General features: G+C 72.0%; 51 protein-coding genes and 2 pseudogenes (1 of these 53 running past the window's edge). 15 read left to right on the top strand and 38 right to left on the bottom strand.

The features are described 5' to 3' along the window. On the top strand, positions 1-1,211 hold the 3' portion of the coding sequence (locus tag JK363_RS07295; protein WP_201872782.1) for an SUKH-4 family immunity protein. 28 nt of this gene lie to the left of the window's left edge; the window shows 1,211 of its 1,239 coding nt (coding positions 29-1,239); the start codon falls outside the window, past its left edge; its stop codon occupies positions 1,209-1,211. A 117-nt stretch (positions 1,212-1,328) separates the two neighbouring features. On the opposite strand, the gene JK363_RS07290 is transcribed toward JK363_RS07295, so the two are convergent. Then, the gene (locus JK363_RS07290; protein ID WP_201872780.1) at positions 1,329-3,548 is read right to left on the bottom strand and encodes an NADP-dependent isocitrate dehydrogenase; all 2,220 of its coding nucleotides are present in this window, start codon (positions 3,546-3,548) and stop codon (positions 1,329-1,331) included. A gap of 340 nt (positions 3,549-3,888) precedes the next feature. Here JK363_RS07290 and JK363_RS07285 point away from each other — a divergent pair, with 340 nt between their 5' ends. Then, positions 3,889-5,133, top strand: coding sequence for a beta-ketoacyl-[acyl-carrier-protein] synthase family protein (locus JK363_RS07285; protein ID WP_201872778.1), 1,245 nt, complete (start codon positions 3,889-3,891; stop codon positions 5,131-5,133). A gap of 53 nt (positions 5,134-5,186) precedes the next feature. Here the strand turns inward: JK363_RS07285 and JK363_RS07280 are convergent, their stop codons facing one another. The 4 genes from JK363_RS07280 to JK363_RS07265 form a co-directional block, all read right to left on the bottom strand. Beyond that, positions 5,187-5,696: an allene oxide cyclase barrel-like domain-containing protein gene (locus JK363_RS07280; protein ID WP_201872776.1), complete on the bottom strand. Its 510-nt coding sequence runs from the start codon at positions 5,694-5,696 to the stop codon at positions 5,187-5,189. 193 nt (positions 5,697-5,889) lie between these two features. After that, positions 5,890-6,471 carry a histidine phosphatase family protein gene (locus JK363_RS07275; RefSeq protein WP_201872774.1) on the bottom strand — a complete coding sequence of 194 codons (582 nt, stop codon included), beginning with the start codon at positions 6,469-6,471 and terminating at the stop codon, positions 5,890-5,892. Positions 6,472-6,484: 13 nt separating this feature from the next. Beyond that, positions 6,485-6,931 (bottom strand): GNAT family N-acetyltransferase, encoded by a 447-nt coding sequence (locus JK363_RS07270; RefSeq protein WP_201872772.1) that lies wholly within the window; start codon positions 6,929-6,931, stop codon positions 6,485-6,487. Positions 6,932-7,193: 262 nt separating this feature from the next. Next, complete coding sequence (locus JK363_RS07265; protein ID WP_201872770.1) at positions 7,194-8,642, bottom strand: aminotransferase-like domain-containing protein; 1,449 nt, start codon at positions 8,640-8,642, stop codon at positions 7,194-7,196. Between JK363_RS07265 and JK363_RS07260 the strand changes: the two genes are divergently transcribed. Both JK363_RS07260 and JK363_RS07255 read left to right on the top strand, forming a co-directional pair. Then, complete coding sequence (locus JK363_RS07260; protein ID WP_201872767.1) at positions 8,641-9,633, top strand: DMT family transporter; 993 nt, start codon at positions 8,641-8,643, stop codon at positions 9,631-9,633. The two genes, JK363_RS07265 and JK363_RS07260, sit on opposite strands and share 2 nt — an antisense overlap. A 48-nt stretch (positions 9,634-9,681) precedes the next feature. Beyond that, the gene (locus JK363_RS07255; RefSeq protein WP_201872765.1) at positions 9,682-9,882 is read left to right on the top strand and encodes a DUF1918 domain-containing protein; all 201 of its coding nucleotides are present in this window, start codon (positions 9,682-9,684) and stop codon (positions 9,880-9,882) included. Between the two features lie 17 nt (positions 9,883-9,899). Here JK363_RS07255 and JK363_RS07250 read toward each other — a convergent pair whose 3' ends face one another. Further along, positions 9,900-11,132, bottom strand: a complete 1,233-nt coding sequence (locus JK363_RS07250) for a glycoside hydrolase family 10-like protein (protein WP_201872763.1) — start codon at positions 11,130-11,132, stop codon at positions 9,900-9,902. A gap of 340 nt (positions 11,133-11,472) precedes the next feature. On the opposite strand from JK363_RS07250, the gene JK363_RS07245 reads away from it, so the two are divergent. Both JK363_RS07245 and JK363_RS07240 read left to right on the top strand, forming a co-directional pair. Beyond that, positions 11,473-12,330, top strand: coding sequence for a 3-hydroxybutyryl-CoA dehydrogenase (locus JK363_RS07245; RefSeq protein ID WP_201872753.1), 858 nt, complete (start codon positions 11,473-11,475; stop codon positions 12,328-12,330). A 422-nt stretch (positions 12,331-12,752) separates the two neighbouring features. Further along, positions 12,753-13,010, top strand: coding sequence for a hypothetical protein (locus JK363_RS07240; RefSeq protein ID WP_201872751.1), 258 nt, complete (start codon positions 12,753-12,755; stop codon positions 13,008-13,010). A 46-nt stretch (positions 13,011-13,056) separates the two neighbouring features. On the opposite strand, the gene JK363_RS07235 is transcribed toward JK363_RS07240, so the two are convergent. From JK363_RS07235 to infC, 10 genes are all read right to left on the bottom strand, one after another. Then, positions 13,057-13,587 (bottom strand): NUDIX hydrolase, encoded by a 531-nt coding sequence (locus tag JK363_RS07235; RefSeq protein WP_201872749.1) that lies wholly within the window; start codon positions 13,585-13,587, stop codon positions 13,057-13,059. Positions 13,588-13,654: 67 nt separating this feature from the next. Beyond that, positions 13,655-14,992, bottom strand: a complete 1,338-nt coding sequence (locus tag JK363_RS07230) for an NsdA family TPR-like regulatory protein (RefSeq protein WP_201872747.1) — start codon at positions 14,990-14,992, stop codon at positions 13,655-13,657. Between the two features lie 404 nt (positions 14,993-15,396). After that, on the bottom strand, positions 15,397-16,611 hold the full coding sequence (locus JK363_RS07225; protein ID WP_201872745.1) for a PP2C family protein-serine/threonine phosphatase: 1,215 nt from the start codon (positions 16,609-16,611) through the stop codon (positions 15,397-15,399). A gap of 292 nt (positions 16,612-16,903) precedes the next feature. Next, complete coding sequence (gene pheT / locus JK363_RS07220; RefSeq protein ID WP_201872743.1) at positions 16,904-19,429, bottom strand: phenylalanine--tRNA ligase subunit beta; 2,526 nt, start codon at positions 19,427-19,429, stop codon at positions 16,904-16,906. Then, entirely contained in the window at positions 19,429-20,550 is a 1,122-nt protein-coding gene (gene pheS / locus JK363_RS07215; protein WP_201872741.1) for a phenylalanine--tRNA ligase subunit alpha, read from the bottom strand. The genes pheT and pheS overlap by 1 nt, the downstream gene beginning before the upstream one ends. 147 nt (positions 20,551-20,697) lie before the next feature. After that, positions 20,698-21,885 carry a sensor histidine kinase gene (locus JK363_RS07210; protein WP_201872739.1) on the bottom strand — a complete coding sequence of 396 codons (1,188 nt, stop codon included), beginning with the start codon at positions 21,883-21,885 and terminating at the stop codon, positions 20,698-20,700. 40 nt (positions 21,886-21,925) lie between these two features. Then, the gene (locus tag JK363_RS07205; RefSeq protein WP_201872731.1) at positions 21,926-22,759 is read right to left on the bottom strand and encodes a TrmH family RNA methyltransferase; all 834 of its coding nucleotides are present in this window, start codon (positions 22,757-22,759) and stop codon (positions 21,926-21,928) included. Between the two features lie 172 nt (positions 22,760-22,931). After that, positions 22,932-23,315: a 50S ribosomal protein L20 gene (gene rplT, locus JK363_RS07200; RefSeq protein WP_009713826.1), complete on the bottom strand. Its 384-nt coding sequence runs from the start codon at positions 23,313-23,315 to the stop codon at positions 22,932-22,934. Positions 23,316-23,417: 102 nt separating this feature from the next. Then, on the bottom strand, positions 23,418-23,612 hold the full coding sequence (gene rpmI / locus JK363_RS07195) for a 50S ribosomal protein L35 (protein WP_019708837.1): 195 nt from the start codon (positions 23,610-23,612) through the stop codon (positions 23,418-23,420). Positions 23,613-23,761: 149 nt separating this feature from the next. After that, positions 23,762-24,367, bottom strand: coding sequence for a translation initiation factor IF-3 (gene infC, locus JK363_RS07190; protein ID WP_201873701.1), 606 nt, complete (start codon positions 24,365-24,367; stop codon positions 23,762-23,764). Positions 24,368-24,923: 556 nt separating this feature from the next. Here infC and JK363_RS07185 point away from each other — a divergent pair. Further along, positions 24,924-25,286, top strand: a complete 363-nt coding sequence (locus JK363_RS07185) for a DUF1844 domain-containing protein (RefSeq protein ID WP_201872729.1) — start codon at positions 24,924-24,926, stop codon at positions 25,284-25,286. A gap of 26 nt (positions 25,287-25,312) precedes the next feature. On the opposite strand, the gene JK363_RS07180 is transcribed toward JK363_RS07185, so the two are convergent. Together JK363_RS07180 and JK363_RS07175 are read right to left on the bottom strand one after the other, a co-directional pair. Next, positions 25,313-26,113, bottom strand: coding sequence for an MIP family channel protein (locus JK363_RS07180; RefSeq protein ID WP_201872727.1), 801 nt, complete (start codon positions 26,111-26,113; stop codon positions 25,313-25,315). Positions 26,114-26,253: 140 nt separating this feature from the next. Further along, a complete protein-coding gene (locus JK363_RS07175) occupies positions 26,254-26,988 on the bottom strand; it encodes an SseB family protein (RefSeq protein WP_201872725.1) in 735 nt (244 codons plus the stop codon). A gap of 63 nt (positions 26,989-27,051) precedes the next feature. On the opposite strand from JK363_RS07175, the gene JK363_RS07170 reads away from it, so the two are divergent. Then, on the top strand, positions 27,052-28,134 hold the full coding sequence (locus JK363_RS07170; RefSeq protein ID WP_201872723.1) for a serine hydrolase: 1,083 nt from the start codon (positions 27,052-27,054) through the stop codon (positions 28,132-28,134). Here JK363_RS07170 and mycP read toward each other — a convergent pair. After that, positions 28,112-29,326 carry a type VII secretion-associated serine protease mycosin gene (mycP, locus tag JK363_RS07165; protein WP_201872721.1) on the bottom strand — a complete coding sequence of 405 codons (1,215 nt, stop codon included), beginning with the start codon at positions 29,324-29,326 and terminating at the stop codon, positions 28,112-28,114. The genes JK363_RS07170 and mycP overlap by 23 nt on opposite strands. Continuing rightward, positions 29,323-30,405: a hypothetical protein gene (locus tag JK363_RS07160; protein WP_307821643.1), complete on the bottom strand. Its 1,083-nt coding sequence runs from the start codon at positions 30,403-30,405 to the stop codon at positions 29,323-29,325. The genes mycP and JK363_RS07160 overlap by 4 nt, the downstream gene beginning before the upstream one ends. A 212-nt stretch (positions 30,406-30,617) precedes the next feature. Between JK363_RS07160 and JK363_RS07155 the strand changes: the two genes are divergently transcribed. Further along, positions 30,618-31,823, top strand: a complete 1,206-nt coding sequence (locus JK363_RS07155) for an amino acid deaminase/aldolase (RefSeq protein ID WP_201872711.1) — start codon at positions 30,618-30,620, stop codon at positions 31,821-31,823. A 40-nt stretch (positions 31,824-31,863) separates the two neighbouring features. On the opposite strand, the gene JK363_RS07150 is transcribed toward JK363_RS07155, so the two are convergent. The 6 genes and pseudogenes from JK363_RS07150 to JK363_RS07130 all read right to left on the bottom strand — a co-directional run bounded on the left by JK363_RS07150 (position 31,864) and on the right by JK363_RS07130 (position 37,554). Further along, positions 31,864-32,817: a DUF2510 domain-containing protein gene (locus JK363_RS07150; protein WP_201872703.1), complete on the bottom strand. Its 954-nt coding sequence runs from the start codon at positions 32,815-32,817 to the stop codon at positions 31,864-31,866. Positions 32,818-32,874: 57 nt separating this feature from the next. Continuing rightward, positions 32,875-33,594 (bottom strand): hypothetical protein, encoded by a 720-nt coding sequence (locus tag JK363_RS07145; protein ID WP_236075619.1) that lies wholly within the window; start codon positions 33,592-33,594, stop codon positions 32,875-32,877. A gap of 225 nt (positions 33,595-33,819) precedes the next feature. Next, positions 33,820-33,930 (bottom strand): annotated as a pseudogene (locus JK363_RS44125) (DUF2510 domain-containing protein); the annotation flags it as partial. A 78-nt stretch (positions 33,931-34,008) separates the two neighbouring features. Continuing rightward, complete coding sequence (locus JK363_RS07140; protein WP_201872699.1) at positions 34,009-34,791, bottom strand: 3-oxoacyl-ACP reductase; 783 nt, start codon at positions 34,789-34,791, stop codon at positions 34,009-34,011. A gap of 1 nt (position 34,792) precedes the next feature. Beyond that, positions 34,793-36,175: an aldehyde dehydrogenase family protein gene (locus JK363_RS07135; RefSeq protein WP_201872697.1), complete on the bottom strand. Its 1,383-nt coding sequence runs from the start codon at positions 36,173-36,175 to the stop codon at positions 34,793-34,795. 11 nt (positions 36,176-36,186) lie between these two features. Continuing rightward, positions 36,187-37,554: a glutamine synthetase family protein gene (locus JK363_RS07130; protein ID WP_201872695.1), complete on the bottom strand. Its 1,368-nt coding sequence runs from the start codon at positions 37,552-37,554 to the stop codon at positions 36,187-36,189. An 87-nt stretch (positions 37,555-37,641) separates the two neighbouring features. Here JK363_RS07130 and JK363_RS07125 point away from each other — a divergent pair, with 87 nt between their 5' ends. The 3 genes from JK363_RS07125 to JK363_RS07115 all read left to right on the top strand — a co-directional run bounded on the left by JK363_RS07125 (position 37,642) and on the right by JK363_RS07115 (position 40,774). Continuing rightward, positions 37,642-38,394 (top strand): FadR/GntR family transcriptional regulator, encoded by a 753-nt coding sequence (locus tag JK363_RS07125; protein WP_201872693.1) that lies wholly within the window; start codon positions 37,642-37,644, stop codon positions 38,392-38,394. 156 nt (positions 38,395-38,550) lie between these two features. Beyond that, positions 38,551-40,029, top strand: coding sequence for an ethanolamine permease (eat, locus tag JK363_RS07120; RefSeq protein WP_201872690.1), 1,479 nt, complete (start codon positions 38,551-38,553; stop codon positions 40,027-40,029). A gap of 55 nt (positions 40,030-40,084) precedes the next feature. After that, positions 40,085-40,774, top strand: coding sequence for a gamma-glutamyl-gamma-aminobutyrate hydrolase family protein (locus tag JK363_RS07115; protein WP_201872688.1), 690 nt, complete (start codon positions 40,085-40,087; stop codon positions 40,772-40,774). A gap of 69 nt (positions 40,775-40,843) precedes the next feature. Here JK363_RS07115 and JK363_RS07110 read toward each other — a convergent pair whose 3' ends face one another. The 3 genes from JK363_RS07110 to JK363_RS07100 form a co-directional block, all read right to left on the bottom strand. Next, positions 40,844-41,704: a chitosanase gene (locus JK363_RS07110; protein ID WP_201872685.1), complete on the bottom strand. Its 861-nt coding sequence runs from the start codon at positions 41,702-41,704 to the stop codon at positions 40,844-40,846. Positions 41,705-41,894: 190 nt separating this feature from the next. Next, on the bottom strand, positions 41,895-43,109 hold the full coding sequence (locus JK363_RS07105; RefSeq protein ID WP_201872683.1) for an MBL fold metallo-hydrolase: 1,215 nt from the start codon (positions 43,107-43,109) through the stop codon (positions 41,895-41,897). An 84-nt stretch (positions 43,110-43,193) separates the two neighbouring features. Next, positions 43,194-44,105 (bottom strand): GNAT family N-acetyltransferase, encoded by a 912-nt coding sequence (locus tag JK363_RS07100; protein ID WP_201872681.1) that lies wholly within the window; start codon positions 44,103-44,105, stop codon positions 43,194-43,196. 198 nt (positions 44,106-44,303) lie between these two features. Here JK363_RS07100 and JK363_RS07095 point away from each other — a divergent pair, with 198 nt between their 5' ends. After that, a complete protein-coding gene (locus JK363_RS07095) occupies positions 44,304-44,897 on the top strand; it encodes a carboxymuconolactone decarboxylase family protein (RefSeq protein WP_201872674.1) in 594 nt (197 codons plus the stop codon). 76 nt (positions 44,898-44,973) lie between these two features. Here the strand turns inward: JK363_RS07095 and JK363_RS07090 are convergent, their stop codons facing one another. Genes JK363_RS07090 through JK363_RS07080 form a run of 3 tightly spaced genes read right to left on the bottom strand, consistent with a single transcriptional unit; the run spans position 44,974 to position 46,937 of the window. Then, complete coding sequence (locus JK363_RS07090) at positions 44,974-45,777, bottom strand: SAM-dependent methyltransferase (RefSeq protein WP_201872666.1); 804 nt, start codon at positions 45,775-45,777, stop codon at positions 44,974-44,976. 38 nt (positions 45,778-45,815) lie between these two features. Continuing rightward, positions 45,816-46,067: a DUF397 domain-containing protein gene (locus JK363_RS07085; RefSeq protein ID WP_176179827.1), complete on the bottom strand. Its 252-nt coding sequence runs from the start codon at positions 46,065-46,067 to the stop codon at positions 45,816-45,818. Positions 46,068-46,070: 3 nt separating this feature from the next. After that, positions 46,071-46,937: a Sco1979 family transcriptional regulator gene (locus JK363_RS07080; RefSeq protein WP_201872657.1), complete on the bottom strand. Its 867-nt coding sequence runs from the start codon at positions 46,935-46,937 to the stop codon at positions 46,071-46,073. 136 nt (positions 46,938-47,073) lie between these two features. On the opposite strand from JK363_RS07080, the gene JK363_RS07075 reads away from it, so the two are divergent. Further along, the gene (locus tag JK363_RS07075; RefSeq protein ID WP_307821642.1) at positions 47,074-47,514 is read left to right on the top strand and encodes an ATP-binding protein; all 441 of its coding nucleotides are present in this window, start codon (positions 47,074-47,076) and stop codon (positions 47,512-47,514) included. Positions 47,515-47,690: 176 nt separating this feature from the next. Here the strand turns inward: JK363_RS07075 and JK363_RS07070 are convergent, their stop codons facing one another. Further along, the gene (locus JK363_RS07070; RefSeq protein WP_201872653.1) at positions 47,691-48,488 is read right to left on the bottom strand and encodes an SGNH/GDSL hydrolase family protein; all 798 of its coding nucleotides are present in this window, start codon (positions 48,486-48,488) and stop codon (positions 47,691-47,693) included. A gap of 79 nt (positions 48,489-48,567) precedes the next feature. Further along, complete coding sequence (locus JK363_RS07065; protein WP_201872651.1) at positions 48,568-50,667, bottom strand: alpha-galactosidase; 2,100 nt, start codon at positions 50,665-50,667, stop codon at positions 48,568-48,570. A 170-nt stretch (positions 50,668-50,837) separates the two neighbouring features. Here JK363_RS07065 and JK363_RS07060 point away from each other — a divergent pair, with 170 nt between their 5' ends. Then, positions 50,838-51,641 carry a tyrosine-protein phosphatase gene (locus tag JK363_RS07060; protein WP_201872643.1) on the top strand — a complete coding sequence of 268 codons (804 nt, stop codon included), beginning with the start codon at positions 50,838-50,840 and terminating at the stop codon, positions 51,639-51,641. Positions 51,642-51,786: 145 nt separating this feature from the next. Here JK363_RS07060 and JK363_RS07055 read toward each other — a convergent pair whose 3' ends face one another. The 4 genes and pseudogenes from JK363_RS07055 to JK363_RS07040 form a co-directional block, all read right to left on the bottom strand. Continuing rightward, the gene (locus JK363_RS07055; RefSeq protein WP_201872641.1) at positions 51,787-53,016 is read right to left on the bottom strand and encodes a serpin family protein; all 1,230 of its coding nucleotides are present in this window, start codon (positions 53,014-53,016) and stop codon (positions 51,787-51,789) included. Between the two features lie 19 nt (positions 53,017-53,035). Continuing rightward, positions 53,036-54,436: an aspartate aminotransferase family protein gene (locus JK363_RS07050; RefSeq protein WP_201872639.1), complete on the bottom strand. Its 1,401-nt coding sequence runs from the start codon at positions 54,434-54,436 to the stop codon at positions 53,036-53,038. Further along, positions 54,433-56,370, bottom strand: a complete 1,938-nt coding sequence (gene dxs, locus JK363_RS07045; RefSeq protein ID WP_201872637.1) for a 1-deoxy-D-xylulose-5-phosphate synthase — start codon at positions 56,368-56,370, stop codon at positions 54,433-54,435. Before dxs ends, JK363_RS07050 begins: the two co-directional genes overlap by 4 nt. Positions 56,371-56,392: 22 nt before the next feature. After that, positions 56,393-56,537: pseudogene (locus JK363_RS07040) on the bottom strand (flavodoxin-dependent (E)-4-hydroxy-3-methylbut-2-enyl-diphosphate synthase); the annotation flags it as partial.

The raw sequence follows: 56,537 nt of genomic DNA, 5'->3' as shown, positions 1-56,537 counted from the left end.
GGTGCCGACTGGCGGCGGAGGCACTGCCGGACGGGCTGACCCATGGGCCGAGCCGGGAGTTCCTGGTCGAGCGCGGGCTGCCCGAGGTCGCCGCCGACCTCGACTTCACCGCGCTGTGCGGGGCCGGGCCGGCGCCCTTCACCACCCACGGCGGCCAACTCATCGGCGATGGGCGGCTGTTGGTGCTCGGCACGACCGACTACTGCGGCAGCCGGGTGGTGCTCGACGGCGCCACCGGTGCGGTGGTGCTGGCCGGGTGGGCCGGGGCCACCTCCCGTGGCCCGGCGGGGGCGGAGCTGGTCCACGATCCGCTGGCCTCCTCACTGCCCGCCCTCGCGGAGCTGCTCGACACCTGTGAGTGGGTGTCGGAGTCCGCGCTGCGGGCCGACGCGTATGACGGGCGCCGCGGCCCGGGTGCCCTGGCCGAGGTGATCGAGGCCGCCGCGGGGCGGCTGCGCGCCGCCGACCCGGAGCTGTTCGGCGCCGAGGCCGCTCCCGCGCACTGGCGCACCTGTCTGCTGGTGCGTTCCCTGGCCTGGGGCGCCCGGCCCGGTCCGGCGGACGGGCCGGCGTACCTCTTCGATCCGGACCTGGTGCGGGACCTCGCGCGGCTGGACGGCGAGGGCCGGGTGCGCCACTACCGCCCGGAGGAGCTGCCGGACCGGCTGACCCATGAACCGACCCGGCGGCTGCTCACCGAGAGCGGACTGCCGCTCGGCGGTGAGCTGTTCAGCGTCGGCGACGAGCCGCTGCGCACCATGGCGGAGGCCCACCCCGACACCTTCGCGGGGACAGGGGAGCCGGGGGCGGACCACGACGGCTCCGGCACGGCCACGGGCCGGAGCCACCAGCGCGACTTCCTGGCCATCGGATGGTGGCCGCATGACCTCGCGGTCGCCCTCGACGGTGCCACCGGACGGCTGGAGCTGCCGGACTGGTACGGGGAGGGCGAGCCCGCGGCCTATCTGAACCGGGATCTGTCGGCGCTGCTGTACGCCTGGTGGATCTATGAGCGGCTGCGCGACGAGTGGCACCACTGGGACCACGGGGCCGCCGCGGACACCTGGCGGGTGTTCGATCCGTTCGCCCTGCTGAGCAGCCGGGTCGACGCGATGGTGGAGGCGGTGGACCCGGAGGCGTTCCGGACCTCCGCGCACTCGTGGCGGATGCTGGCCGAGGATCCGTACACCGGCGGGCTGCTGTCCCACTGAGCTTCGGCAGCCGACTGGGCTTCGGCGGCGCACCGGTGAACCACGGCCGCCCCGGCCGGGCGGATGCCGGCCGGGGCGGTGCGGAGGAAACGGCGCCGGGCGCTCGCGTCGTCGGCGTCAGCCGAGGGTGGCGAGGGCCTGGTTGAGGGTGGCCGACGGCCGCATGACCGCCGACGCCTTGGCCGCGTCGGGCTGGTAGTAGCCACCGATGTCGGCGGCCGAGCCCTGGACGGCGATCAGCTCGTCGACGATGGTCTGCTCCTGCTCGGTGAGCGTCTTGGCCAGGGCCGCGAACGCGCCCGCGAGCTCGGCGTCGTCGGTCTGCTTGGCCAGTTCCTGGGCCCAGTACAGGGCCAGGTAGAAGTGGCTGCCGCGGTTGTCGATCCCGCCCACGCGACGGCTCGGCGACTTGTTCTCGTTGAGGAAGCTGCCGGTGGCGCGGTCCAGGGTGTCCGCGAGCACCTGGGCGCGCGCGTTGCCGGTCTTCTGCGCGAGGTGCTCGAAGCTGACCGCGAGGGCCAGGAACTCACCCAGGCTGTCCCAGCGCAGGTAGTTCTCCTTGACCAGCTGCTGGACGTGCTTGGGAGCCGAGCCGCCCGCGCCCGTCTCGAACAGCCCGCCGCCATTGATCAGCGGGACGACGGAGAGCATCTTGGCGCTGGTGCCGAGCTCGAGGATCGGGAACAGGTCGGTCAGGTAGTCACGCAGGACGTTGCCGGTGACCGAGATCGTATTCTCGCCGCGGCGGATCCGCTCCAGCGAGAACGTGATCGCCTCCACCGGCGAGAGGATCTTGATCTCGAGGCCCTCGGTGTCATGCTCGGTCAGGTACGCCGTGACCTTCTCGATGAGGTTGGCGTCATGGGCACGGCCCTCGTCGAGCCAGAACACGGCCGGGTCGCCGGTGGCGCGGGCGCGGGTGACGGCCAGCTTGACCCAGTCGCGGATCGGCACGTCCTTGGTCTGGCACATCCGGAAGATGTCACCGGTGCTGACGACCTGCTCCAGCACCACGGCGCCGGAGGCGTCCAGGACGCGGACGGTACCGGTGGTGGGGATCTCGAAGGTCTTGTCGTGGCTGCCGTACTCCTCGGCCTTCTGCGCCATCAGACCGACGTTGGGCACCGAGCCCATGGTGGCCGGGTCGAAGGCGCCGTTGGCGCGGCAGTCGTCGATGACGACCTGGTAGATCCCGGCGTAGCTGCTGTCCGGGATGACCGCGAGGGTGTCGGCCTCCTCGCCGTCCGGGCCCCACATATGACCCGAGGTGCGGATCATGGCGGGCATGGAGGCGTCCACGATGACATCGCTCGGGACGTGCAGGTTGGTGATGCCGCGGTCGGAGTCGACCATGGCCAGCTCCGGGCCCTCGGCCAGCTCGGCGTCGAAGGACGCCTTGATCGCCGGGCCCTCGGGGAGGGACTCCAGGCCCTTGAGGATGCCGCCGAGGCCGTCGTTCGGGGTCAGACCGGCCGCGGCCAGGGTCTCACCGTGGGCGGCGAAGGTCTTCGGGAAGAACGCGCGCACCGCGTGGCCGAAGACGATCGGGTCGGAGACCTTCATCATCGTGGCCTTCAGGTGCAGCGAGTACAGCACGCCCTCGGACTTGGCGCGGGCGACCTGCGCGGCGAGGAACTCCCGCAGCACGGCCACGCGCATCACGGACGCGTCCACGACCTCGCCCGCGAGCACCGGTACCGACTCGCGCAGCACGGTGGTGGAGCCGTCGTCACCGGCCAGCTCGATGCGCAGGGTGCCGTCCTCGGCGATGACCGCGGACTTCTCGGTGGAGCGGAAGTCGTCGCCGGTCATGTGGACGACGTTGGTCTTGGAGTCGGCCGTCCAGGCGCCCATGCGGTGCGGGTGCGCCTTGGCGTAGTTCTTGACCGAGGCGGGGGCGCGGCGGTCGGAGTTGCCCTCGCGCAGCACCGGGTTGACGGCGCTGCCCTTGACCTTGTCGTAGCGGGCGCGGATGTCGCGCTCCTCGTCGGTCTTCGGGTCGTCCGGGTAGTCCGGGAGCGCGTAGCCCTGCTGCTGGAGCTCGGCGACCGCGGCCTTCAGCTGCGGGATCGACGCCGAGATGTTCGGCAGCTTGATGATGTTCGCCTCGGGGGTCTTGGCGAGCTCGCCCAGCTCGGCGAGGGCGTCGGGGATCCGCTGGCCCTCTTCGAGACGCTCGGGGAACTGAGCGATGATCCGTCCGGCCAGGGAGATGTCCCGGCGCTCGACGGTGACCCCGGCGGTCGAGGCGTACGCCTCGATCACGGGGAGGAAGGAATACGTCGCGAGGGCCGGGGCCTCGTCGGTGTGCGTGTAGATGATCGTCGAGTCAGTCACCGGGTGCTCCGCTCCTCCACGTCTGCAACATTGCTCGACATCAAGATATCTCGTGTTCGGGTCCCTCTCGAAAGAGCCCTCGGGAATCGGCCGTGTGACGCTGGGCATGGTCGCGGCCGCGCACCGGCGCTCGCGGCGGCATCCGGTCCGTGGAGGGCGCTCGGACCGGAGAGATCCACACCCCGCCATAAGGGATCCCTACAATTCTCCGGCGCCACTCTCGATGCCGGACAACATACGCTCACGCTCAATACCCCTGGCAGATTGGCCGTGGGGACACCACCCCACCCGCTCCGACCCATGGGAGGGGTTGTATCACTGCGACAAAGGGGGTTGTTGAATGTCCACAGCGCACACCCATCCCGGCCCGGTGGCCGAACCGGTGCTGGTCACCGGGCTCGGGGCCACCACACCGCTGGGCGGGGACGTGGCCTCGACCTGGGAGGCGATGCTGGCCGGGCGGTCCGGGATCGGCCCGATCGAGGAGGAGTGGGCGGCCGGGCTGCCGGTGCGGATCGCGGGCCGGCTCGCCGTCGAGCCCACCGAGGTGATGGACCGGGTCCAGGCGCGGCGGCTGGACCGCTGTGAGCAGATCGCGCTGATCGCCGCGCGGGAGGCATGGGCGGACGCGGGGACGCCCGGCGTCGATCCGGAGCGGCTGGCCGTGGTGATCGGGACCGGCACCGGCGGGGCGCTGACCATGCTGGGCCAGGACGATGTCCTGGAGAGGTCGGGGGTGCGGCGGGTGTCGCCGCACACCGTGCCGATGCTGATGGCGAACGGGCCCGCGGCCTGGGTCAGCATCGAGCTCGGCGCGCGCGGCGGCGCCCACACCCCGGTCAGCGCCTGTGCCTCGGGGGCCGAGGCCATCGCGATGGGCCTGGATCTGATCCGGCTGGGCCGGGCCGATGTGGTGGTGGCGGGCGGCACCGAAGCCTGTGTCTGCGCACTGCCGCTGGCCGGGTTCGCCCAGGCCAGGGCGCATTCGACCCGCAATGACGAACCCGCCCTGGCCTCCCGCCCGTTCGATGTGGACCGCGACGGCTTTGTCATCGGGGAGGGTGCGGCGGTGGTGGTGCTGGAGCGCGCCGGGTTCGCCGCGGCGCGGGCGGCACGAGCCCATGCGGCGCTCGCGGGCGCGGGTGTCACCTCGGACGCGTACCACATCACCGCGGGCCACCCCGAGGGTCAGGTCCGCGCGATGCGGAGGGCGCTGGCCTCGGCGGGGCTGTCACCGCTCGCGGTCGGGCATATCCACGCCCACGCCACCTCGACCCCCCAGGGCGATCTGGTCGAGGCCCGGTCCATCGCCGAGGCCATCGGGCCGCATCCGGCGGTCACCGCGACCAAGTCGATGACCGGCCATCTCTTCGGGGCGGCGGGAGCCGTCGGCGCGCTGTCCGCGATTCTCGCGGTACGCGACGGTGCCATCCCGCCGACCCGCAATCTGGACACCCTCGACCCAGAGGTGAAGCTCGACGTTGTGGCCGGCGGCCCCCGGCGCGGCCCGCTGACGGCGGCGCTGGCGAACTCCTTCGGGTTCGGCGGCCACAACGCCTCGCTGGTCTTCACCTCCGCGCCCTGACGCGGGACGGCCGGTGGTCCGGGATTCCATGGCTCACCGGCCGCTTTCCGCGCTCAGCGGATGATGTGGAGGGTGAGATCGGTCTCGGTGTCGCTGGTGTTGACGGCGTTGATGTATCCGTGGGCCGTGCGATAGCGCCCGGTGCCTCCGGTGATCGCGACCGTCACCACGCCGGGACCGGCCGCGGTGACCCTGACCACCCCCTGGATGGTGAGGTCCCCGTCGGCAAGGCTGAGCGTGCCCACGCACTGCTGGCTGAAGGTGTCGGGCACGGGGCCGACCCGGGTCAGGGTGCAGACCTCGTCGAAGCTCCCCACCACGGCGGAGCCCCGCAACAGATCCCCGGCCAGGACGAGTTCGTCCCCCTGGCTGGTGCCGGGGCCATCGTTGTCGATGAAGGTGATCTGGGTCTGCCGCGCGACCAGTTCGAGGACTTGCTCGCGGCCAGTGTTCGCGGAGTGTCCGCCGACGGGAACCGGCGCGGCCGCCACCGCCGGGGAAGCCCAGACGAGGGTGGTGGCCAGAGCGGCGGCGCTCAGCGCGAGGGGGGCAAAGCGGGGCATCGTACGTCTCCCGAGGTTCGTGGAGCCCGCCCGGTCTGACCCTGTGTCACACCGCGGACACGCTCCGGAATGATCCTCACCGGGGCCGCGCATCACGGCGACCGGCCAGGATCATCCAGGTGAACGGCCGCCCCCGGTCGGCGCAGCGCGGCGGTGCGGCGCATCCCCGGCGCGCCCTCGGCGCGCTCTCGGGTCAGCGGAGCGCGTCACCGTCCATCCGCAGCCGCCACTGCCCCGGCCGGCCGGTGAGGGTGAGGGTGGACAGCGGCTGGATGTCCACGTTCCAGTAGCAGTGCGGGGGTGCCTTGAGCGCGTACATCATGGCCGCGCGTATGACCCCGGGGTCGGCGACGGCGAGCATCTTGGTGTGGTGCTCGGCCGGGCGGGTGTCCAGCCAGCCGCCGACGCGGGTGATGAAGTCCAGCAGGCATTCACCGCCGTGCGGCGCGGAACGCGGATTGGCGAGCCAAGCGTCCACCGTCGCCGGTTCGCGCGCCATCACATCCGCCAGGGTACGGCCCCGCCAGCGGCCCATGTCGCAGTCGCGCAGGGCGAGTTGGGCGAGCGGGGTGAAGCCGAGGGCGTCGCCGGTCTCCCGGCTGCGCGGCGACGGCGAGCAGTAGCGCAGCTCCGCCGCGGCCAGCGGAAGCAGGGTGGGCGCGGCCCGCTCCACGGCGATGCGGCCGGCCATGTCCAGGGGTCGTTCGTCGTCGAACCGCTCGCCGAGCCGGGAGGAGCTGCGGGCGGCGGCGACCAGCGTGAACCGGAACGTCATCCCGGCATGGTATTCACACCACGTCGCGGGCGGACGGCTGCCGGGCGAAGAGGAGGTGCATCCACTGGGACGGGACGTCCAGCGGCTCGAAGCCCACCTTCCGGTAGACGTCGTGGGCGTCCTCGGTGGCCAGCAGGATGCGGCGCAGCCCGTACGGCGCGAGATGGTCGCGGACGGCGGTGACCAGATCGGTGCCGAGACCCCTGCCGCGGACGGAGCGGTCGACGTAGACGTCGCACAGCCAGGAGAAGGTGGCGTAGTCGGTGAGGACGCGGGCGTAGGCGACCTGGGCGCCCGAGGCGGCGTCGTACACGCCGAAGTTGAGCGAGGAGGCGATCGCCCGGTCCTGCTTCTCCCGGGCGCGGCCGAGGGCCCAGTAGGCGTCGGTGGACAGCCAGTGGTGGATACGGGCCGGGTCGAGCCGCGCCGGGTCGGTGGATATCTCGAAGCCGTCGGTCATGGGGGCGTTCCTATCAGCCGCCCGGCGGCGGGGCGACCGGTTTTCCCCCGTGACCGGGGGCTTTCGTCCCGCTCAGCCCAGCACCTCGGCACAGGCGGTACGGAGCCGGCGGACGCCCTCGGCGAGCTCACCGGCCCCGGCCACCGAGGCGAAGCTCAGCCCAGCCGCCTGCCGGCGGGGCCGACGCATTGCCCTCGTGACCGGGGACAGCCCCGTCGGCAGGGCAGCGATTTCCCCCGCGACCGAGGGCTCCTCGTCCCGCTCAGCCCAGCACCTCGACACAGGCGGTACGGAGCCGGCGGACGCCCTCGGCGAGCTCACCGGCCCCGGCCACCGAGGCGAAGCTCAGCCGTACGTGCGGCGCGGGCGGCTCGGCGCAGAAGTACGGACGGCCGTGGGCGACGGCGACCCCGGCGCGCAGCGCGGCGGAGGCCAGTGCGGCTTCGTCGGTGCGCTGGGGCAGCCGCAGCCACAGGTGGTAGCCGCCGAGCGGCACATGCGGCAGGTCGAGACCGGGCAGTTCCTGCCGGACGGCGGTGACCATGGCCTGGCGCCGGGCGCGCAACTCGGCCGCGACGGTGCGCAGATGGCGGGGCCAGGCGGGGGCACCGACCAGTTCCAGGGCGGCCTCCTGCAACGGCCGGGGGACGAAGAAACTGTCGACGACCTGGATCGCGCGCAGCCGCTCGAAGGCGGGGCCGCGGGCGGCGAGCGCGCCGACCCGCAGGCTGGGCGAGGTGGCCTTGGTGAGCGAGCAGACGTGGACCACGACCCCGTCCGGGTCGTCCGCGGCGAGCGGGGCGGGCAGCGGCGGGGAGTCCTCGTGGACGAGGCGGCGGGCGAAGTCGTCCTCCACCACGAAGGCACCCGCCGCGCGGGCGATCCGCAGCACCTCGCGGCGCCGCTCGGCGGCCAGGCTCGCGCCGGTCGGGTTCTGGAAGAGCGGCTGGCAGACGAAGACGCGGGCGCCGCTCGCGCGCAGCGCCTCCGCGAACAGATCGGTGCGCACTCCGTCGGTGTCCGCCGGGACCGGGACCGGGCGCACCCCGGAGGCGCGGGCGGCGGCCAGCATCCCGGGGTAGGTGGGGGATTCGACGAGCACCGGGGCGCCGGGCGGGGCGAGAGCGCGCAGCGCGCAGGTGAGCGCGGCCTGGCCGCCCGCGGTGACCAGGACATCGGCGGCGGCGAGGGTTCCGGCCGGGCCGCCGATCTCCCGGGCGAACCAGTCGCGGAGCTCGGTGAGCCCTTCCATGGGCGGGCGACCCCAGGCGCCGGGCCGCCTCCCGGCCCGGGCCAGGGCGGCGGACAGGGCGCGTTCGGGCTGGAGGGAGGGGTGGAGATAGCCGCCGTTGAGCTCCAGGGTGCCGGGCGGCGGGGCGGCGAGCGTGGCCAGCACCCCCGAGGCGTCGACCGAACGCGGTACGGCCTCGCCCGCCGTCTCCACGCTGAGGGCGACCTCCTGCCAGGAGGTGTCGCCCGGCCGGGACGCCTCGGGGCGGGGGCGGACGGCGCGGAAGGCACCCGCGCCGGGGCGGGTGACCACCAGCCCCTCGGCGGCGAGGACGGCCAGGGCGCGGGAGACGGTCACCGGGCTCACCCGGTGGCGCTCGACCAGAGCCCGACTGGATGGCAGCTTCTCACCCGGCGAGTAGCGGTTCAGCTCTTTCCGCAGGCTTTCGGCCAGCTCAGCCACGCTGCTACGCTCATGCATGACAGCCAATGATAGCGCTACTGCGCCAGGCACGATAGCGGTGAACAGCGGCGGCGGCACCGCGCACCCCGAGGTTTCCGGGACGACCGGCACCCTTCTGGCCGCGCTGGGTGTGGCCGCCTTCTCGCTCACCTTCCCCGCCACCGCCTGGGGTCTGGAGGGGTTCGGCCCCTGGTCGGTGACCACCTGCCGGATGGTGCTCGCCGCGCTGGTCGCGGGCGGGGCGCTGGCGGCGCTGCGGGTTGCGCCGCCGCACCGCCGCCACTGGCCCGGACTGCTGGTGGTGGCCGCCGGGGTGGTGGTGGGCTTTCCGCTGCTGACCACACTCGCCCTCCAGACCTCCACCACCTCGCACGCGGCCGTGGTCGTCGGGCTGCTGCCGCTGACCACCGCCGCCTTCTCCGCGGTGCGCACCGGCATCCGGCCATCCCCGGTGTTCTGGGCGGCGGCGCTGGCCGGGGCCGCGGTGGTGATCGCCTTCGCGGTGCAGCAGAGCGGCGGCACTCCGACCACCGGCGATCTGTATCTGTTCGCCGCCCTTCTGGTGTGCGCCGCGGGCTACACCGAGGGCGGACGGCTGGCCGCCCATATGCCGGGGTGGCAGGTGATCGGCTGGGCCCTGGTGGGGTGTCTGCCGGTCGCCGCGGCGGGCGCGGCGCTGGCGCTGCGATACGAGCCGGTCCACCTCGGCGGCCACGCGGTCGCCGGGCTGCTGTGGCTGGCGGTGGGGTCGCAGTTCCTGGGGCTGCTGGTCTGGTACCGCGGGATGGCCGCCATCGGGGTGGCCCGGGCCAGCCAGCTCCAGCTGGCCCAGCCGCTGCTGACGCTGGTGTGGTCGGTGCTGCTGCTGAACGAGGACCTCTCCCCCGCCGCCCCGGCCGCCGCGGTCGCGGTCCTGGTGTGTATCGGGGTGACCCAGCGTGCCCGGATGCCGGAAAAGCCGGAACGGACCCGCATCCGGGCAGGCGCAAACATGGAGGACCGGCCATAAACTGGGCCTCAAGGATTGTCCTCCGGAAATCCGTAGGAGGTCATGTAGATGGAGGCGACCGTAGGCGACAAGCTGCTGGTGCACGGCAGGGTTGTCGGCATTCACGACCGGACCGCGGAAATCATCGAAGTGCTCGGGGACCACGGCGAACCGCCCTACCGCGTCCGCTACGAGGACGACGGCCACGAGTGCCTGTTCTCTCCCGGCCCCGACTCGGTCGTCCGCCACCTGCCCGGCAAGCGGCGCTAGCGCGCCGCGGATCCGGCTCAGCGGGGCGGACGCACCCGGCACCCGTAGTGGTCGGCGACCACACGCGCCATGGCGCCGTTGCGGTCGGCGGCCACTTCCTTTGCGGAGAAGAAGACGTTTCCCCTGACCTGGGGGAAATCCCGGTCGAAGGTGAGATGGCGGGACAGCTCGGTGGGGTCCTGCCAGGGGGTGGGCTGCGCCGGATCGCCCGCCTTGTACAGCGCCTCGCCGATGTAGAGCCGCGCCCCGGTGCCGCGCACCGTGTCCGCCCACCACGGCACCAGTTCGGCGTAGTCGGCGGCGGCGAATCCGATGTTCCAGTACACCTGCGGAACGACATAGTCCAGCCAGCCCCGCCGCACCCAGCCGCGGGTGTCCGCGTACAGGTCGTCGTAGGTCTGCACCCCGGCGGTGGTCCGCGAGCCACGCGGATCGGTGGCCGCGTTGCGCCACACGGCGAACGGGCTGATACCGAAGCGCACCCCCGGCTTCAGCCGCTTGATCCGTACGGCCGTCTCGCGCACCAGGCGGTCGATGTTGTCCCGGCGCCAGGCGGCCCGGTCCGGAAAGCACGCGCCGTAGCGGGCATAGGCGTCGTTGTCGTCGAAGACCTGGCCCGCGACCGGATAGGGGTAGAAGTAGTCGTCCCAGTGGACGGCGTCGATGTCGTAGCGGACGACGGCGTCCAGCATCGCGTCCTGGACGAAGCGGCGGACCTCGGGCAGCCCGGGGTTGTAGTAGAGCTTTCCGCCATACCTCACGATCCACTCGGGGTGGCGACGGGCGGGGTGGGTGGGGACCAGCCTGCCGGGATCGGTGTGATTGGCGACGCGGTAGGGGTTGAACCAGGCGTGCAGCTCCAGACCGCGCCGGTGCGCCTCCCGTACGGCGGTGCCCAGCGGATCCCAGCCCGGGTCCTGCCCCTGCGCGCCGGTGAGGTACTCCGCCCACGGCTCGTACGGCGAGGGCCACAGCGCGTCGGCGGTCGGCCGCACCTGGAAGATCACCGCGTTGAGCCTGCGCAGGACGGCGGTGTCCAGGGCGGCGAGCAGCTCGGCCCGCTGCTGCTCGGGGGGAAGACCGGGCCGGGAGGGCCAGTCCCGGTTGGCGACGGTGGCCAGCCACATCCCGCGGAACTCGGGGCGCCGCCGCGTCTCCCGTCCGGCCGCCGCCGCCTCGCCCGCCGTGGCCGCGCCGGCCAGCGCCCCGGCGGCCGCCACCGTCAGACTTCTGCGCGTGATCTGTCCCATGCCCGACTCCTCACTCGCCGCGTGCCGATGACTCCCGCTGTAGCCCACAACTCCCGCTGATGATGCGGCTCTTGGGGGCGCCCGGCAATGCTTGCCGCGGTTCCCGCGACGGTCGGCCCCGCCGGCCGCCGAACCCCGGTGACTTCACTCTTCCCGCGCGGGCATCCGGGCGCGCGCGTCCACACCGAAACGGGTGGTGACGCAGCGGTGACAGCGGGCGGAGCGCGCCGGGTGAATCCGGCCCCGCCCCGTCCCCTGCCCATAACCGGCAGGTAACGTCTGGGGCGGCAGGGGGACCACACAGTCGGCAGACAGATCAGTGATCAGCGAAAGGCACGATGTGACCGACATCGAACGCGTCGGAGTGGTGGGCTGCGGCCAGATGGGCGCGGGCATCGCGGAGGTGTGCGCCCGTTCCGGCCTGGACGTCATGGTCGCGGAGACCACCGGCGAGGCCCTGGAGATCGGCCGGACCCGCCTGACCAACTCCCTCGGCAAGGCCGCCGAACGCGGCAAGATCACCGAGGAGGAGCGGGACGCGACGCTGGAGCGGCTGAGCTTCACCACGGATCTGGGGGAATTCGCCGACCGCGATCTGGTCATCGAGGCCGTCGTGGAGAACGAGCAGGTCAAGACCGAGATCTTCCAGGTGCTCGACCAGGTGGTGACCCGTCCGGACGCGATCCTGGCCTCCAATACCTCCTCCATCCCGCTGGTCAAGCTGGCCGTGGCCACCTCGCGGCCGGACCAGGTCATCGGCATCCACTTCTTCAATCCGGCCCCGGTGCAGGCGCTGATCGAGCTGGTCCCGGCGCTGACCACCGGCGACGAGACCATCAAGCGCGCCGAGGCGCTGGTGCACGACGCTTTGGGCAAGCACGCCATCCGGGCCCAGGACCGCTCCGGATTTGTGGTCAACGCGCTGCTCATCCCGTATCTGCTCTCCGCGATCCGGATGTTCGAGTCCGGGATCGCCAGCCGGGAGGACATCGACAACGGCATGGAGATGGGCTGCGCCCATCCGATGGGCCCGCTCAAGCTGTCCGATCTGATCGGTCTGGACACCATCGCGGCCATCGCCGACTCGATGTATTCGGAGTACAAGGAGCCGCTGTACGCCGCTCCCCCGCTGCTGCTGCGCATGGTGGATGCGGGACGGCTGGGCCGTAAGACCGGCTCGGGCTTTTACCTGTACTGATCCGGATGTACTGATCCGCTCACCGGGGCGGGCGGCCTCCTCCTCCGCGCGGGCCTCCCGGCTCGGGCGGTCCCGGCGCCTTTTCCAGGGCGCCCGGTCCACCCGGTGGCCGCGGTGGTCAGCCCTCTGACGGCATCGCGCCGGACGAAGGAGCTCGGCGAACTGCCGCACACCGGTCACTCAGCGTGAAGCCCACTCCCATGCCTGCCCCGGGTACCCGCGGATGGCCGGAACACGCCGTAGGCGAAACGGCAAACGGAACGGGAAACGGAAGGGCCGGGCCGGGGCCGCACCGGCATTCGCACGGGGTGTGCGCCGGTGACTCGCACACCCCCGCCGCACACTCTCCCGCGCGACCCCGGTCAACGGTTGACTCTCTGCGTGACCACTGCACGGACGTACATCCGGAAGGGGATCAACCCGTGACCACCGAGCCCGACCACGCCGCGTTATCCGTGGAGCTCGCGGAACTCCGACGCACCGTCGATGTGGGCTTCGCCCGGGTCGACGGCCGGCTCGCCCTGCTCGACCACCGGGGGGAACAGGCGGAGGAGGACGTCGGTCAACTGGCCGGCCGGGTCAGGATACTGGAACACGGGCGCTGGCCACTGCCCTCCATCGCCGCTCTCACCGGCCTCTCCTCGCTGGCGCTCGCGGTGTGGCAGGCGGCCGGGCGCTAGCCGCTCCGCGGTAAGTGCCGCGAGGTGCCGTCGTCCGTGCCCGCGGTCAGCCGAGGCGGATGTGGTGGAGCAGCAGCAACGCCGCCGCCATGTTGGCCGCGGGCACCTCACCCCGCGCGACCAGGTCGGGCACCGACTTCAGCGGCACCCACTCCCGGCGGTCGGACTCGAAGTCGTCCTCCGGGTGACCGACGTACGCGGCCTCCTCGGCCCAGTAGATGTGGTGGCGGGCGTCGGTGAGCCCGTTGGACGGTTCGACGGAGAGCAGATGGCGCAGCGGCCCCGGGCGCCAGCCGGTCTCCTCCTCCATCTCCCGCGCCGCGGCGTCCTCCACGCTCTCCCCGTCCTCGACCACCCCCGCGGCCAGTTCCCAGCCCCAGGCGTCGGTGATGAAGCGGTGCCGCCACAGCAGCAGCACCTCATTGGCCGCGTTGACCACGGTGGCCACGGCCACCGGGCGCAGCCGGATCAGATAGTGGTCCAGGTGGCGGCCGTCGGGGAGTCTGACATCGGCGAGATTGACCCGGAACCACCGGTTCTCGTACACGGTCCGCTCCTTGAGGTTCTTCCACCGCACTACCGGCCACCTTTCGCCGCACAGATGGCAATCCCCGGCCAGCCGCTGACGAGAGTGCGGACCGCGCTCAGAGAGGTACGCGCAGTGCCCCGTCGATGAGTTCCGCGGCCTCGTTCGTCGCGGCGCATCCGCTGGCCACGAGGTGTTCCCGGACCGCGCGCAGCCGGTCGCGTAACCGCTGGGACTCCATCCCGCGAGCCCGCTCGGTCATCTCCACCGCGGTGGCGCCGGCCCGGTCCGCGTCGCCGGTGCGCAGCTCGATGTGGGTGAGCATGGCGAGCCGGTGCACCCGTCCCCGGTCGTGCGCGGGGGTGCCGACGGCGGCGGTGGCGTGCTCCCGGGCGCCGCCGAGGTCGCCGAGGCTCAGCAGCGCCTCGGCCACCTGGACGTTGACCAGGCCCGGCTGCACATAGCCGGTCTCGTCGGGCTCCTGGCCCGGCCGGATCCGGTCGGCTGCGGTCTCGGCCCGCCGGATGCAGGCCAGCGCCCCGGTGCCGTCGCCGAGCCGGGCGTACGCCTTGGCCTGCATGGCATACAGATCGGCGGCGAGCGCGGGGGTGATCTGGGTGCCCGCGGCGCGCAGCGCCGACTCGGCGAAGGCGACCGCCTGCCGGTACTCCCGCAGGAACAGCGACTGGTTGACCAGCAGCGCTATCACATAGGCGCCCAGTCCCCGGTCGCCGCTGGCCTTGGCGAGGCGCAGCGCCTGGTGGAAGTAGCGCTGGGCCAGGCCGTGGGCGTCGGAGTCGTAGGCGCAGATACCGGCGATGGCCACCAATCCGCCGGTGGCGCGGTGGAGTTGACGGCCGGTCTCGTCGGGGTAGCTGCCGCGCAGCAGGGGCGCGGTCTCGGCGTTGAGGAAGCCCACGACACGGGCCCGGGTCGCCACTCCCCCGGCCTTGCGGTACAGCTGCTCGTAGTGGGCGCGGGCCGCGCGCAGCATCTCGATGTCGGACATGCTGACGCGGGTCAGCCCGTGGCGGGAGACATCGGAGTCCTCGGGCGGGTTCTCCCACTCCCACACCGGGATGACGGCGGAGGTGCCGGTGACCGCGGGGGCGGCGATGACATGCGGGCGCTGCTGCTCGTCGGACCGCCACAGTGCGGTGGCCCGCTCGACGAACCCCGAGAGCGGGGTGGCGGGGGCGCGGGGGCTGCCGGGGGTGCCGAGCCCGATGTCGTCCAGAGTGAGGGCGCGGCGCAGCCGTTCGCCGAGCACCTCGCAGATCAGGTCCGGCACATGGCCGCGCGGACGCTGCCCCTTCAGCCAGCGCGCCACCGCGGTGTGTTCGTACCGCAGTGTCATGCCTCGTGCCCGGCCCGCCTCGTTGATGTGCGCGGCGAGGCCCGCATGGGAGATCCCGGCCTCGTCGAGTACGGAGTCGAGCAGTGTGTTGGGCTCCATCTCGCCCTCCCGGCGCCCTCGGTGGCGCCAGCGTAACGGAGGGGATTTCGCACGGGGTGTGAAACGGCCAGTGGCTCTCCGGACGGACGCTGGGCGGGCTCGCTGGAGTCCGGTGCGGTTCGGTCGCGCCCGAAGGGGCGCGGGGCTGTGTCGATGTGCGGCTCCGCCGCGTGGGCGCGGCCGGCCACAACGCGGCCGCGGACGAACGACCGCGCCTCGCGGCACTTCCCGCGGAGTGCCCAGGCCCTGTCCGGTGGATCTTTGAGGAGTAGCCCGCGGCGTCTGGTGCCGTGCGGCGCAAGGCGGAGGATCGCCCTCGTACTGGGCGTACTCGGGCGACTCCGACAACGCAGCGAGGTGCGGTGCCAGGCGTCGCGGGCCCGATGAGATCCGCCGGACAGGGCCTAGCGGTGCCGGGCATCGCCGGTTGGGACGGAGAGCGAGGGGGTGGCGGACAGCGGTCGGCGGTCGTTGCGCAGCGCCACCAGCGCGATGTCGTCGGCGAGCCGCCCTCCGGTGTGGCGCAGCACCGCCGAGCGCACCCCCTCGACCACCGTGGCCGGGACGATGGGCCCCGCACCCGCGGCCTCGGCGAGGGCGCGGCGCAGCGGGAAGAAGGTGCCGTCCGCGTCCCGGGCGTCCTCGGCGCCGTCGGTGTGCAGCACCAGCGCGTCCCCGGGGGGCAGCGGTGCGCAGTGGGCCAGGGGCAGTTCGGCGGGGAGCGGGAAGAGGCCGAGCGGGGGCAGCACCTCACCCGGCGTGGTCTGCCGGGCGGTGGCCGGGCCGACCGGCTGCTCCAGGAGCCGGTACGGCCATGGGTGGCCGCAGTTGAGCGCGGTGACCTCGCCGTCCGGGCCCACCTCCAGCAGCAGGACGGTCACGAACTCCTCGGCCTCGGGACTCTCCGGGGTGTACGCGCCGCCCGCGCGCTCGCGCAGATGGCGCTCCAGGGCGCGGTCCAGCCGCCGCAGGACGTCGCCGAGCCCGCGCTCCTCGTGGGCGGCCTCGCGGAAGCTGCCGAGGACGGCGGCGACGGTGCCGATGGCGGCGAGGCCGTGGCCGCGGGCGTCACCGATGACGGCGCGGAGGCCGTAGGGGGTGGCCAGCACCTCGTAGAGGTCGCCGCCGACCGCCGCGCCGCGGCTGGCCGACAGATGGCCGCCCGCCAACTCGATGCCCTCCAGACGGGGCGGCAGTGGACGCAGCACGGCCTGCTGGGCGGCGGCCGCCACCTCCTGGGCCCGCTCCAGTTCGCGGACCAGCCGGGAGTGGCGGCCGGTGGTCAGATAGCCGGCCGCGACCGCGGTGAGGATGGCCACGCAGGCGCCCACGCGGGCGCACGGGTGATCGGCGGAGCTCTCCGGTCCGGGGATGCCGAGCGGGACGAGGGCGAACAGCGCGCTCGCGCCGCCGAGCAGCATGCACCGTCTGCTGCCGGTGAAGGCGCAGGCGATGGCGGGCGAGGCGGCCAGGAGCTGGATCAGCCGTGGTCCGTAGGGACAGCTCAGCTCCCAGATGACGATGCTGAGCAGCCATCCGCACAGCAGCGCGGCGGCGGCCCTTCGCCCGCAGGGTGGGGCCGCTCCCGGCGGCCCGCCTCCCGCACTGCTTCCCCTCATGTGACGCCCCCGTTCACAGCCAATGAGACGGTCGGCGGGACCCTGGAGCCGATTTCTGACTCGGGTCCGACCTGCGCCGTGCGACCGGGACGATTCTCGCGACCGTCACTGCTAAATGGACCAGAGGCTTCCGATTCTCACCTGATCGTGTGAAGCCCTTCTCGAGTGGAGCCCGAACACCGCGCCGCGGGACGGACGGGAGAGCGAGCCACGCGCACAAGGGCGCGCCCCGCGCATGCGAGGCGCGCCCTTGTGCGGCGCACGACCGGAGTCAGCCGGTCGCAACGAGGCGTCAGGCGCCGCGGAGCACGGCTCCGGTGCGCTCGGCCGCGAGGGCCACCGCCGCGTCACGGGCCGCCGCGATCTCATCGGCGGTCAGCGTGCGGTCGGGGGCGCGGAAGCGGAGCGCGTAGGCCAGCGACTTCTTGCCCTCACCGAGCTGTTCACCGGTGAAGACGTCGAACAGCCGCAGGGATTCGAGCAGTTCACCCGCACCCTCGCGCAGCGCCGCCACCACATCGGCCGCGGCCACCGCGGTGTCCACGACCAGCGCCACGTCCTGGGTGGCCACCGGGAAGGTGGACACCCGCGGCGCCTCGAGGGTGCCGGAGCCCGCCTCCTCCAGACGGTCGAGCTCGATCTCCATGGCGCAGGTGCGCTCGGGGAGGCCGAGGGCCTTGGTGACCCGTGGGTGCAGCTCACCCGCGTTGCCCACCAGGATCTCCTGACCGTCCACGACGGCCAGCAGCGCGGCGCAGCGGCCCGGGTGCCACGGCTCCTGCTGGTCCTGGCGGACGATCAGCTCGACGCCCGCCTCACGGGCCACGATCCGGCCCGCCTCGACCGCGTCGGCCCAGCCCGCCGGGGTGTCCTTGCCCCACCATCCGGCCTGCTCCCGCGCGCCCGCCAGCACCACGGCGGCGCGGCGCGGCTGACGCGGCAGGGCGGCGTCCAGCCGCGCGATCTCCTCGTCCGTCGGACGGTGGTCCACCGGCAGGCTGACCGCGGTCGGCCGGGCTCCGCTGGCGCGGAAGACCAGACCGGTCTCGAAGAGCGCGAGGTCGTGGTCACCCCGGCCGTCGTTGCGTCGCAGCGCGCCGAGCAGCCCCGGCAGCAGGGTGGTACGCAGCGCGGGCTCGGTGTCGGCGATCGGGTTGACCAGCGTGACGAGGTCCCGGCGCGGGTCGTCGGCGGCCAGGCCGAACTGATCGAGCACCTCCTCGCCGATGAACGGGTAGTTGAGCGCCTCCACATACCCGGCACCGGCCAGCGCCCGGCCGACCCGGCGATGCAGCCGCTGACGCTCGGTCAGCCCGCGCCCGGCGGGCGGCTGCGGCAGCGTCGCGGGGAGGTTCTCGTACCCCTCGAGCCGGATGACCTCCTCGGCCAGGTCGTTGGGGTCGGTGAGGTCCGGCCGCCAGCTGGGCACCGTGACGGTGAGGTCGTCGGCGCCGTAGACATCGCAGCCGATCTGCTGGAGACGGCGCACCACGGCCTCCCGGCCGTACGCCACGCCCGCCACCCGGTCCGGGTGGTCGGCGCGCAGGATGATGGTGCGCGGGGCGCTGGGCGAGATGACCTCGGTGACGCCCGCCTCGGCGGTGCCGCCCGCGAGCAGCACCAGCAGATCGACGGTGCGCTGGGCCGCCGCCGAGGTGGCCTCCGGGTCCACCCCGCGCTCGAACCGCCGGGACGCCTCGGAGGACAGCTTGTGGCGGCGGGCGGTACGGGCGATCGAGACGGGCGCGAAGTGGGCGGCCTCGATGACGACCTCGGTGCTGCCGCGCACCTCTCCGGTCTCGGGGTCGGTCACCGCGTCCGCGATCTCGGTGTTGGCACCGCCCATCACCCCGGCGAGGCCGATCGGCCCGTTCTCGTCGGTGATGACCAGGTCCTCGGCGTCCAGCAGGCGCTTGGTGCCGTCGAGGGTGGTGAACTTCTCGCCCTGCTCGGCGCGGCGCACCCCGATCGCGCCGTTGACCCGGCCGCGGTCGTAGGCGTGCAGCGGCTGGCCGAGCTCGAGCATCACATAGTTGGTGATGTCGACGGCGAGGGAGACCGGGCGCATCCCCGCCTTCTGGAGGCGGCGCTGCAACCAGATCGGGGAGTGCGCCTGCGGGTCAAGACCGGTGACGGTACGGGCGGTGAAGCGGTCGCAGCCGACCGGGTCGGCGACCTTGACCGGGTAGCCGTGGCTGTTGGGCGCGGGCACGTCCAGCAGGGCCGGGTCGCGCAGCGGCAGCCCGTAGGCGGTGGCGGTCTCGCGGGCGACACCGCGCATCGACAGGCAGTAGCCCCGGTCGGGGGTGACGGCGATGTCCAGGACCTCGTCGACCAGCTCCAGCAGCTCGATGGCGTCGGTGCCGGGCTCGTACTGCGGCGGCAGCACGATGATGCCGTCGTGGTCGTCGGACATGCCCAGCTCGCTGGCGGAGCAGATCATGCCCTCGGAGACCTTGCCGTAGGTCTTCCGCGCGGAGATCGCGAAACCGCCGGGGAGTTCGGCACCGGGCAGCACCACGACGACCTTGTCGCCCACGGCGAAGTTCCGGGCGCCGCAGACGATGTTCTGCGGCTCACCGGTGCCGTTGGCCTCACCGACGTCCACCTGGCAGTAGCGGATGGGCTTCTTGAACCCCTCCAGCTCCTCGATGGCCAGGACGTGCCCCACCGCCAGGGGGCCCTTGAGGCCGGCACCGAGCTGCTCGACCGTCTCGACCTCCAGCCCGGCGGCGACGAGTTTGGCCTGTACGTCACGTCCGGTCTCACCGGCCGGCAGGTCGACGTACTCCCGCAGCCAAGAAAGCGGGACCCGCATCAGATCTCCATCCCGAAGGGCCGGGTGAAGCGCACATCACCCTCGACCATGTCTCGCATGTCTTCCACGTTGTGCCGGAACATCAGCATCCGCTCGATGCCGAAGCCGAAGGCGAACCCGCTGTACTTCTCCGGGTCGACGCCGCAGGCCACCAGCACCCGCGGGTTGACCATGCCGCAGCCGCCCAGCTCGATCCAGCCCTCGCTGGAGCAGGTGCGGCAGGGGCGGTCGGGGTTGCCGACCGACTCGCCGCGGCAGACGTAGCACAGCATGTCCATCTCGGCGGACGGCTCGGTGAACGGGAAGTAGTTCGGCCGCAGCCGGGTGGACATGCCCTCGCCGAACAGCGCCCGCACCATGTGGTCGAGCGTGCCCTTGAGGTCGGCCATGGTCAGCCCCTCGTCCACGGCCAGCAGCTCGACCTGGTGGAAGACCGGGGTGTGGGTGGCGTCCAGCTCATCGGTGCGGAAGGTGCGGCCCGGGCAGATCACATAGATGGGCGGCTCGCGGTCGATCATCGACCGGATCTGCACCGGCGAGGTGTGAGTGCGCAGCACCACGCCCGAGGGCTGGTCGTCCTGGTCGCCCCGTACGAAGAAGGTGTCCTGCATCTCGCGGGCGGGGTGGTCGGGCGGGAAGTTCAGCGCGTCGAAGTTGAACCACTCGGCCTCCGCCTCCGGGCCCTCGGCCACCTCGTAGCCCATGGCCACGAAGACGTCCTCGATGCGCTCGGAGAGGGTGGTGATCGGGTGGCGGGCCCCGGCCGGGATGCGGTCGTACGGCAGTGTGACGTCCACCGCCTCCTCGACCAGCACCCGTGCGTCCCGCTCCGCCTCCAGCTCCTCCTGGCGGACCTTGAGCGCCTGGTTCACCTGGCCGCGGGCCTGACCGACGCGCTTGCCCGCGTCCGCCTTGGCGTGCGGCGGCAGGGCGCCGATCTCGCGGTTGGCCAGCGCGAGCGGTGAGCGGTCACCGGTGTGGCCGACCTTCACCTCGCGTAGCGCCTGGAGGTCACCCGCGGCGGCGATGGCGGCGAGCGCCTCGTCCCGCATCCGGGCGATCTCTTCCGGTTTCAGTGCCTCGACCTCGACAGGGTCGTACGACTTATTGGGTGCCGACATCTCTTCCCGTACTTCCGATTGCTGGCTGCGCGACCCCGCTCGACGGCTGCTGCGACCACAACGGACCACAAGGGACGCCAAAGGTGCCAAAGCCCGAGTCTAAGGGGCGCGGGGGGTCTGCTGTTCCGCGGGAAGCCCGTGAGCGGCTCAGAGCAGATACGCCGGAGTGCCCACGGGCAGGGTAAATCGGAACTCGGCGCCGCCGCCGCGGGCCCGGCCGACGGTGATCGTGCCGCCGTGGGCCTCGACGATGCCCTTGACGATGTACAGGCCCAGGCCGGTGCCGCCGCGCTTGCTGCCCCGCCAGAAGCGGGTGAAGACACGGCTCATCGACTCCTCGGGGATACCGGGGCCCTCGTCGCTCACGGTGACGGCGGTCCTTTCCACAGCGGGGCCTTCCACGGCCGGGCCGTCCGCAGCGGGCCTGGCCGGTGCGGGTGCCACCTCAATGGTGACCGTTCCCTCCCCGTGGCGCACCGCGTTTTCCAGCAGGTTGCCCAGCACCTGATCGATCTTGTCCGGATCGGCCCACAGATCCGGCAACGGCCCCCTGACCTTGATCAGAAAGCGTTCGGCGCAGTGTCCGGCGGCGGTGAGCGCCTGCACATGGCGGCGGACCGCGGCGGCGACGTCCACCGGCTGGCGGCGCACCTCCAGCCGGCCGGAGTCGATCCGGGAGATGTCCAGCAGCTCGGCGATCAGCCGGGTGACCCGGTTGGCGTCGGCGTCGACCGTCTCCAGCATCAGCCGCTTCTGGTCGTCGGTGAAGCGCTCCCACTTCGCGAGCAGGGTGGCCGTGAACCCCTTGACCGAGGTCAACGGGGAGCGCAGCTCATGGGCGACGGTCGCGATCAGCTCCGCGTGGCTGCGCTCGGTACGGCGGCGCGCCTCGGTGCCGCGCAGCGAGATCACCAGCCGCTGCACCGGGCCGGTGGGGTACTCGCGGACGTACCGCGCGGAGACCAGGACCTCCCGGCCGCCGGGCAGCAGGAGATTGCGCTCCGGCTGGCCGACCCGGGTGGCCAGCCCGCCGTACGGATCGGTCAGCGCCCACCAGCGGCGACCGTCCAGGTCCTCTAACGGCAGGGCGCGCTCGAGCTGGGCGCCGATGGCGTCCTGGGGGTGGGTGGCGGTGATCCGGGCCGCCGCGGCGTTGAAGCAGGTGACGCGGCCGGTCTCATCGGCCACCACCAGGCCGTCGGGCAGGTCGTCGGAGTGCAGGCCGAACGCGGCTGTCATGTCGCCCAGCTCCGGCGGCCCGTCCTCGACGGCGGGCAGCCCCGCTCCGGGCGCGCGGGCGTCGGCCGCCCTGGCGCCGGAGGTCCTGACGTCCATCCCCACACCCCCTCCTGGGCCCCCAGAGGGGGCAACCCTACTAGGTCGGTGTGACGGAGCGGCACCCCGCGGGAGCACGCTGCGCACGCGCCGAGGCGTAGAGGCACACGGCGGCGGCCGTGGCGAGGTTGAGGCTCTCCGCCCTCCCGTGGATCGGAACGCGCACCACCTCGTCCGCGAGTGCGCGGGTCTCCTCCGGCAGCCCCCATGCCTCATTGCCGAAGATCCAGGCGGTGGGGGCGCCCAGCAGACCGTCGTCGAGCTCGGAGTCCAGGTCCCGCTCCCCCGCGCCGTCGGCGGCCAGCACCCGCGCCCCGGCCTCCTTCAGCCCACTCACCGCGCGCTCCACCGGCACCCCGACGGCGACCGGGAGGTGGAAGAGGGAGCCCACGGAGGCGCGCACGGCCTTGGGGTTGTACAGATCCACCGAGGCGTCGGTGAGCACCACGGCGTCCGCCCCGGCGGCGTCCGCACAGCGCAGTACGGTCCCGGCGTTGCCGGGGTCGCGGACATGGGCGAGAACGGCGACGAGCCGGGGGCGGGCGCGCAGGATCTCCGTCAGCGGCGAGTCCAGGAAGCGGCACAGCCCGACGATGCCCTGCGGGGTCACGGTGTCCGACATCTCCGCGACGACCTCGTCGGTCGCGGTGAGCACCGGGACGCCCGCGGCCCGGGCGGCGGCGACGATCTCCGCATGGCGTTCGGCGGCTTCGGGTGTCGCGTAGACCTCGATGAGGTGGTCGACGGCCTCCCGTACGGCCTGCGGCCCCTCGACGAGGAACCGCCGCTCCTTGCCGCGGAAGCTGCGCTTGGCGAGCCGTCGCGCCGCCGTGACGCGCGGCGATTTCAGGGAAGTCAGCTCAGGGGCCGCCATGGGGTGCGCTTTCTCGTGCGGTGTGGTGGAGACAGCCGGAGCCCGGCGCCGCGGAGCCGGATCGCGTCCGGCGGCGAGGGCTCACGGGGTGGTGGGCGCCGACACACGCGGACCCGCAGGTGAGTGATCACCTACGGGTCCGTGCCGGTACGGCTCAGCGCAGCGTTACGCGTCAGGCCGCCTTCGGGGCGTTGACGTCGCTCGGCAGCGCCTTCTGGGCCGCCTCGACCAGCGCGGCGAACGCGTTGGCGTCGTTGACCGCGAGGTCGGCCAGGATCTTGCGGTCCACCTCGATGTTGGCGGCCTTCAGACCCTGGATGAAGCGGTTGTACGTCATGCCGTTGGCGCGGGCAGCGGCGTTGATGCGCTGGATCCACAGCTGCCGGAAGTCGCCCTTGCGCTTCTTGCGGTCGTTGTAGTTGTAGACCAGAGAGTGGGTGACCTGCTCCTTGGCCTTGCGGTACAGGCGGGACCGCTGGCCGCGGTAGCCGCTGGCCTGCTCGAGGATCGCCCGGCGCTTCTTGTGGGCGTTGACTGCCCGCTTGACGCGTGCCACTTGTTTAACTCCTTGTACGGGGCCGCGGGTGACTCTTGCGGCCCGGAAACGAATAGGTCCCGGTCGGCTTGGCGCACACCCCGCCGCGGCGGGGCGGGGGCGTCACTTGCCGAGGAGCTTCTTGATCTTCTTGGCGTCGGCCGGGGCCATCTCGGTCTTGCCGGCCAGGCGGCGCGTCAACGTGGACGGCTTGTGCTCGAGAAGGTGGCGGCGACCGGCGCGCTGGCGCATGACCTTGCCGGAACCGGTGAGCTTGAAGCGCTTGCGTGCACCGCTGTGGGTCTTGTTCTTCGGCATGTCGCCGTTCACTCCTCGTCAGGGGCGCTGTCCGGGACCGGGCGGGCGCGGGGGTGACCGCGATCCGGCGTGCGGAAGCGTCTTGTGTTTCGGTTGGTCTCCGGAGCCGTGGGGGCACCGGGTGGGCGGTGGAGGCTCGCGCCTCGCGATCACGCCTCGGCGGGCTCCTCGGCGGGGCTGCCGCCCTGGCGCTCCGCCTTGCGGGCAGCCTGCGCCTCGCGGGCTTCGGCCATCGCCTCGGTCTTCTTCTTGTGCGGACCGAGGACCATGATCATGTTTCGGCCGTCCTGCTTCGGGTTGGACTCCACGAAGCCGAGCTCCTGGACATCCTCAGCGAGCCGCTGCAACAGCCGGTAGCCGAGCTCGGGCCGGGACTGCTCACGGCCACGGAACATGATCGTGATCTTGACCTTGTCGCCCTGCTTGAGGAACCGGACGACGTGACCCTTCTTGGTGTCGTAGTCGTGCGGGTCGATCTTCGGCCGGAGCTTCATCTCCTTGATGACCGTGTGCGCCTGGTTCTTGCGCGCCTCACGGGCCTTCATGGCCGACTCGTACTTGAACTTTCCGTAGTCCATGAGCTTGCAGACCGGCGGACGGGCGTTCGCCGCCACCTCGACCAGGTCGAGGTCGTACTCCTGCGCAAGCTCCAGGGCCTTGGCAAGCGGCACAATGCCGACCTGCTCGCCACTGGGACCGACGAGTCGCACCTCGGGGACGCGAATCCGGTCGTTGATGCGGGGCTCGGCGCTGATGGATCCTCCTCGGTTGCACCACGCGACCGCCTGGCGGACTGCCGCGTAACGTCTGTATCGGTTGAGACCACCGCGCCGTGACGCACAAAACGCCCCAGACGGTACACAGGCGGGGCTCCTCACTGACCGGGAGCACCGCCGCGATGTCACCGCGGGGCGCAGCCTGACCGATGACCTGCCGACCTGAGGTCGGGAGGTGGGAGCGTGGAGCCTCCACTTGTGGGCCGGGCACGCGAGTGACCGGCCGGTCGTTTACCTACCTTACCAGGACCGCGGAGTCTTGCTCACCGCGCCGCCCGGCCGATGTTCGGCACCCGCCCGGTACGAGCGGTTCCGGGCGGCCCCCTAGGCTTAGGCCGTGTCCTGCGGATCACCTCGGGCCCGCGACGCCTGGCACGGCACCTCGCTGCGTTGTCGGAGGCCTCCGAGTAGGCCCACTACGAGGACGCTCCTCCGCCTTGCGATCCACCGCACCAGACGCCGCGGGCTGATCCGAGCTGATCCACAAGACACGGCCTAGGCATTCCCCTCCTCCAGGAAGTGAGCCCCGCCCACCATGAGCGACGCCAACGCCGGGCAGCCGGCCCCCGACTTCGACCGGATGACCCGTGACATCGCGGATGTGCCCGCGGTCGAGGTGATCACGACGGTCGCGGTGCACCTGATGAGCGCCGCCGCGGTCAACCTGGGGCTGGCCGAGGAGGGGCCGCAGCACAAGGACCTGGACGAGGCCCGGAAGCTGATCAACGCGCTTGCGGGGCTGGTGACGGCGAGTGCCACGGAGATCAGCTCCTTCCACGCCGCCCCGCTGCGGGACGGCCTCAAGTCGCTTCAGCTCGCGTTCCGTGAGGAGTCGGTGGTGCCGGACGAGCCGGGCCAGGGGCCGGGCGAGAAGTTCACCGGCCCGGTCTTCGGCTGAGGCTCCGCGTGCGCTGAGCGATCTGGTCAGGCCGCCTCGGGGCCCTTGGCCTCGGGGCCGCCCGCCTCCGGCCGGTGCCCGCCGCGCATCCGGCCCCACGGCCCGACCCTGGGCGGCTCGGCCGCCTGCTCCTGCTGGGCCTGGCCCACCGGGCGCTGATGGGTGAACCGGTGCACCACCGCGGCCAGCACTCCGCCGACCATGGGCGCGACCAGGAACAGCCACAGCTGGGACAGCGCCCCGCCGCCCGCGAACAGCGCGGGGCCCAGGCTGCGCGCCGGATTCACCGACGCCCAGGTCAGCGGGATGCCGATCAGGTTGACCGCGGTGTAGGCGAGGCCCACCGGAATCGGCTCGACGCCGACCAGCGCCACCTTCTGGGTCACCGTGAGGAACACGAAGACCAGCAGAAACGTGAGCAGCACCTCGGCGAGGAAGGCCCCGCCCGCGCCCAGACCCACCGGTGAGCGGCCGCCGTAGCCGTTGGTGCCGAACGCGCCGGCGGTCTGGAGCCGCGGCACCTGCTTGGCCAGCAGGAAGAGGATCGCCGCGCCGATGATCCCGCCGACCAGCTGGGCCACCCAGTACGTGGCGGCCCTGCGGATGTCGATGCGCTTGGCCAGCAGCACCCCGAGGGTGATCGCCGGGTTGATGTGGCAGCCCGAGATACGCCCGAACGCGTAGGCGATCGCGATCAGCGTGAAGCCGAAGGCGAGCGAGATGCCGAGGGCGTTGATGTAGTCGCCGGCCAGGACCAGGGAACCGACTCCGAAGAGGACCAGCATCGCGGTCCCTATGCACTCCGCTACGACCGTTCTCGTCTCCATGGCGCTCTCCTCTTACCGATCGGACCGCCAGTTGCCCTATGCATTGTGGGGCGATTCGGGAGGTTTCGCCTGTTGGCTCGCTTACGGGCCGGGTCAGAGGGGTCGCGGCGGCTGATCCCGCGCCCGTTCCGGCCTCCGGTTCAGCGGCGGAAGAGCGGTTCCCCGGGGACCGTGGCGTCCGGCGGCAGCAGCGCCAGCGTCAGCCCGCGCACCAGCCGGGCCCGCAGCACCTCGTCGGCGGCCAGGGCACCGGCCAACCGCTGTGCCGTCTCACGCGCCGGGGCCTGCGGGGCCAGCGCGAGCGCGAGCATGCCGTCGGCGTCCTGGGCCGGTCCCAGATGGGCCCGGACCACATCCGGCTCGGCGGCCAGTACGGACCGCACCGCCTCGGTGACGGCGGGGTCGGTGAGCGGATCGGCGCTGGTCCGGCCCTCGGCGAGGGCCAGCAGGGCGGGGCCGGTCAGCTGGTAGGGCACCGGACCGGCGAGGTCCAGCACCAGGGTGTCCGCCTTCTCGTGCGCGGCGGCCTCCAGCGCCTGGCGCAGCGGTACGGCCACCGGGCGGGCGTCCGGCCGCCAGCGGGCCAGGGTCTCGGTCGAGGTGAAGGCGGGCAGGGCGCGGCGTCCGTCGGGGGCCTGGAGCGTCGGCACGGCCATGTCGCTGGTCTTCTCCCGGCGCAGCCCTCCGGGCCCCTCCTCCACCTCGCCGAGCACGGCGACCACCGGGACCAGCAGCCGGGCGCCGGTGAGCGCGGCCAGCACCTCGGGTTCGGTGGAACGGTCATCGGCCCAGGCGGCGAGTGCCGCGGTCAGGCGGGGGTCGGCGGAGCCGTCGTCGCCGGAGAAGCCGGGGTCGGGAATGTTCTTGAACGCCACAAGCCGAGGGTATCGGGGGCGAGGCAACCGCTCTGTCGGCGGGGAGCCGTCTTTACTGAGCAGATGTTGATCATTTCCTCATCACGGACGAAGGCAGGCCATCTGGCGTCCCCGGACGGAATCACCGACACTCGACCGACCCGCCGTCCCGCCCTGGGCAGCGCGGTCAGGACGAGCGCCGCGGCCACGGTCGTCGCGGCGCTGACGCTCTCGCTGCTCGGCTGTGCCACGGCGGGTGAGCAGAGCCAGGGGTACTCCCGGCCGGCGGCCGGTCCGGAGCGGTCGGCGAGCGGCCAGGAGCCGACGACGGGCGGTCCGGAGCCGTCAGCGGCGGGCGGAAGCGAAGGAGGCGGTGTGGCGAGCGACAACGAGAGACGCTCGGCGCCACCGCCCCCGGTCCGGACACTCACCGGCGCCCTCACCGCAGCACTCGACCCGGTCGCGGAGGGCTCCCGCGCGTACTTCTCCGTGGGCCTGCGGGACATCCGGTCGGGGGCGGTCGGGGTGTACGGCGGCGGCTGGTACGACACCGCGAGCATCGTCAAGGTCGGCATCCTCGCGGCCTTGCTGCTGGACGTCCAGGACGCCGGCAGAGCGCTGACCGCCCAGGAGCGCGCGTACGCCACCGCGATGATCGAGCGCAGCGACAACAGCGCCGCGAGCGCGCTCTGGCGGACGATCGGCGGCGCCGACGGCCTCGACACGGCGCACCGGCGGCTGGGGCTGACGGAGACGTTCGGCGGCAACGCCGGGCGGTGGGGGCTGACCCGGACCACCGCGGCCGATCAACTGCGTCTGCTGCGCGCCGTCTTCGAGGGCGGTTCGGCGCTGACCCAGGAGTCCCGGGCGTACATCAGGACGCTGATGGGGCGCACCGCCCGTGAGCAGAGCTGGGGCGTCTCGGCCGCCGGCGACGGCACCGGCAACGGATTCCGGCTCAAGAACGGCTGGCTGCCGCGCAGTACCACGGGCCTGTGGGACATCAACAGCATCGGCCAGATCACCGCGGGCGGGCGCGACTATCTCATCGTGGTGCTCTCCGACGGCAGCCGCCGTATGGACACCGGGATCGCGCTGGTGGAAGCGGCGGCGCGGAGGGCCGTCGGGGCGACCACCGCCGCCCTCAACGGGGACGGCGGCTGGTGAACGAGGAGCGCGGCACCGGCAGCCGCAGCGGGCCCGAGCCCCGCCACAGGGCGACCGCGGCCACCACCAGCGCCGCTCCGGAGAGTCCGGCGAACAGCGCCGACCGGTGGGGGCCGCCCTCGTCCCGGTGGGCCCCGGCATGGCCGGGCCCGGCACCGAAGTAGCGGTGCGCGGCAGCCGCGGCGGCGGGCCGCTGGGCGCGCGGTGTCAGCCGGGCGCCCGCCTCGACGGCCGCGGCCGGGTCCACCATGCCCGCGCCGAGTTCATCGCTGCGGCCGGCCTCCGGGCCATCCTGTGCGGTGCTGACCAGCAGTTGACGGATCTGACGGGGGCTCAGCTCGGGGTGGGCGGAGCGGACGAGCGCGACGGAGCCGGAGACGAAGGCGGCCGCCGCGCTGGTGCCCCAGCCCTCGTAGTAGCGCCGGTCGGGGTCGGCGATGACCACATCGACACCGGGTGCGCAGACGGTGGCGTACCAACGGCGGGTGGAGAACGCCGCGCGGCTGCCGTAGCGGTCCACCGCGGTCACGGCGATCACACCGGGGTAGGCGGCCGGATAGGAGGCGCGGTCGCCCTTCTCGCCGCCGTTGCCCGCGGAGGCGACGACCACCGCGCCCTTGCGCAGGGCGTACTGGACGGCGGCGTCCTCGGCGCGTTCGGGGTGGGCGGACTCGCTGTCGTCGCCGAGCGACAGGTTGATCACGTCGGCGCCGTGGTCGGCGGCCCAGCGGATGCCGTCGGCGAGCGCGCTGCCGCGGGAGGCGCGGGCCTTCTTCCGGTCGGGGTCGGCGTCCTCCAGGATCACCCGCACCGGGAGGATCTTCGCCCGGGGCGCGACGCCGAGGACGCCGTCGCCGCCGGACGAGCCGTGGCCGCGCCCGGCGATGATCCCGGCCATGGCGGTGCCGTGGCGGGCCCAGGTGCGGTCGCCGGGTCCGGCGCCGAAGCCGATCAGGTCCTTGCCGGTCAGCACTTGGCCCTTGAGGTCGGGGTGGTCGGAGTCGACACCGGTGTCGAGGACGGCGACCGTCGTCCCCGCCCCCTTGGTGGTCTGCCAGGCCTTGCGGACGTGGAGGGCGTCGAGCGCCCACTCCTGGGCCTGTATGCCGTCGGCCTGTGCGGGGGCGACGGGCAGGAAGGCCAGTCCGGCGGCGGCGAGGGCCACGGCCAGGCGCCGTCCCTTCGCGGTCATGCGGAGCTCTCCGGGACGTCGGCCAGGGCGCGGCGGAACGCGGTGACGATCTCGTCGGACAGGCCCCGGGCGTCATGCCCGAGCCCCGCCTGCGCGGCGGCCGAGGTCGCGCCGCGGTCGATGGCCTCCCCGGCCGGGGTGGGGTCGGTGATCTTCCGGCCGTCGGCGAAGCCGCTGACGCTGTAGACGACGGCGGGGGCGTCGGTGAGGATCCGGATGTGCCAGCTGGCGCGCTGGTCGTCGCCGAACCGGGCGGCGGCGGTGCCCTTCGCGGCGTAGGGGCGAGGCATCAGATCGGCGCGTTCGTCGAGTTTCTCGGTGACGAAGCGCTCGTGCAGCGCGCGCATCCCGGAAGCGTCGGAGGTGGTGATCAGCAGGCCGACGGTGGTGACGTTGGTGCTGGTGGCGTCGGTGTAGGTGGCGCGCAGCAGCCGTTTGCAGCCGACCGGGGCCAGTGCCTTGGCCAGCACTGGGTCGAATCCGCCCCCGCAGCTGCTGTCGGGGGCGACGGCGATCCGGGTCCAGCTGCGGTCGGCGCCGCCCGGACCCTCACCCTTCCCGCGCAGGGTGCGCGGGAAGAGCGTGTCGACGGGGACGCTGCGCCAGGCGGTCCGTGCGTGGGCGTAGGTGTCGGCGGTGGACGGCGGGGCCTCGGTGCCGTCGTCGAGCCAGCTTCCGGCCGCCGCCCCGCCGAGCAGACCGAGGCCGAGGATGAGGCAGACGGCGGCGGCCGCGGTCCGGCCGCGGGAGCGACGGCGGCCGACGGCGGGGCCGGGGCCGGGTGTTGCGGGAAGTGGCGGATCGACGGGACGCGGGGGCACCCGGCGGCCGTTCGCCGGGTCGGCGGTGCGCGGACGGTCGCCGCGGGATCCGGGGCCGCGTGGCGAGGGAACCTTGGCGGGCACGCCGAGTACGGGGGTGTCCGGGTCCGGGGTGAAGCCGGGCGGTGCGGTGGGGCGCGGAGGCGCGGAAGGCGACGCGGGCGCGGGATGCCCGGGGTGTGCGGACAACGGCGGGTGTGCGAGGTGTGGCGGGGGCGTGCTGCGGGGCGAGTGCGCCGCTTCGGCGTCGGTGCTCACCTGCACCCCCTCGCGCGCTTCAGGATCTGGTTCACCTGACTCCGTCCGGTTCGCCGCGCCGCCCCACCACCTTTCGGACAGGCGGGCCCGTATACGGACATCACGCCCCTGACCTGCCAGTCGTGGCGTGCGCGACACTCTACGGTGCACCAGACCCCCCGCGCACCGCTGCCCTCTACCCAGTGGTAACAGCGGTCTGGCAAGCTGCGTCCATGTCGTCTGCCGCCGCTGACCGGGTCCGGTACGACCGGGCCACCGCCCATCTCGAAGCGCCGCTGGCCATCGTCGATCTGAGGGCGTTCGACGCCAACGCCCGGGATCTGGTGCGCCGGGCGGCGGGCAAGCCGATCCGGGTGGCCAGCAAGTCGGTACGGTGCCGGGCCCTGCTGGAACGGGTACTGGCGCGGAACGGTTTCGCGGGGATCATGAGCTTCACGCTCGCGGAGTCCCTGTGGCTGGCGCGCGAGGGCTTCGATGACGTCCTGCTCGCCTATCCCTCCACCGACCGGGACGGGTTCGCCACGCTGACCAGCGATCCCAAGCTGGCGGCGGCGGTCACGGTGATGGTGGACAGCGTCGGCCAGCTCGATCTGATCGAGAGTGTTCGCGCGGGCACCGAAGAGGTCCGGGTCTGCCTGGAGTTGGACACCTCGTTCCAGCTGCTGGGCGGCCGGGTACGGGTGGGCGCCCGGCGCTCACCGCTGCGCGAGCCCGTCCAGCTGGCCGAGCTGGCGCGGGCGGTCCAGGGCCGCCCCGGTTTCCGGGTGGTCGGGCTGATGGCGTACGAGGGGCATGTGGCAGGGGTGGGCGACGCGGTGCCCGGCCGGCCGCTGCGTTCCCGGATGATCCGGCTGATGCAGTCCACCGCCCGCCGGGAGCTGGCGGAGCGCCGGGCGGCGGCGGTCCGGGCGGTGCGCGCGGTGGCGGACCTGGAGTTCGTCAACGGCGGCGGGACGGGCAGTGTGCAGCACACCGCGGCCGAGGAGGCGGTGACGGAGATCGCCGCCGGCTCCGGGCTCTACCAGCCGCGGCTGTTCGACCACTACACCTCGTTCCAGGGGCGTCCGGCGGCCCTCTTCGCCCAGCCGGTGGTGCGCCGCCCCGGCGTGGGCGTGGTGACGGTGCTGGGCGGCGGCTATCCGGCGTCGGGGGCGGCCGGAGCGGACCGGCTGCCGGTGCCGTATCTGCCGGAGGGGCTCGCGTACGACCCATTGGAGGGGCCGGGCGAGGTGCAGACGCCGCTGCTGGGCACGGCCGCCGACGATCTGCTGATCGGCGACAAGGTGTGGTTCCGGCATGCCAAGGCCGGTGAGCTGTGCGAGCGCTTCGCGGTGCTCCACCTCATCGACGCGGACAGCGGGGACCGGGTGGTGGCCTCGGTGCCCACGTACCGGGGCGAGGGCCGTACGTTCCTCTAGCCCCCTCCAGCCCCGCGATGCCGCGCGGTGCCGCGCGGGCTCAGATGGAACGGCCGTCGCCCTCCAGCGCCTTGACGCCCTTGAGGATCTCGTCCATATCGCTGAGCGGCGGTGCCTTGTCGCTCACGTCGAAGCCGAAGCGGATCACGACCATCGTGTCGGGGATGGTGGGCGAGGGGAAGACGACCGACTGGACATAGCCGTCGTCGCCCTTCTTGGTGTCCACCTTCCAGCGGACCAGATAGCCCTTGCCGCCCACGACCTCGACCGACTCGGACTTGAGCTGCTTGTGGGAGGTGATCCCGCCGTACGCCTTGCGGTCGCTCTCCTCGTCCTTGCCGTAGGAGTCCTCGGCGTTCTGCGCGATGTCCTCCTTGGCTATGCCCTTGGCGGTGTCCGCCTTGTAACCGCTGGCCGTGCGGGAGAAGGCACCGCCGCGGACACACTCGGTGGACGCGTCGTTGGGGCAGGGGTAGCGGGAGGTAGTGATCCCGGCGCCGCCGGAGCTGCTGCGGCCCGCCTGCCATCCGGAGAGCACCGGCAGACTGATGCCGTTGACCGGATCGGGCGCGGTGTTCGGGTCGAAGCTGGGGGTTCCGGTGGGGGCGTCGGTAGGCGGCCCCGACGGCTCGCCGCTGGTCCCGCCGTCGTCGCCGCCCGAGGCGGAGGCGCTGGGGGACGGCCTGGCGCTGTCCTTGCCGTCGCCGTCCCCGCCGTCGCCCAGCAGCACGATGCCGCCGATGATCGCGGCGACCACAACGCCCACGGCCACCGCGAGCGCGGCGACCTTCGGCCCGCGTCCGCGCCCCTGGCCGCCCGGCTGCCCGGGGGCATAACCGGGCATCGCGGGCGCACCGTAGGACATTCCCGGCATTCCTGAGGCGTCACGGGTGTACTCGGTCCAGGTGGAGCCGTTCCACCAGCGCTCCACGCCGGGGGCGTTGCCTGTGTCACCCGGGTCGGGATACCAGCCGGGAGGTGTGTTCGTGGTCACGGCTGTCACCTTATGGCCACGGATCGGTGGCCGTACACCGGGTGTGGCCGCCGCCGGTCAGCTCAGGACCTTGATGCCCTGCGTGATCGTGTCCATATGGGAGAGGGGCGGCGCCGCGGCGTTCTTGTCGATGGCGAAGCTGATGAGGACCATCGTCTTGGGCATCCCCTCACCCGTGGAGCCCGCCGTGCCCTTGGGATTCGGAAAGACGAGGGACTGGACGTATCCGTCGTCGCCCACCGCGTTGTCCACCTGCCACAGGACGCGATAGCCCTGCTGCCCCGCGACGGTGACCGCCTCCGACTTGAGCTCCTTGTGCGAGACGATGCCGCCGTAGTTTTCCTTGCTGTAGGCGTCCACCGCGTTCTTCGGGATGTCCTCCTTGGCCATCCCCTCCGCCGTCTTGGCCTTGTAGTCCTTGGGGAAGGCGGTCAGCGTGCGAATGCCCCCGAGCGCACAGCTCTTCTCGGGCTTCTTCGCGCAGGGGGTCGGAGCGCCGGAAAGTCCCACCCCGTCCTTGACGCCCTTGTACTCCGTCCAGCCGGTGAGGATGGGCACGCTGATGTGGTTGACCCGGTCCTCGGCGGCGGACGGGTCGTCCGGTCCGCCCCCGGACGGGCCGGACGGGTCGACCGGCGGGATGCTGACGGTGCCGCCGCCCTTCCCACCGGGCACCTTGGGCGCGGAGTCCCCCTTGGCCCGGGAGTCTCCGTCGTCATCGTCCTGGAACAGCATGACGCCGCCGACCACCGCCGCGACGAGCACGACCCCGGCCACGACGAGCGCCCCCGTCTTCGAACTGCCGCCCCGCGCACCGGGTCCCGGCGCTCCCGGGTACCCGGGAGCGGCCCCTGGTACGGGTGCGCCGGGAGGAGCCTGAGGCACGGAATACCCCGGGGCCGGGGGCTGCGCCGGGGGGCCGGGCGGGGCCGGGGGGCCCTGCACGGACGGCATGGCGTGCATCGTGGGTGCGTAGTGCACGGATTGGGCGTCCGGCCCGCCCTGTGCCCCGCGGCGGTTGTCGGTCCAGGCGGACCCGTCCCAATAGCGCTCCGACGCGGGGCCAGGGCCGTGGTGTTCGGGGTCGGGGTACCAGCCAGGTGGTGTCGTCATGCTCACGCCGCCACCCTATGGCCAAGACTTGACCCGGACGTCTTCGCACACCATTCCGTCACAGGGGCCGGACATCCATCACAGGGGCGTGACGTACGCGCCCGCGATGCCTCCGTCCACCAGGAACTCGGCCGCGTTGACGAACGAGGAGTCGTCGCTGGCGAGGAAGGCCACCGCGGCGGCCATCTCCTCCGGTTCGGCGAACCGGCCCACCGGGACGTGCACCAGACGGCGCGCGGCCCGCTCCGGGTCCTTGGCGAACAGCTCCTTCAACAGCGGGGTGTTGACCGGCCCCGGGCACAGGGCGTTGACCCGGATGCCCTCACGGGCGAACTGCACGCCCAGTTCACGCGACATGGCCAGCACGCCGCCCTTGGACGCGGTGTAGCTGATCTGCGAGGTCGCGGCGCCCATCACGGCCACGAAGGAGGCCGTGTTGATGATGGAGCCCTTGCCCTGCCGCTGCATATAGGGCAGCGCGGCCTTGCAGCACAGATAGACGGAGGTGAGGTTGACCTCCTGGACCCGCTTCCAGGCGTCCAGGCCGGTGGTCAGGATCGAGTCGTCGTCGGGGGGCGAGATGCCCGCGTTGTTGAAGGCGACGTCGACCGAACCGTAGGTGTCGTACGCGGTCTTGAACAGCGCCTCCACCTCCTCCTGGTCGGTCACGTCCACCTTGACGTAGAGCCCGCCGACCTCGTCGGCCGCGGCCTTGCCCGCGGACTCGTCGATGTCGGCGCAGACGACGTTGGCGCCCTCGGAGGCGAGGCGGCGCGCGGTGGCCAGGCCGATACCGCTGCCCGCTCCGGTGATCACGGCGGTACGGCCGACCAGACGGCGGCACACGGGGGTCTCGGTCACGTCACTGCTCCTCGGTGCTGATGAAGACGTTCTTGGTCTCGGTGAAGGCGGTCAGGGCGTCGGGGCCCAGCTCCCGGCCGAGGCCGGACTGCTTGTAGCCACCGAAGGGGGTCGCATAGCGCACGCTGCTGTGCGAGTTGACGGAGAGGTTTCCGGCGGCGACGGCGCGCGAGACCCGCACCGCGCGGCCGACGTCACGGGTCCAGATCGAGCCGGACAGGCCGTAGTCGGTGGCATTGGCCAGCCGTACGGCCTCGGCCTCGTCCTCGAAGGGGAGCACCACGGCCACGGGGCCGAAGATCTCCTCGACGGCGGTGCGGTCATCCGGTCCGGTGGCCGCCAGCACGGTGGCCGGGTACCAGAAGCCCTTGCCCCCCGGGGCCTCACCGCGGATCGCGGCGGGCGCGTCCTCGGGGACGTAGGACCGCACCCGCTCCCGCTGGGCGGCCGAGATCAGCGGGCCCATGGCGGTGGCGGGGTCGGCCGGGTCGCCGACCGCGAACGAGGTCACGGCGGGTTCCAGCAGTTCCATGAACCGGTCGTAGACGCTCCGCTGGACCAGGATGCGGCTGCGGGCGCAGCAGTCCTGTCCGGTGTTGTCGAGGAACGAACCCGGGGCCGAACGGGCGGCCAGCTCGATATCGGCGTCGGCGAAGACGATGTTGGGGCTCTTGCCGCCGAGTTCGAGCGTCACCCGCTTCACGCCCGCCGCACACCGGGCCATGATCTCCTTGCCGACCGCCGTCGACCCGGTGAACACGACCTTGGCCACACCGGGGTGCTCGACCAGCGCGGTGCCCGCCACCGGCCCGGCGCCGGGCAGCACCTGGAACAGCCCCTCGGGAAGCCCGGCCTCCAGGGCGAGTTCGGCCAGCCGCAGGGCGGTGAGCGGGGTGGTCTCGGCGGGCTTGAGCAGAACGGCGTTGCCCGCGGCGAGCGCCGGCGCGGTGCCCCACGCGGCGATCGGCATCGGGAAGTTCCACGGCGCGATCACGGCGACCACACCGAGCGGCTCATGGAAGGTGACGTTCAGGCCACCGGCGACCGGGATCTGACTCCCGGCCAGCCGCTCCACTCCCCCGGCCGCGTAGTCCAGCAGATCGCGGACATTGCCCGCCTCCCAGCGGGCGTTGCCGATCGGATGGCCCGCCTCGCGGACCTCCAGCGCGGCCAGTTCCTCGATGTGGTCGTCGACGGCGGCGGCGAAGCGGCGCAGCTGCCGGGCGCGGTCGGCGGGCGCCAGGGCGGCCCAGCCGCGCTGGGCCGCGGTGGCCCGGGCGACGGCGGCGTCCACATCGGCGGCGGAGGCCGCCGGGACGGTGGCGATGACCTCCTCGGTCGCCGGGTTGAGTACGTGGTGCTCGTGCGGGTGCTCGTTGGTCACCTGATGGTTCCTCACATGCGCTCGAAGGACCGGAACCGCTCCCAGTCCGTGACGGCGGTGTCGTAGGCGTCCAGTTCGACGCGGGCCATGTTGAGGTAGTGCTCGACCACCTCGTCGCCGAAGGCGGCCCGGGCGATGGGGCTGGCCTGCCACAGCTCGGTGGCGTCGCGCAGCGTGGTCGGGACGTGCTCGGCGTCGCCGTTGTAGGCGTTGCCGGTACAGACCTCGGGCAGCTCCAGCTCGTTCTCGATGCCGTGGAGTCCGGCCGCCACCATTCCCGCGACGGCGAGATACGGATTGACATCGCCGCCGGGGAGGCGGTTCTCCAGCCGGTGGGCCTGGCCGTGGCCGATGACCCGCAGGGCGCAGGTGCGGTTGTCCGGGCCCCAGGCGACAGCGGTCGGCGCGAACGAGCCGGGCCGGAACCGCTTGTAGGAGTTGATGTTGGGGGCGTAGAGCAGGGTGAACTCCCGCATGGCGGCCATCTGCCCGGCCAGGAAGTGGCGCATCGTCTTCGACATGCCGTACTCGCCCGCGTCATCGGCGAGCACCGGCGCCCCGAACTCGTCGCGCAGCGAGAGATGGATATGGCACGAATTGCCCTCGCGCTCGTCCCACTTGGCCATGAAGGTGAGCGCGTTGCCCTCCTGCGCGGCGATCTCCTTGGCGCCCGTCTTGTAGATGACGTGCTGATCACAGGTGGTCAGCGCGTCGTCGTAGCGGAAGGCGATCTCGTGCTGACCGAAGTTGCACTCGCCCTTGGCCGACTCGACGATCATCCCGGCCGCGCCCATCTCATTGCGGATGCGGCGCAGCAGCGGCTCCACCCGGCCGGTGCCGAGGACGGAGTAGTCGACGTTGTACTGGTTGGCGGGGGTGAGCCCGCGGTAGCCGGAGTTCCACGCCTCTTCGTAGGTGTCCTTGAAGACCATGAACTCCAGTTCGGTGCCCGCGTAGGCGGTCCAGCCGTGCTCACCCAGCCGGTCCAGCTGGCGCCGCAGTATCTGGCGCGGGGAGGCCACGACGGGTGAGCCGTCGTGCCAGCCGAGGTCGGAGATCATCAGCGCGGTGCCGGGGTTCCAGGGAGTGCGGCGCAGCGTGGCGTGGTCGCCATGCATGGCGAAGTCCCCATAGCCGCGCTCCCAGGAGGACATCGCGAAGCCGTCGACCGTGTTCATATCGGTGTCGACGGCGAGAAGGTAGTTACAGCCCTCGGTGCCGTGATCGAGGACGTCGTCGAGGAAGAAGCGGGCGGCGAACCGCTTACCCTGCAACCTCCCCTGCATATCGGTGAAGGCCAGGACGACGGTGTCGATCTCCCCGGAGTTCACAAGTCTGGTCAGTTCGTCGACCGAGAGCGGGGGCGTGCGGTCTGCCACGGTGGTCCTCCTGCGAAGATTGCAGCGCCGGAAGGCCATAAGGTAATACCGCAGACCATTGATTGGGAAGTAGGTGCGGACGGTTCGATGAGCGACAGCCAGAGCGGTGCGCCGGGCGCCCGGATCGATGACCGGCTGACGCCGGTGCTGCGGCCGGTGCGCGCCGGGAACGGCTTCGAGGAAGCACTCGAGCAGATACTCCAGGTGGTCCGGCTGGGGCTGGTCCCGGACGGCGGGCGGCTGCCGGCCGAGCGGGAGCTGGCCGACCGGCTGCGGATCAGCCGGGTGACGCTGCGCGAGGTGCTCAAGGTGCTCCAGGACCAGGGACTGGTCGAGAGCCGCCGCGGCCGGTACGGCGGCACCTTCGTCCGCGCCCGCCCCGAGCCCGCCATGGGCGGCGAGGACGAGCTGCGGCGCCGGGTCGAGGCGGTGGACCTGGAGGACACCCTGCGGTTCCGGGAGGTCCTGGAGGTCGGCGCGGCCGGGCTGTGCGCCGCGCACGGACTGGACGACGCGCAGGTCACGCGGTTGCGGGCGGCCCTGGACGCCACGCGCGACGCCCCGCTCGCCGACTACCGGCGGCTCGACACGATGCTGCATCTGACCCTCGCGGAGCTGGCGGGCTCCCCGACACTGGCCGCCCAGTACGCGGCGGTGCGGGCGTCGGTGAACGATCTGCTGGACTGCATTCCGCTGCTGGTGCGCAATCTGGAACACTCGCAGGCCCAGCACACCGCGCTGGTCGAGGCGGTGCTCGACGGGGACGCGGAGGGCGCGCGCGAGGTGATGCGCGAGCACTGCGAGGGTACGGCGGCGCTGCTGCGCGGATTTCTGGTCTAGCGCGGCCCTCCAGCGGCGTCCGGCGGCGCCGGATTCCGGCCCCATAGGCACCTCGTTAACGATCCTTTTACGCAGAGGTCTTGCGCATCGCTCGATGGAAGACAAAGGTATGGCCCCACACCTTTGCCACCCCCTCGTGTGGAGCAGGAGCACCTCATGGCCGACGGAACAGACTCCGCCCGTACCTCTGTCAGCACCGCACCGCCAGGCGGCGGCCCGGCATCCCCCGAGGACAGCTATCTGGAGCGCCGCACCCTGCGGCGCGGCAGCGCGGGTCCGCTGCTGCTGACCGGCCTCGGGGTCGCCTATGTCGTCTCCGGCGACTTCTCCGGCTGGAACTTCGGCCTGGCCGAGGGCGGCTTCGGCGGTCTGGCCATCGCCGCGGTGCTGATGGGCCTGATGTATACCTGCATGGTGTTCGCCCTGGCCGAGCTGGCGGCGATCCTCCCCACCGCGGGCGGCGGCTACGGCTTCGCCCGGCGGGCCCTCGGCCCCTGGGGCGGCTTCCTCACCGGTACGGCCATCCTCATCGAATACGTCCTGGCCCCGGCCGCGATCTCCATCTTCATCGGTGACTACGTCGAGTCACTGGGGCTGTTCGGGCTGGAGTCGGGCTGGCCGGTCTATCTGGCCTGCTTCGTCATCTTCATCGGCATCCATCTGTGGGGTGTGGGCGAGGCGCTGCGCTTCAGCCTGATCGTGACCGCGATCGCCGTCGCCGCGCTGCTGATCTTCGCCGTGGCCGCCTTCACCGACTTCGACTCCAGCTCGCTCAATGACATCACGGTCGACCACTCCGCCTTCGGCGCCAGTTCCTGGCTGCCGTTCGGGCTGCTCGGCATATGGTCGGCGTTCCCCTTCGGCATGTGGTTCTTCCTGGGGGTGGAAGGGGTCCCGCTGGCCGCCGAGGAGACTCGCGACCCGGCCCGTACCCTGCCGAAGGCCATGGCCTGGTCCATGGGCATCCTGCTGCTGCTCGCCCTGATCACCTTCCTCGCCGCCACCGGCGCCCGCGGTTCCGGCGCGGTGCAGGGCGCGGGCAACCCGCTGGTCGAGGCGCTCCAGCCGGACGGCAAGGCCACCGTGCTCTCCCGCATCGTCAACTACGCCGGGCTCGCCGGTCTGGTGGCCTCCTTCTTCTCCCTGATCTTCGCCGGGTCCCGGCAGTTGTTCGCCCTCTCCCGCGCCGGGTATCTGCCCCGCTTCCTCTCCCTGACCAGCCGCCGCAAGGCCCCCTATCTGGGGCTGCTGGTCCCGGGCGCCATCGGGTTCGCCCTGGCCGCCTGGTCCGGCGACGGTGCCCGGATGCTCAATGTCGCGGTCTTCGGCGCCACCATCTCGTACGCCCTGATGTCGCTCTCGCACATCGTGCTGCGGCGCCGCGAGCCCCATCTCGAGCGGCCCTACCGCACCCCGGGCGGTACGGTGACGTCGTCCATCGCCTTCGTCCTGGCCTGCTCGGCGCTGGTGGCCACCTTCCTGGTGGACAAGGACGCGGCGTTCATCGCCCTCGCCGTGTACGCGGTGGCGCTCGCCTACTTCGCCTTCTACAGCCGTCACCGTCTGGTGGCCGCGGCTCCCGAGGAGGAGTTCGCCGCGCTGGCGGAGGCCGAGGCCGAACTGTCCCGCGACTGAGCAAACGCGACCGAAAGAAAACGATCGAGAAAAATCGAGAAAGAGGATGTCCCCGATGTCCAAGCCTCTGATCGGCATCAGCACCTATCTGGAGTCCTCGGCCCGCTGGGGGGTGTGGGACCTCCCGGCCGCGCTGCTGCCCGTCGGTTACCACCGGCTGGTGCAGCAGGCCGGCGGGCTGGCCGCGATGCTCCCGCCCGACGAGGACCCGGAGGCGGCCGCCCGGGTCGTCTCCCGCCTCGACGGCCTGGTGATCTCCGGCGGGCCGGATGTGGAACCGGTGCACTACGACGCCGACCCCCATGAGCGCACCGGCCCGCCCGCCCGGGAGCGCGACACCTGGGAGCTGGCGCTGATCGAGGCCGCGCTGTCCAACGGCACCCCGCTGCTGGGCATCTGCCGGGGCCACCAGCTGCTGAACGTGGCGCTCGGCGGCACCTTGATCCAGCACCTGGACGGCCATGCCGGAGCACCCGGCGTCTTCGAACACCACCTGGTGCAGCCGGTGCCCGGAACCCTGCTCGGCGAGGTGCTGCCGGAGCCGCTGTCGGTGCCGACCTTCCACCACCAGGCGGTGGACCAGCTGGGCAAGGACCTGGTGGCCTCGGCGTACGCGGCGGACGACGGCACGATCGAAGCCGTCGAACTGCCCCAGGCCGACCAGTTCGTCCTGGGCGTGCAGTGGCATCCGGAGGCGGGCGACGACCTGAGGGTCATGCAGGCGCTGGTCGCGGCGGCCCGCTGACCCCGGGCGCCGCCCGCGGAGGTCCATGTGAGGTCCGTGGGAGCCCCCCCGCCAAGGGGGGCCGCACGGCTAGGAGTTGATCTCGTACGGGTCGCCGTAGACCTTCCACTTCAGCGGCGGTGTCAGGTCGAAGGCCTTCTCGTTCAGGAACTTCCGCTGCTCGGTGTCGACCCGGCTGGTGTCGCTGTGGGCCTCCTCGGACTGCATGGCCTTCTTGCGGGCGTCGAGGAAGGCGTGGAGATAGGTGGCCTCGTCACCGCCCTGCGCCGGGGTCTTGGCGTTGCGCATCGCGGTCTTGCGGATGCCGCCGAAGCTGTACTTGCCATCGCCGGGGCCGTGCATCACGATCGCGTCGTAGTAGATGAACTGGCCGAGCGCGCCGATGCCGTCGTCCTTGCCCCGCTGGACCGAGGGGTTGAAGTAGACGCGGTCGCGCTCGTGTTCCTGCGCCTGCTGGAACGCGCTGTCGGTCGCGGCCTTCTTCCAGTCCCGGGTGAAGTGCGGGTCCAGACCTTCGTGCGAGTCGCTGCCGTCGACCTCACGCAGCGCAGGCAGGTACTTCGCCAGGACGTTGCCCGGCTTCTGCTCGGTGTAGTACTCGACGAGGTCCAGCATGTCGCCGGTACCGGAGCAGAAGCCGACGATGCCGCCCGTGTAGCCGCGGCCGTCGCCGATGTCCTCGATGTACCTGTACCCGTCGCGACGCCAGTCCAGCGTGGAGTTCTCGGCGCTGGAGACCAGCTTCATGGCGATCTCCTTCCTGGCCGGGTCGTCCAGACCGACCGCCGCCTCCGTGGCCGCCTTGTACGCCGAGTGGTGCCCGTGGGTGCCGGGCGGATTGCCGGATGCCGGTGCGGATACGACACCGGTGAGCACGAGGGCCAGCGGTACCGCTACGGCTGCGGCGGCGAGGCCGATGCGCTGGGACATGTGGACTCCGTTTCGTTCCCTGTCGACGGTGGGGGCGTGCGGGCAGGCCGAGTTGAGAGCCATCCATTAGGAACCTTTCCTAACCATTGAAGCGAGCACGCCGTATCCACCACAAGGGGTGTGCACAGAATGGGACGTACGAAGGCCCGTCGCGGTCGCATCGCCGCAACGGGCCTTTCCTCTCGGGGAGTTACGCCTGCGGTACGGGCATCACGGGCTCCGCGCCGCCGGTGGTGTCCGTGGCGGCGGAGGGTGCGCCGGAGGGCGCCGCGGCGGTCGGCACACCGGCCGCGGGCCGGGCCGCGATCGCCCGCCACCACGGATCCAGCGGCAGTCCGTGCTCCGGTTCGAAGGGCAGACCCGGCGGCGGTACGGCGATGGCGGCTCCGGCCGCCCGCGCCGCCGTGACCGTGCCCTCGGCGGGCTCCTCCCACGGATGCGGGGCGAGGTTGAAGGTGCCCCAGTGGATCGGCAGCATGATCCCCCGCGTGGGCTCACCGCCCTGGAGGTCGAGATGGGCGCGCATGCCCTCCTCGGGGGTCATATGGATGTCCGGCCAGAACTCGCTGTAGGCCCCGATCTGGATCATGGTCGCGTCGAACGGCCCGTACATGGCGCCGATTTCCGCGAAACCGGAGAAGTACCCGGTGTCCCCGCTGTGGTAGACGCGGTGCTCAGGACCGGCCACCACCCAGGACGCCCACAGAGTGTGCTGGGTGTTGCGCAGGGCGCGCCCGCAGAAGTGGCGGGCGGCGGTGGCGGTGAGCGTCAGCCCGGCCACCTCGGTGGACTCGTGCCAGTCCAGCTCGGTCATCCGGTCGGCCGGGACGCCCCAGCGCTCCAGATGGGCACCGACGCCGAGCGGCACCACAAACATCGTGCCGGTGCGCACCAGCGCCCGGACGGTGGGCAGGTCGAGGTGGTCGTAGTGGTCGTGGGAGATCACCACCGCGTCCACCGGGCCCAGCTCCCGCAGCGGCACCGGCACCGGGTGCAGCCGCTTGGGGCCCAGATGGGCGAAGGGCGAACAGCGGCTGCCCCACACCGGGTCGAACAGCACCCGGCGCCCGTCGATCTCCGCGAGCACGGTGGAATGGCCCATCCAGGTCAGCCGCAGTCCGGAGACCGGCGGGGCGGCCAGGTCGGCGAGAGTGGTCGGATGCACCGGCACCGGCCCGGCCGGGGCCCGGCGGATCCGCTCCTCCTTGCGGAAGTAGGTGGGGAGGAACTTCAGCATGGAGCCGGACGGCGCGGTGCGGGCGCCCTCCGGGTTGACGAACACGCCGTTCGCGAAGTTCGGCGACCGGCGGATGCGCTCCATCCGCTCCCCGGCCGGATCCGCCCCGAAGGCGGCGGGGCGCAGGGCGGCGGCGAGCCGGGAACGGTGCGGACGGGAGCCGGTCACAAGACCTCCAGGATGAGGGGGCGACGGATCACCCCACGGCCTGCGCTGCTGCGCTGCTGCGCTGCTGTACTGCAATAACACAACTCACTCGACGGGTGGTGTTGTTCCGGACGCCGTGAAGGACAGCTGGAGGTGGTCCTCCACGGGCCGGTATCCCAGCCGCTGGTACAGGGCGTTGCTGGTGGGGTTGGCCAGATCGGTGAAGAGCAGCACCTCCTCGGCCCCGGCGGCCTGTGCCCCCTGGCTCACCGCGGCCGTGACGGCTCCGGCGTAACCGCGTCCGCGCAGCTCGGGCGGGGTGTAGACCAGGGCGACCCGGACCATGCCCGCCACCGTGCGGCTGACCGCCGCGGACGAGACCGGTGTGCCGTCCACCTCCCAGAGGGTGACCCCGCCGTGGCCGAGCCGGTCGTCCACCGTGCGGGAGACATCGCCCTTCAGCGCCCCGGTGTCCCGGGCGAACCCCTCGTACCAGCTCAGCAGCAGCGGGTGGTCGGCGGCGGTGGCCGCCCTGGCCCGTCCGGGCGGCGCCGGATCGGGCGGGGTCAGGGCGCCCAGCCGGTAGAGCCGGTGGGTCTCCGCCACCTCGGCGGTGGCCCCGGTCAGCCGCTGCCAGGCGGCGGCCAAGGTCTCGGCGGTGCACCGCCCGGTGTTCACGCCGGTGACCGGCGGCAGCGCGCCGTGCCGCACGCCGTGCTCCGCGTTCTGTTCGGCCAGAACGCGGGCCAGCTCCTCGGTGGCCTCGCCGGACAGCGGGGAGAGCACCAGCGGATAGGGCGGGGTGCACAGAAACGCCCCGCCGACGGCCCCGTCGGCCCGCCGGTCCGGCCGCCACCAACCGTAGCGGGGCGGCTGCTCCCCGTACCGGTCGCTGCCCGCCGCCACCAGCGAGGCGGCCACCGTCAGCAGGACGGTGTGCTCGGCCGGGCGGCCCCGCAGAAAGCCGCCCGCCGCGGTCAGGAACACATCCAGGTCGCCTGTTGTCGTCCACGCCATATGCTCCAGGCTGGCGTGGGCCGCCCCGTCGGCGCACCCCATTTCCCGCGCTGTCGGCGGCCTGCCGGTGCGTACGCTGGAAGCCGTGACGCGGCACACATCCGCCCATGTCACATCCGGCCCCGGGGGCTCCGTCGTACGGGTGGAAGGGCGGCAGCGACCGCCGCGGCACCACAGCCCCATCCGGAGGCACCCGTCATGTCACGTATCTCGCTCACTCCGCGCCGCACCCTCTTCTACCGCGTCATGGAGTGGTACTCGAAGCGCACCTACGGGAAGGTCCTCGACCCGGGCAAGGCGCTCGCCCACAACCCGCGGGTGCTGTTCAGCTACCTGCGCTTCGAGCAGTCGCTGAGCAAGTGGAACACCCTGGACCCCGGGCTCAAGGCGCTCGCCGAGATGGCCTCGGCCGCCTCCATCGGCTGCTCCTGGTGCATGGACTTCGGCTACTGGGTCAGCCGTGGCCAGGGCATCGACGACCGCAAGCTGCACGATGTGCCGATGTGGCGGGAGAGCGACGTCTACACCCCGCTGGAGCGGGACGTCATGGAGTACGCCGAGGCCATGACCGCCAACCCGCCCACCGTGGACGACGCCCTCGTGGAGCGACTGCGCAAGAACCTCGACGACGCCCAGCTGATCGAGCTGACCGCGATGGTGGCGGTGGAGAACCTCCGCTCGCGGATCAACTCGGCGCTCGGTCTGAGCAGTCAGGGGTTCAAGGACAGCTGTGACATCCCGGCCCCGGCGCCGGGCACGTCCCCCGGTCGGGTCTCGCCCTCCGGCGCGTAGGCGTACGCCGTCGTCACGGGCGGGGGGTGCTGGAGCGGATCCCGGCCGCTCGGGCCGGGCCCGCCTCCCCCGGACGTCAGCGTCTGCGGCCCACCCCGCCGTAGACACCGATGGGACCGTGCTGCTGGGACCCGGCCGCGGCCGGGTCCGGCCGCCACCGGGACACCCGCACCAGACCGGGGTCGAGCAGTTCGAACCCGCCGAAGAACGGAAGGATCTCGTCGTGGCGGCGCAGGCTCAGCCGGGCGGTGGACTTCCGGTAGACCTCGTCGGCCACCTGGTTGCGGCCGTGGAAGTCGGTGGTGCCATGGCTGATGACCAGATGGCTGCCGCAGGTCATCGACTGTGTCAGTGTGTTGACGAGCCCGGCCGGGTCCTCCTCATCGGTGACGAAGTGGAGCACCGCGACCAGCAGCAGCGCCACCGGCTGCGAGAAGTCGATCAGTTCCCGCACCACCGGGTCGGCGAGGATCTTGTCCGGTGCCCGGGCGTCCGCGAGGACAAGGCCGGTACCCGGGGTGCCGGTCAGTTTGGCGTCGGCGTGGGCCGCGACGATCGGGTCGTTGTCGAGGTAGACCACCCGGGTGTCCGGCGCGATCTCCCGTGCCACCTCATGGGTGTTGGGGGAGGTCGGTATCCCGGTGCCGATGTCGATGATCTGCCGTACTCCGGCCGCCGCCACGGCACGCACCGCCCGCACCATGAAGTCACGGTTGGCGCGAGCACTGTCGACGATATCCGGGGAGACCGCGATGATCCGGTCGGCGGCCTCGCGGTCGATCTCGTAGTTGTCCCAGCCCCCCAGGTAGTAGTCATACATCCGGGCCGGATGCGGTCTGCTGGTATCGATCTCCTCGGCGGAGATGTGCTGGTCGGTCACACCATTCCCCCTCGGCCCCCGTGGGCCGCGCTCGGGCGTCACAGAAGCAGGAAGTCGGCTTCCCCGGCCTTCGCGCCCTGGATGAAGCGTTTCATCTCCAGGTGCGTGTAAATGAGTGCCGGGCCGTCGGGATCGGTGGACTGGCGCAGCGCCACCCGTCCGTCCTTGAGCCTCATCGCTTCGACGCAGCTTCCCCCATTGCCACCGCTCCACGGCTTGTGCCAGCCCTCGCTGCCGAGTTCCCTCGCCGGCATGCCGCTGTAGACGCGGTTCCCGCATATGCGATCCATCGTTCAGATCTCCTTGCGAATGCCACCCAGAATGGCCTGAGTGGTCTGTGCAGGCGCGGCCTGCGCGCACATCCGGTCCAGGGCCTCCAGGAACGCCGACACATCATCGCGCTGGTCGTAGTAGGAGCCGCTGACCAGCGACTCCGTATACGCGATATCGGGCAGTTCCGGGATCGGGAACCGGAAGATATGGAAGGGTCCGTACATCGCCGGGTGCGGACCGGCGTCGAACGGCATGACCTGAAGTCTGATGTGAGGCGCCTCCGCGAGGTCGATGAGGCGTGCGATCTGCGCACGCATGGTCTCGGACCCGCCGATGGGGCGGCGCAGCACCGTTTCGTCCATGACCACCCACAGCATCGGCGGGTTGTCATGGGTCAGCAGCGCCTGGCGTTCCATCCGGAGGGAGACGTTGCGCTCGATCTCGGACTCCGGGGCGTGCGGCATACCGGCCCGCAGCACCGCGCGGGCGTAGTCCTCGGTCTGCAACAGCCCCGGGATGTAGTGCGGTTCGTAGGCACGGATCAGATTGGCTTCGCCCTCGAGGCTGACGAAGGTGTTGAACCACTCCGGGAGCACATCGCGGAACCGGTGCCACCAGCCGTTCTTGTTGGCCTCGCGCGCGAGCGCGAGAAAGCCCTCCACCTCTTCGGGGTCGGTCACGCCATAGGTACGGAGCAGCTTCTCGACATACGGGAGCTTCAGGCCGACTTCAGCCTTCTCCATCCGGCGGACCGTGGCGTGGGTGACGTCGAGCGCCCGGCCGGCCTGTTCGAACGACAGTCCGGCCCTCTCCCGAAGGTCCTGGAGTCGCTTGCCGAGCACGACCCGCAGGACGGTCGGGGCTCCGCCCGCCCGCGCATCCGCCACTATCGTCCCCCTCCAAGTACCTTCACAGCACAGCAGTCTGGCATGGGCTCAGCTTCCCGAACAGTCTGCGCTTGCGATTCTGTAATTTACAGATTGAACCTTGCCATGCGCGAGTCTCACAGAGCATAGTGTCGATGTGGCTCCTTCCTACGAGGCTCTCCGGTTAGGGCGCGGCGGCACCATGGTCGCTTCGTGCCTCCAGGACGTGTTCTGTCTCCCGGCGCTGAGCACCTCCGTCGCGGAGGCAAGACGGCAGGTGGTGTTCCGGCTGCGCTCATGGGGCGTGGGCCAGGACACCCGTGACAGCGCCGAGTTGGTCGTCTCCGAACTGTTCACCAACGCCGTCCGCCACACCTCCAGCGAAGACGTCCGCTGTTCCTTGCAGCTGATAGGCGCCCGCCTGCGGCTGGAAGTGGCCGACCAGGGGTGCGCCCGGTCGGTGCCGCAGGCGCGGTCGGTGGGCGTCGACCAGGAGGGCGGCCGGGGACTGATGCTGGTGGAGGCCCTGTCGGAGGCATGGGGGGTCACCGCCCACCATCACGGTACGGGCCGGGCCGTCTGGGCGTATCTGGTCTAGGTGTATCCGGTCTGACCCCGGCGCACCGTACGGAACGCACGGAACACCACGGGACGCACGAGCCGCATCACTGCCCGCACGGGACGAGCGGTGCCGAGGGAATAGGGACAGCGACAGCGCCGCCGCGATAAGAGCGCGGCGCCAACGGGGGTCTGCCCCTATTCCTTCGGGACCACTCAGGGCCGTAGCGGCAGCAGATCGGGGCGCTTGGGTTCGACATGGTCGCCCGAGGACTCCCCGCGCAGCCGTCGTCCGATCCACGGCACCAGATACTCACGCGCCCAGTGGATGTTGTCCCGGCGCACCTCGGCCGCGCTGCGCTGTCCCTCCACCGGCCAGGGCTGGTCGGGGTCGGCGGGCACCTCGAGACCGAGCACCTGACCGGCCCGCAGCGCCACGCGGGTGTGCCCGTCGGGCGACAGATGGAGCCGGTCCTCGTCCCAGGCGCGGCGGTCCTGGACCGAGCGCAGCGACCACAGGTCCAGCACCGGGCAGCCGTAGCGGTCGGCGATCGCCCGCACATGGGCGGTGTAGGTGGCGATCTTGCCGCGCAGATGACGGAGCACCGGTACGCCCCGGGTGTCGAAGCCGGTGCACACCATCACCGTGCCGACCTGGGCCACCAGGTCGGAGACGGCGGCCTCGTAGCGGGCGGCCACATCGTCGGGGTCACTGCCGGGCCGCAGGATGTCATTGCCCCCGGCACAGAAGGTGACCAGATCGGGGCTGAGTTCGATCGCGCGCGACACCTGCTCCTCGACGATCCGGTCGAGGAGCCGGCCGCGCACGGCGAGGTTGGCGTAGCGGAAATCGTGCCGGGGTCGCTGATCGGACAGCAGGACCGCGAGCCGGTCCGCCCAGCCCACGAACGCCCCGTCAGGACCGGGATCACCGACGCCTTCGGTGAAGCTGTCGCCGACGGCTGCGTACGACCCGATCCCACCGTTGTTCACTATCTTCGAATCGTCTGCCACGTCAGGACATCATTCACCTCAGGACGTGACTTACGCCATCGTAACCAGGGGTTGACGAGTGGTGATGTATCCCACTAGGTCAAAGGCGGCGAAGGTGGAATACAGCCGCGTCGAGGTCACCGCGCAGTCCGGTCCGCAGCCCCCGGTGGCTGAGCACCCCGCCCCGGTGGATCTCTCCGGTGGCCTGGTCCGCATAGCGGGCGGCCGGGTCCAGACCGCGCAGCCGCACCGGCGGCTGCGGTTCGCCGTAGGCTTGCGCGGGCAGCCAGGCCAGCACCACGGTCTCCGCGCCGCGTACGTACTGGACGGCGCTGAGCCCGCCTCCGTCCGGGGGCCGCAGCCGGTACAGCTCACCGTGCTGGACGACCGGCCGTACCCGTTTGTAGAGCGCCACCCAGTCGCGGGCCTCGGTGAGTTCGGCCTCGCTCCACCGGGCCAGATCGCCGCCGACGCCCAGCACTCCGGCCATCGCGCTGACAAACCGGAAGCGCAGCGAGGAGGCGCGGGCGTTGCCCATGGCGTTGGGGCTGTCGGTGACCCAGGCGGCCATCACCCGGGCCGGGTGCAGCTGGCCGAAGCCGTGCTGGATGCTGAGCCGGTCCAGCGGATCGGTGTTGTCCGAGGTCCACACCTGGTCGGTGAGGCGGAGGACGCCCAGGTCGATCCGGCCGCCGCCGCCCGCACAGGACTCGAAGGCGACCCCGGGGTGGGCGGCGCGAAGACGCCCCAGCAGTGCGTACAGCCCGTGCACATGCTCGGTCCACAGCCGCTGCGGATAGCCGTCGCCGGGCCAGCCCGCGTCGGAGAAGGACCGGTTGAAGTCCCACTTCACATAGTCGATGGGGGCGCTGCGCAGCAGGGCGTCCATCGACTCCCACAGATGCTCACGGACGTCGGGGCGGGCCAGGTTGAGCACCAGCTGATGGCGGAACTCGGTGCGTACCCGGCCGGGGTGGTGCTGAACCCAGTCGGGGTGGGCGCGGTAGAGGTCGCTGTCGGCATTGACCATCTCCGGCTCGACCCAGATGCCGAACCGCATGCCCCGTGCGCGCACCTCCTCGGCCAGCGGTTTCAGACCGTGCGGAAAGCGGTCCGGGTTGGGGGTCCAGTCGCCGAGCCCGGCCCGGTCACCGGTCCGCGCCCCGAACCAGCCGTCGTCGACGACGAACAGCTCCACGCCCAGGTCGGCGGCGAGCCCGGCCAGCCTCAGCTGCTGCTCCTCGCCGACGTCGAACTCGGTGGCCTCCCAGGAGTTGTAGAGCACCGGCCGCAGGGCGTCGGCGTCCGGGATGACATGGGCGAGCTGCCAGGAGTGCCAGGCGCGGCTGGCGGCCCCGAAGCCGCCGTCGGTCCACAGCCCCGCGAAGACCGGGGTGGTGAAGGACTCCCCCGGCGCCAGCATCAGCTGGCCGGAGTCGTCATGGCCCACCCCGCCGACCGTCTGGACGGCTCCGTCGGACAGCTGCTGGACGGCGATCCGCCAGGACCCGGACCAGGCGAGCGCGCAGCCGTAGACCTCGCCGCTCTCCTCGGTGGCGTCCCCGCCGTCCAGCGCGACCCAGGGCAGATGGTGGTGGCTGGTGTGGCCGCGGCGGCTGCCGATCACCTTCTCACCGGGGGTGAGATCGGTCCGGGCGAGCCGGCTCTCGGCCGCCCAGCGCCCGTACAGATGGGTCAGCCGCCAGCGCTCGCGGGGCGGAAGGGACCAGGCGGCGGAGTCGGCGCGCAACAGCTCCAGCGGGGGGTGGTCCGCGGTGCCGGTGTGGCGGAGGGTGGCCCAGCGCTCGACGACATCGCCGTCGTCGCGCATCCGGTAGTGGAGGGTGATCCCGAGGTGGTGCAGCGGATCGCGGAAACGCAGCGCGAGGCCGTCCTCGCCGACGGCGCTGTGCTCGAAGCGCCACTCCGTGCCGCGGAGGGCGGGGGTGCGCACCGACAGGGCGGGGCGGACGAAGCGGGGTCCGCCCTCGACCGGATACTCCTCGCGCCCGTCCAGCGGGGATTCGAAGCCCCGCTCCGGGGGGCCGGGTTCGGCGGCGAGGGCTTCGGCGTCCTCGGCCGTGATCCGTGGACCCCAGTGGAGATGGAGCAGTTCATCGCGGTCGGTGAGATGGAGGGCGTAGCTGCTGCGCCGCCCCGACAGCACCCAGACCCGACCGTTTCCGCCGATATCAATCATCACACTTCCCCAATTCTCAACAGGCACCAACAGGATCGGGGAGCTGCCCCCGTACGGCAATGCCCCTGCGCGCTTCCGCGGGGCTGATTGCCCTGTGCACCCATGTCGTATGGTCGGCAGAGCCCGCCCCGCCGATCAGAGGCCCGGGCGGCCGAACCCGAGGAGCGCCCGTGACGCAGCAGCCCCCGCAGGTCCCCCAGGCCGAACTGGTGGGGGTACGCAACTTCCGTGATCTGGGCGGTCTGTCGACCGCCGACGGCCGGCGGCTGCGCCACGGCGTGCTGTTCCGCAGTGGCCATCTGGCCCATGCCACGGAGGAGGACACCGTCTTCCTCGACTCGCTGAAACTGCACACCGTCTTCGACTTCCGCAACGCGGCCGACATCAAGCTGGAGGGGCCGGACGTCACGCTGAAGGGCGTGCGCAACGTCAATCTCCCGCTGTCCGACCCGGCCGACGGCGCCGGGTTCTGGACGATGGTGCGCGAGGGCGATCTCAACACGCTGCGGAAGCTGCTGGACGAGGGGCGGGCCGCGCAGCGGATGATCGATTCCTACCGGACCCTCATCACCGCCCGGGTCGGTGAGCACAGCCGGATGCTCAGCGCCATCGCGGAGGACAGTTCCCCGGTGCTGATGCACTGTTCCGCGGGCAAGGACCGGGCGGGTCTGTCGATCGCGGTGACCCTGCTCGCCCTCGGTGTGGAACGGGACGTCATCGAGGCCGACTACCTGGAGTCGGCCGCCGCCCACCGCCGTTACAAGATCTGGCGCAAGGGCGGGGGCGAGGACACCATGTCGCCGGAGGTGCTGGCGCTGCTCCTCCCGCTGTTCGACGCCCGCCTCGAGTATCTGTCGGCCGCCTTCACCACGATCGAGGAGACCTGGGGCGGCACCGAGCGCTATCTCACCGAGGCGCTCGGGTTCACCGCCCCGCAGCGCGAGCGGCTGCGGGAGCGGCTGCTCATCGGCTGACGCGACCAAGCGCTCCGCGGGACGTGTGGCGAGGTGCCGTCATTCGTCCGCGGCTGCCTCGTGGCCGGCCGCGCCCACGCGGCGGAGCCGCACATCGACACAGCCCCGCGCGCACCCGGAGCGCACCGGACGTCAGCGAGTCAGTTTAGCGCGGCCGGGGACGCGGCCGCCCCGGGCGGCGCGGCGCGAACATGCTGTCCGCACCCTCCTCGGGCTCGGTCACCCAGCCGGCCGCCAGCACCAGACCGGTGGCGCGGTGGACGGCCAGGAAGCCGAACGGCCGGTCGTAGTCGACGCTCAGCAGCTTCGCCTTCCGCGTCCGCTGCGGCACCCCGCCCACGTCCAACGAGAACGCGGTCACGGCCGCCGCGAAGAAGCCTTCACGGCTGAACGAGGCCGTCATGGACTGCCCCCCGGAGGACACGGCCAGCGGGAGGTCGCTGATCCCGGGGAAGTGACCCCGGCTGTCGTCCCGCGCGGACCGCAGCCCGAACAACTCCGCGTTGTCCATGAGATCGTGCTCGGCCCGCACGGTGAACTGCGGGACGTCGAGCACCAGGAAGGACGTGGGGTCCATGCCGGTGATCTCCCTGACCCTGACGCCAGGGCCCGCGTCGCCCAGGGGCAGCTGCGAACCCGACAGACCGGGCCGGCCGACCGCGGTGATCCCCGCCTCCAGGACCTCGCCACCGCTGACGTCCTCGCCGCCGAGCACCAGATGGACGTCCAGGCCGTTGTCACCCGCGACCCCGGAGAAGGTCAGTGGCCCGGCCGGGGTGTCCGGGACGACCTTGAGGGTGCCGTCGAGATCGGTGGTACGACGGGTGAGCCCGGCGAGCGACCGCTCGGCCCAGGGTCCGCAGGAGGGGCACATCCACCCCACCCGGAACGGCTCCACCCAGGTGGTCTTCAGCAGCAGCGCACCGGCCAGGACCAGCAGCGTTCTCGAGGTCACCGGCACCGGCATCCGCGCGATCTCGCCCCGGGTCTGCCCGGAGGCCCAGGCGTCCAACTCCTTGCGGTCCCGCTCTGAGTCACCGGTCAGCGTGCCGCGTACCCCCGGCGGCAGGTCCGCCTCCCACTCGGGCTTGATGGCAAGGTCCTGCTTGGTCCACAGCCCGGTGGCGGCGTCCACGCCGTCCATCGCGGCCAGCGCCCCGACGAGTTCGCGGCCCAGCGCCGTCGCGCCGTCCGCGCTCACCCCCAGCGCGCCTTCCAGTTCGGTGCGGGCCGGGCCGCCGGACCCGCCCGCGAGCAGCGCCAGCAGCGTCCATACCCCGGCACCGGTGAAGACGGTGCCCTCGTCCCCCACCGCGAGACGCGCCCAGCGCGCCGTCAGTGGGTTGACTGCGCCCACCGTGGTCGTGTCCAGCATGGTCCGTTCCCCCATCGGTTCAGCGGTGGGCCACCGCCTGCTTGACGAGAGTCCGCCCGAACTCCCACATCAGACCGCCGCCCGCGTGTGCGTCGTCCATGACCGCCGTGAACGCCCCGACGAAACGGTCCACTTCCCGCTCGCCGATGATCAGCGGCGGGATCAGCTTAATCACCTCCAGATGGTCACCGGAGACCTGGGTGAGGATGCGATGGCGCTGGAGCAGCGGAGCGACCACCATCTGCGCGAACAGCCCCTTGCGCGCGGCCTGGAGCATCGCCCAGCGGCTGCGCAGCCCGAGCGAGGAGGGCTTGCCGAACTCGATGCCGATCATCAGGCCGCGGCCGCGCACATCGTGCAGCAGCTCATAGCGGTCCACCAGGGCGGTGAGCCGCTCGCGCAGGAGATCGCCGGTGCGCCGGGCGTTGGCCACGATCTGCTCGTCCTCCATCACCGACAGGACGGCGAGCCCGGCCGCCATCGCCTGGGCGTTGGACCCGAAGCTGGCGGAGTGGACCAGCACCCGGTCCATCGAGGAATAGACCCGCTTGAAGATCCAGTCCTTGCCGAGGGTGGCCCCGACCGGCACATAGCCGCCCGACAGCGCCTTGGCCACGCACACCAGGTCCGGTTCGACGCCCTCCTCGTGGCGGTAGGCGAAGAAGTCCCCGGTGCGGCCCAGTCCGGTCTGCACCTCGTCCGCGATCAGCAGGGCCTTGTGGCGGCGCAGCAGCTCCTGGGCGGCGCGCAGAAAGCCCGGCGGTGACGCGTGCACCCCCTTGCCCTGGATCGGCTCGACGATGAGCCCGGCCACGTCCCCGTGTGCCAACTCCCGTTCCAGTGCGGCCAGATCGCCCAGCTCGATCGCCGTGTCGGGCAACAGCGGGGAGAAGCCCTCGCGGAAGCCGTCCTCGCCGTTGACCGACAGCGCGCCGGTGGTCAGCCCGTGGAAGGCGTGCGTGCAGTACAGTACGCGCGGCCTGCGGGTGGCGAAGCGGGCGAACTTCAGGGCCGTCTCCACCGCCTCGGTGCCGCTGTTGCCGAAGAAGACCCGGTCCAGATGCGGGGCGTGGGACAGCAGCTTCTCGGCGAGCAGCCCGGGCAGCGGCTGGCAGTCGAAACGGGTCAGATCGGCGAGCGAGGCGTCCAGCACATCGTGCAGCGCCTTGCGGACGACCGGGTGGTGACGGCCCAGGCCCATCACCCCGAACCCGGCGAGCATGTCCAGGTAGTCCTGGCCCTCGGCGTCCCAGAAGTACGCGCCCTCGGCTCGCTCGTAGACCTTGTCGAAGCCGATGGTGTGCAGCATCCGCGGCAGCTGGTGGTTGAGATAGCGGGCGTGCAGGTCGTAGCGCTCACCGGCGCGCTCGGCCAGAAGCTGCCCGAGGTCGAAACCCGTGCGCTGCTCGGCTGCTGTCATGCCCGGCTCTCCTTGGCGGCGGTGCGGCGGATGGCGCGGCGGGCGCCGCGCGGTGCGTCGGTACGGGCCAGGGCCGCGCCGATCCGGCCCGCGATCTCGGCGGGGGTCAGCCCGATCTCGGCGAGCACCTCGGCGCGCTTGGCGTGCGGCAGAAACGCCTCGGGGATGCCGAACGTCCGTACCGGCAGGTCGACATCGGCGTCGCTCAGCGCCCGGGCCACCGCCGCTCCCACCCCGCCGCTGCGCACATTGTCCTCGACGACCGCCACCACCGCGTGGCGCGCCGCGAGCCCGGGGAGCTCGGGGTCGACCGGCTTGACCCAGCGCGGATCCACCACCGTGCAGTGGATACCGCGCTCGGCCAGCAGCTCGGCGGCGCGCAGCCCGGTGGCGGCCATGACTCCGGCCGTCACCAGCAGCACATCGCCGCCGTCGGGCGCGTCGCGCCGCAGCACGTCCATAGCGCCGGCCCGGTCCAGCGCCGGAATCGCCGCGCCCACCGACTCCTTGGGGAAGCGTACGACGGTCGGCGCGTCGTCCACCGCGACCGCCTCGCGCAGCAGGGCGCGGAGTTGCTCGGCGTCGCGCGGGGCGGCGATCCGCAGCCCCGGCACCACCTGGAGCACGGACATGTCCCACATGCCGTTGTGGCTGGGCCCGTCGGTGCCGGTGACACCGGCCCGGTCCAGCACGAAGGTGACCCCGCAGCGGTGCAGGGCGACATCCATCAGCACCTGGTCGAAGGCGCGGTTGAGGAAGGTGGCGTAGACGGCGACGACGGGGTGGAGACCGCCGGTGGCCAGCCCGGCCGCGGAGACCGCGGCGTGCTGCTCGGCGATGCCCACGTCCCACACCCGCTCCGGGTACGCCTCGGCGAAGCCGGTGAGACCGACCGGGTCCAGCATGGCGGCGGTGAGGGCGACCACATCGGGCCGTTCGGCCCCGATCCGCACCATCTCCTCGCCGAACACCGAGGTCCACGAGCGCCCGCCGGACGGGATGAGGGGCGCGCAGGTGAGCGGGTCCATGGCGGCCACGGTGTGGAAGCGGTCGGCCTCGTCCTCCAGGGCGGGCCGGAAGCCGCGGCCCTTCTCGGTGAGGCAGTGGACCAGGACCGGGCCGTGGAACCGCCTGGCGCGGCGCAGCGCGGACTCCACGGCCTCGATGTTGTGTCCGTCGATGGGCCCGACGTACTTCAGCCCCAGGTCCTCGAACATGCCCTGCGGCGCCACGGCCTCCTTGAGCCCCTTCTTGGCGCCGTGCAGCGATCCGTACAGCGGCTGGCCGACCACGGGGGTACGGCGCAGGACGTCCTTGCCCCAGGCCAGCACGCGTTCGTAGCCGTCGGTGGTGCGGAGGGTGGCGAGGTGGTCGGCCAGGCCGCCGATGGTGGGCGCGTAGGAGCGCTCGTTGTCGTTGACCACGATGATCAGCGGCCGGTCCCGGGCGGCGGCGATGTTGTTGAGGGCCTCCCAGGCCATCCCGCCGGTCAGCGCGCCGTCGCCGATGACGGCGACCACATGCCGGTCGGTGCGGCGGTACACCTCGTTGGCCTTGGCGAGCCCGTCGGCCCAGCCCAGCACGGTGGAGGCATGGCTGTTCTCGATGACGTCGTGCTCGGACTCGGCGCGCGACGGATAGCCGGAGAGGCCCCCCTTGTGGCGCAGCTTGGAGAAGTCCTGGCGCCCGGTGAGCAGTTTGTGGACGTAACTCTGGTGGCCGGTGTCCCACAGGATGCGGTCCGCCGGTGACTCGAAGACACGGTGCAGTGCTATGGACAGCTCGACCACGCCCAGGTTGGGGCCGAGATGGCCTCCGGTCCTGGCCACGGCGGTGATCAGGAACTCTCTGATCTCCTCGGCGAGCGTGGCCAGTTCCTCTCCGGTCAGCGCGGCGAGGTCGTGCGGGCCCCGGATGTTCTCCAACAACGGCATGCTTGGATCCCCTCCTCGTGTGTCAGCTCACGGTGACGTCCGGGGTACCCGAGGGATCCCCGTTGTCCTCCATGCGCCGCGCGATTTTCCTGGCTTCCTCGATCAGGGTCTCCACGATCTTGGACTCGGGCACGGTCTTGATGACCTCGCCCTTGACGAAGATCTGG

Source organism: Streptomyces coffeae (assembly GCF_016741875.1).
In the GTDB taxonomy this organism is placed as follows: domain Bacteria; phylum Actinomycetota; class Actinomycetes; order Streptomycetales; family Streptomycetaceae; genus Streptomyces; species Streptomyces coffeae.
Note: the sequence above shows the minus strand (reverse complement) of the source record. Positions and strands in the feature narration are given on the sequence as shown.

What these genes read in the sequence shown, in the direction of transcription:
- JK363_RS07285 (WP_201872778.1), top strand. Translation starts at nt 3,889, where the DNA reads ATGTCCACAGCGCACACCCATCCCGGCCCGGTGGCCGAACCGGTGCTG.
- JK363_RS07280 (WP_201872776.1), bottom strand. Translation starts at nt 5,696, where the DNA reads ATGCCCCGCTTTGCCCCCCTCGCGCTGAGCGCCGCCGCTCTGGCCACC.
- JK363_RS07275 (WP_201872774.1), bottom strand. Translation starts at nt 6,471, where the DNA reads ATGACGTTCCGGTTCACGCTGGTCGCCGCCGCCCGCAGCTCCTCCCGG.
- JK363_RS07270 (WP_201872772.1), bottom strand. Translation starts at nt 6,931, where the DNA reads ATGACCGACGGCTTCGAGATATCCACCGACCCGGCGCGGCTCGACCCG.
- JK363_RS07260 (WP_201872767.1), top strand. Translation starts at nt 8,641, where the DNA reads ATGACAGCCAATGATAGCGCTACTGCGCCAGGCACGATAGCGGTGAAC.
- JK363_RS07265 (WP_201872770.1), bottom strand. Translation starts at nt 8,642, where the DNA reads ATGCATGAGCGTAGCAGCGTGGCTGAGCTGGCCGAAAGCCTGCGGAAA.
- JK363_RS07255 (WP_201872765.1), top strand. Translation starts at nt 9,682, where the DNA reads ATGGAGGCGACCGTAGGCGACAAGCTGCTGGTGCACGGCAGGGTTGTC.
- JK363_RS07250 (WP_201872763.1), bottom strand. Translation starts at nt 11,132, where the DNA reads ATGGGACAGATCACGCGCAGAAGTCTGACGGTGGCGGCCGCCGGGGCG.
- JK363_RS07230 (WP_201872747.1), bottom strand. Translation starts at nt 14,992, where the DNA reads ATGGAGCCCAACACACTGCTCGACTCCGTACTCGACGAGGCCGGGATC.
- JK363_RS07225 (WP_201872745.1), bottom strand. Translation starts at nt 16,611, where the DNA reads ATGAGGGGAAGCAGTGCGGGAGGCGGGCCGCCGGGAGCGGCCCCACCC.
- pheT (WP_201872743.1), bottom strand. Translation starts at nt 19,429, where the DNA reads ATGCGGGTCCCGCTTTCTTGGCTGCGGGAGTACGTCGACCTGCCGGCC.
- pheS (WP_201872741.1), bottom strand. Translation starts at nt 20,550, where the DNA reads ATGTCGGCACCCAATAAGTCGTACGACCCTGTCGAGGTCGAGGCACTG.
- JK363_RS07210 (WP_201872739.1), bottom strand. Translation starts at nt 21,885, where the DNA reads ATGGACGTCAGGACCTCCGGCGCCAGGGCGGCCGACGCCCGCGCGCCC.
- JK363_RS07205 (WP_201872731.1), bottom strand. Translation starts at nt 22,759, where the DNA reads ATGGCGGCCCCTGAGCTGACTTCCCTGAAATCGCCGCGCGTCACGGCG.
- rpmI (WP_019708837.1), bottom strand. Translation starts at nt 23,612, where the DNA reads ATGCCGAAGAACAAGACCCACAGCGGTGCACGCAAGCGCTTCAAGCTC.
- JK363_RS07185 (WP_201872729.1), top strand. Translation starts at nt 24,924, where the DNA reads ATGAGCGACGCCAACGCCGGGCAGCCGGCCCCCGACTTCGACCGGATG.
- JK363_RS07180 (WP_201872727.1), bottom strand. Translation starts at nt 26,113, where the DNA reads ATGGAGACGAGAACGGTCGTAGCGGAGTGCATAGGGACCGCGATGCTG.
- JK363_RS07170 (WP_201872723.1), top strand. Translation starts at nt 27,052, where the DNA reads ATGTTGATCATTTCCTCATCACGGACGAAGGCAGGCCATCTGGCGTCC.
- mycP (WP_201872721.1), bottom strand. Translation starts at nt 29,326, where the DNA reads ATGACCGCGAAGGGACGGCGCCTGGCCGTGGCCCTCGCCGCCGCCGGA.
- JK363_RS07155 (WP_201872711.1), top strand. Translation starts at nt 30,618, where the DNA reads ATGTCGTCTGCCGCCGCTGACCGGGTCCGGTACGACCGGGCCACCGCC.
- JK363_RS07125 (WP_201872693.1), top strand. Translation starts at nt 37,642, where the DNA reads ATGAGCGACAGCCAGAGCGGTGCGCCGGGCGCCCGGATCGATGACCGG.
- eat (WP_201872690.1), top strand. Translation starts at nt 38,551, where the DNA reads ATGGCCGACGGAACAGACTCCGCCCGTACCTCTGTCAGCACCGCACCG.
- JK363_RS07115 (WP_201872688.1), top strand. Translation starts at nt 40,085, where the DNA reads ATGTCCAAGCCTCTGATCGGCATCAGCACCTATCTGGAGTCCTCGGCC.
- JK363_RS07110 (WP_201872685.1), bottom strand. Translation starts at nt 41,704, where the DNA reads ATGTCCCAGCGCATCGGCCTCGCCGCCGCAGCCGTAGCGGTACCGCTG.
- JK363_RS07100 (WP_201872681.1), bottom strand. Translation starts at nt 44,105, where the DNA reads ATGGCGTGGACGACAACAGGCGACCTGGATGTGTTCCTGACCGCGGCG.
- JK363_RS07095 (WP_201872674.1), top strand. Translation starts at nt 44,304, where the DNA reads ATGTCACGTATCTCGCTCACTCCGCGCCGCACCCTCTTCTACCGCGTC.
- JK363_RS07085 (WP_176179827.1), bottom strand. Translation starts at nt 46,067, where the DNA reads ATGGATCGCATATGCGGGAACCGCGTCTACAGCGGCATGCCGGCGAGG.
- JK363_RS07065 (WP_201872651.1), bottom strand. Translation starts at nt 50,667, where the DNA reads ATGATTGATATCGGCGGAAACGGTCGGGTCTGGGTGCTGTCGGGGCGG.
- JK363_RS07055 (WP_201872641.1), bottom strand. Translation starts at nt 53,016, where the DNA reads ATGCTGGACACGACCACGGTGGGCGCAGTCAACCCACTGACGGCGCGC.
- JK363_RS07050 (WP_201872639.1), bottom strand. Translation starts at nt 54,436, where the DNA reads ATGACAGCAGCCGAGCAGCGCACGGGTTTCGACCTCGGGCAGCTTCTG.
- dxs (WP_201872637.1), bottom strand. Translation starts at nt 56,370, where the DNA reads ATGCCGTTGTTGGAGAACATCCGGGGCCCGCACGACCTCGCCGCGCTG.